Source organism: Ureibacillus chungkukjangi, assembly GCF_003217295.1.
In the GTDB taxonomy this organism is placed as follows: domain Bacteria; phylum Bacillota; class Bacilli; order Bacillales_A; family Planococcaceae; genus Ureibacillus; species Ureibacillus chungkukjangi.
Window position 1 is genome coordinate 286,010 of the sequence record NZ_QJTJ01000001.1, and the last position, 57,671, is coordinate 343,680.

49 protein-coding genes and 1 other annotated feature (1 of these 50 cut by a window edge) are annotated in these 57,671 nt (G+C 37.0%); of the genes, 11 read left to right on the top strand and 38 right to left on the bottom strand.

Annotated elements, in window-relative coordinates; all coding sequences use genetic code 11:
* The 4 genes from BJ095_RS01375 to ezrA all read right to left on the bottom strand — a co-directional run.
* On the bottom strand, nt 1–149 hold a 149-nt coding region (locus BJ095_RS01375), incomplete at its 3' end, for an alpha/beta-type small acid-soluble spore protein (protein ID WP_110561288.1).
* Nucleotides 150–246: 97 nt separating this feature from the next.
* The gene (gene thiI, locus BJ095_RS01380) at nt 247–1,455 is read right to left on the bottom strand and encodes a tRNA uracil 4-sulfurtransferase ThiI (protein ID WP_107935546.1); all 1,209 of its coding nucleotides are present in this window, start codon (nt 1,453–1,455) and stop codon (nt 247–249) included.
* Nucleotides 1,452–2,600 carry a cysteine desulfurase family protein gene (locus BJ095_RS01385; RefSeq protein WP_107935544.1) on the bottom strand — a complete coding sequence of 383 codons (1,149 nt, stop codon included), beginning with the start codon at nt 2,598–2,600 and terminating at the stop codon, nt 1,452–1,454. Before BJ095_RS01385 ends, thiI begins: the two co-directional genes overlap by 4 nt.
* Nucleotides 2,601–2,740: 140 nt before the next feature.
* Nucleotides 2,741–4,450: a septation ring formation regulator EzrA gene (ezrA, locus tag BJ095_RS01390; RefSeq protein WP_181417921.1), complete on the bottom strand. Its 1,710-nt coding sequence runs from the start codon at nt 4,448–4,450 to the stop codon at nt 2,741–2,743.
* A 319-nt stretch (nt 4,451–4,769) separates the two neighbouring features.
* Between ezrA and hisJ the strand changes: the two genes are divergently transcribed.
* Both hisJ and BJ095_RS01400 read left to right on the top strand, forming a co-directional pair.
* On the top strand, nt 4,770–5,561 hold the full coding sequence (gene hisJ / locus BJ095_RS01395; protein ID WP_107935540.1) for a histidinol-phosphatase HisJ: 792 nt from the start codon (nt 4,770–4,772) through the stop codon (nt 5,559–5,561).
* Nucleotides 5,562–5,645: 84 nt separating this feature from the next.
* On the top strand, nt 5,646–6,125 hold the full coding sequence (locus BJ095_RS01400) for a GAF domain-containing protein (RefSeq protein WP_107935538.1): 480 nt from the start codon (nt 5,646–5,648) through the stop codon (nt 6,123–6,125).
* Nucleotides 6,126–6,257: 132 nt separating this feature from the next.
* Here BJ095_RS01400 and BJ095_RS01405 read toward each other — a convergent pair whose 3' ends face one another.
* On the bottom strand, nt 6,258–8,135 hold the full coding sequence (locus BJ095_RS01405) for a sensor domain-containing diguanylate cyclase (protein ID WP_107935536.1): 1,878 nt from the start codon (nt 8,133–8,135) through the stop codon (nt 6,258–6,260).
* Between the two features lie 474 nt (nt 8,136–8,609).
* Between BJ095_RS01405 and rpsD the strand changes: the two genes are divergently transcribed.
* On the top strand, nt 8,610–9,212 hold the full coding sequence (rpsD, locus tag BJ095_RS01410) for a 30S ribosomal protein S4 (protein ID WP_107935534.1): 603 nt from the start codon (nt 8,610–8,612) through the stop codon (nt 9,210–9,212).
* A 102-nt stretch (nt 9,213–9,314) separates the two neighbouring features.
* On the opposite strand, the gene BJ095_RS01415 is transcribed toward rpsD, so the two are convergent.
* From BJ095_RS01415 to tyrS, 4 genes are all read right to left on the bottom strand, one after another.
* Nucleotides 9,315–10,658 carry a hydroxysqualene dehydroxylase gene (locus tag BJ095_RS01415; RefSeq protein ID WP_235867545.1) on the bottom strand — a complete coding sequence of 448 codons (1,344 nt, stop codon included), beginning with the start codon at nt 10,656–10,658 and terminating at the stop codon, nt 9,315–9,317.
* 38 nt (nt 10,659–10,696) lie between these two features.
* Complete coding sequence (locus tag BJ095_RS01420) at nt 10,697–11,176, bottom strand: DUF421 domain-containing protein (RefSeq protein WP_328588989.1); 480 nt, start codon at nt 11,174–11,176, stop codon at nt 10,697–10,699.
* Between the two features lie 383 nt (nt 11,177–11,559).
* On the bottom strand, nt 11,560–11,763 hold the full coding sequence (locus tag BJ095_RS01425) for a hypothetical protein (RefSeq protein ID WP_107935530.1): 204 nt from the start codon (nt 11,761–11,763) through the stop codon (nt 11,560–11,562).
* A gap of 97 nt (nt 11,764–11,860) precedes the next feature.
* On the bottom strand, nt 11,861–13,129 hold the full coding sequence (tyrS, locus tag BJ095_RS01430; protein ID WP_107935528.1) for a tyrosine--tRNA ligase: 1,269 nt from the start codon (nt 13,127–13,129) through the stop codon (nt 11,861–11,863).
* Nucleotides 13,130–13,268: 139 nt separating this feature from the next.
* Nucleotides 13,269–13,484: a binding site (T-box leader), on the bottom strand.
* Nucleotides 13,485–13,599: 115 nt separating this feature from the next.
* Between tyrS and BJ095_RS01435 the strand changes: the two genes are divergently transcribed.
* On the top strand, nt 13,600–16,557 hold the full coding sequence (locus BJ095_RS01435; protein WP_107935557.1) for a transglycosylase domain-containing protein: 2,958 nt from the start codon (nt 13,600–13,602) through the stop codon (nt 16,555–16,557).
* Nucleotides 16,558–16,633: 76 nt separating this feature from the next.
* Here BJ095_RS01435 and BJ095_RS01440 read toward each other — a convergent pair whose 3' ends face one another.
* The 5 genes from BJ095_RS01440 to acsA all read right to left on the bottom strand — a co-directional run bounded on the left by BJ095_RS01440 (nt 16,634) and on the right by acsA (nt 22,909).
* Nucleotides 16,634–17,785 (bottom strand): acetylornithine transaminase, encoded by a 1,152-nt coding sequence (locus BJ095_RS01440; protein ID WP_107935526.1) that lies wholly within the window; start codon nt 17,783–17,785, stop codon nt 16,634–16,636.
* Nucleotides 17,786–17,824: 39 nt separating this feature from the next.
* Nucleotides 17,825–18,616, bottom strand: a complete 792-nt coding sequence (gene argB, locus BJ095_RS01445) for an acetylglutamate kinase (RefSeq protein WP_107935524.1) — start codon at nt 18,614–18,616, stop codon at nt 17,825–17,827.
* On the bottom strand, nt 18,579–19,790 hold the full coding sequence (gene argJ, locus BJ095_RS01450) for a bifunctional glutamate N-acetyltransferase/amino-acid acetyltransferase ArgJ (protein WP_107935555.1): 1,212 nt from the start codon (nt 19,788–19,790) through the stop codon (nt 18,579–18,581). The genes argB and argJ overlap by 38 nt, the downstream gene beginning before the upstream one ends.
* Nucleotides 19,791–19,811: 21 nt before the next feature.
* Complete coding sequence (argC, locus tag BJ095_RS01455; protein WP_181417922.1) at nt 19,812–20,846, bottom strand: N-acetyl-gamma-glutamyl-phosphate reductase; 1,035 nt, start codon at nt 20,844–20,846, stop codon at nt 19,812–19,814.
* A 335-nt stretch (nt 20,847–21,181) separates the two neighbouring features.
* On the bottom strand, nt 21,182–22,909 hold the full coding sequence (gene acsA, locus BJ095_RS01460) for an acetate--CoA ligase (protein WP_107935520.1): 1,728 nt from the start codon (nt 22,907–22,909) through the stop codon (nt 21,182–21,184).
* 307 nt (nt 22,910–23,216) lie between these two features.
* Between acsA and BJ095_RS01465 the strand changes: the two genes are divergently transcribed.
* From BJ095_RS01465 to BJ095_RS01475, 3 genes are read left to right on the top strand one after another with little or no spacing between them, the layout of a single operon-like run.
* Nucleotides 23,217–23,849: a GNAT family N-acetyltransferase gene (locus BJ095_RS01465; RefSeq protein WP_107935518.1), complete on the top strand. Its 633-nt coding sequence runs from the start codon at nt 23,217–23,219 to the stop codon at nt 23,847–23,849.
* A 24-nt stretch (nt 23,850–23,873) separates the two neighbouring features.
* On the top strand, nt 23,874–24,524 hold the full coding sequence (locus BJ095_RS01470; protein WP_107935553.1) for an acetoin utilization AcuB family protein: 651 nt from the start codon (nt 23,874–23,876) through the stop codon (nt 24,522–24,524).
* Entirely contained in the window at nt 24,521–25,678 is a 1,158-nt protein-coding gene (locus BJ095_RS01475; protein ID WP_107935516.1) for an acetoin utilization protein AcuC, read from the top strand. The genes BJ095_RS01470 and BJ095_RS01475 overlap by 4 nt, the downstream gene beginning before the upstream one ends.
* Before the next feature lie 39 nt (nt 25,679–25,717).
* Here the strand turns inward: BJ095_RS01475 and ccpA are convergent, their stop codons facing one another.
* Nucleotides 25,718–26,719: a catabolite control protein A gene (gene ccpA / locus BJ095_RS01480; RefSeq protein ID WP_107935515.1), complete on the bottom strand. Its 1,002-nt coding sequence runs from the start codon at nt 26,717–26,719 to the stop codon at nt 25,718–25,720.
* Between the two features lie 180 nt (nt 26,720–26,899).
* Nucleotides 26,900–27,985, bottom strand: a complete 1,086-nt coding sequence (locus tag BJ095_RS01485; RefSeq protein ID WP_107935514.1) for a bifunctional 3-deoxy-7-phosphoheptulonate synthase/chorismate mutase — start codon at nt 27,983–27,985, stop codon at nt 26,900–26,902.
* A gap of 173 nt (nt 27,986–28,158) precedes the next feature.
* Between BJ095_RS01485 and BJ095_RS01490 the strand changes: the two genes are divergently transcribed.
* Complete coding sequence (locus tag BJ095_RS01490; RefSeq protein ID WP_107935513.1) at nt 28,159–30,312, top strand: cell division protein FtsA; 2,154 nt, start codon at nt 28,159–28,161, stop codon at nt 30,310–30,312.
* 179 nt (nt 30,313–30,491) lie between these two features.
* Here BJ095_RS01490 and BJ095_RS01495 read toward each other — a convergent pair whose 3' ends face one another.
* The 9 genes from BJ095_RS01495 to BJ095_RS01535 all read right to left on the bottom strand — a co-directional run bounded on the left by BJ095_RS01495 (nt 30,492) and on the right by BJ095_RS01535 (nt 40,699).
* A complete protein-coding gene (locus BJ095_RS01495; protein WP_107935512.1) occupies nt 30,492–30,950 on the bottom strand; it encodes a YtxH domain-containing protein in 459 nt (152 codons plus the stop codon).
* Between the two features lie 20 nt (nt 30,951–30,970).
* The gene (locus BJ095_RS01500; RefSeq protein WP_107935511.1) at nt 30,971–31,453 is read right to left on the bottom strand and encodes a DUF948 domain-containing protein; all 483 of its coding nucleotides are present in this window, start codon (nt 31,451–31,453) and stop codon (nt 30,971–30,973) included.
* Nucleotides 31,454–31,543: 90 nt separating this feature from the next.
* The gene (gene murC, locus BJ095_RS01505) at nt 31,544–32,860 is read right to left on the bottom strand and encodes a UDP-N-acetylmuramate--L-alanine ligase (protein ID WP_107935510.1); all 1,317 of its coding nucleotides are present in this window, start codon (nt 32,858–32,860) and stop codon (nt 31,544–31,546) included.
* Between the two features lie 279 nt (nt 32,861–33,139).
* Nucleotides 33,140–36,436, bottom strand: coding sequence for a DNA translocase FtsK (locus BJ095_RS01510; RefSeq protein WP_107935509.1), 3,297 nt, complete (start codon nt 36,434–36,436; stop codon nt 33,140–33,142).
* Nucleotides 36,437–36,733: 297 nt separating this feature from the next.
* Nucleotides 36,734–37,351, bottom strand: a complete 618-nt coding sequence (gene ytpR / locus BJ095_RS01515) for a YtpR family tRNA-binding protein (protein ID WP_107935508.1) — start codon at nt 37,349–37,351, stop codon at nt 36,734–36,736.
* Nucleotides 37,348–38,163: a DUF1444 domain-containing protein gene (locus tag BJ095_RS01520; protein ID WP_107935507.1), complete on the bottom strand. Its 816-nt coding sequence runs from the start codon at nt 38,161–38,163 to the stop codon at nt 37,348–37,350. The genes ytpR and BJ095_RS01520 overlap by 4 nt, the downstream gene beginning before the upstream one ends.
* A gap of 158 nt (nt 38,164–38,321) precedes the next feature.
* On the bottom strand, nt 38,322–38,849 hold the full coding sequence (locus BJ095_RS01525) for a hypothetical protein (RefSeq protein WP_107935506.1): 528 nt from the start codon (nt 38,847–38,849) through the stop codon (nt 38,322–38,324).
* A 175-nt stretch (nt 38,850–39,024) separates the two neighbouring features.
* The gene (locus BJ095_RS01530; RefSeq protein WP_107935505.1) at nt 39,025–39,546 is read right to left on the bottom strand and encodes a DUF84 family protein; all 522 of its coding nucleotides are present in this window, start codon (nt 39,544–39,546) and stop codon (nt 39,025–39,027) included.
* Between the two features lie 76 nt (nt 39,547–39,622).
* On the bottom strand, nt 39,623–40,699 hold the full coding sequence (locus BJ095_RS01535; protein WP_107935504.1) for a M42 family metallopeptidase: 1,077 nt from the start codon (nt 40,697–40,699) through the stop codon (nt 39,623–39,625).
* A gap of 248 nt (nt 40,700–40,947) precedes the next feature.
* Between BJ095_RS01535 and BJ095_RS01540 the strand changes: the two genes are divergently transcribed.
* On the top strand, nt 40,948–41,262 hold the full coding sequence (locus tag BJ095_RS01540; protein ID WP_107935503.1) for a hypothetical protein: 315 nt from the start codon (nt 40,948–40,950) through the stop codon (nt 41,260–41,262).
* Nucleotides 41,263–41,313: 51 nt separating this feature from the next.
* On the opposite strand, the gene BJ095_RS01545 is transcribed toward BJ095_RS01540, so the two are convergent.
* From BJ095_RS01545 to pepV, 5 genes are all read right to left on the bottom strand, one after another.
* Complete coding sequence (locus tag BJ095_RS01545; protein ID WP_107935502.1) at nt 41,314–42,189, bottom strand: YtnP family quorum-quenching lactonase; 876 nt, start codon at nt 42,187–42,189, stop codon at nt 41,314–41,316.
* Between the two features lie 260 nt (nt 42,190–42,449).
* Nucleotides 42,450–43,100, bottom strand: a complete 651-nt coding sequence (gene trmB, locus BJ095_RS01550; RefSeq protein WP_107935501.1) for a tRNA (guanosine(46)-N7)-methyltransferase TrmB — start codon at nt 43,098–43,100, stop codon at nt 42,450–42,452.
* 210 nt (nt 43,101–43,310) lie between these two features.
* Nucleotides 43,311–44,309 carry a nuclease-related domain-containing protein gene (locus BJ095_RS01555; RefSeq protein WP_107935500.1) on the bottom strand — a complete coding sequence of 333 codons (999 nt, stop codon included), beginning with the start codon at nt 44,307–44,309 and terminating at the stop codon, nt 43,311–43,313.
* 200 nt (nt 44,310–44,509) lie between these two features.
* A complete protein-coding gene (dat, locus tag BJ095_RS01560) occupies nt 44,510–45,364 on the bottom strand; it encodes a D-amino-acid transaminase (RefSeq protein WP_107935499.1) in 855 nt (284 codons plus the stop codon).
* 19 nt (nt 45,365–45,383) lie between these two features.
* Nucleotides 45,384–46,778, bottom strand: a complete 1,395-nt coding sequence (pepV, locus tag BJ095_RS01565) for a dipeptidase PepV (RefSeq protein ID WP_107935498.1) — start codon at nt 46,776–46,778, stop codon at nt 45,384–45,386.
* A 316-nt stretch (nt 46,779–47,094) separates the two neighbouring features.
* Here pepV and BJ095_RS01570 point away from each other — a divergent pair, with 316 nt between their 5' ends.
* Entirely contained in the window at nt 47,095–47,316 is a 222-nt protein-coding gene (locus tag BJ095_RS01570) for a DeoR family transcriptional regulator (RefSeq protein WP_107935497.1), read from the top strand.
* A gap of 183 nt (nt 47,317–47,499) precedes the next feature.
* Here BJ095_RS01570 and BJ095_RS01575 read toward each other — a convergent pair whose 3' ends face one another.
* A complete protein-coding gene (locus tag BJ095_RS01575) occupies nt 47,500–48,207 on the bottom strand; it encodes a pseudouridine synthase (protein ID WP_107935496.1) in 708 nt (235 codons plus the stop codon).
* A 14-nt stretch (nt 48,208–48,221) separates the two neighbouring features.
* Nucleotides 48,222–49,835: a putative polysaccharide biosynthesis protein gene (locus tag BJ095_RS01580; RefSeq protein ID WP_107935495.1), complete on the bottom strand. Its 1,614-nt coding sequence runs from the start codon at nt 49,833–49,835 to the stop codon at nt 48,222–48,224.
* A gap of 293 nt (nt 49,836–50,128) precedes the next feature.
* Between BJ095_RS01580 and BJ095_RS01585 the strand changes: the two genes are divergently transcribed.
* Nucleotides 50,129–51,385, top strand: coding sequence for a BaiN/RdsA family NAD(P)/FAD-dependent oxidoreductase (locus BJ095_RS01585; protein WP_107935494.1), 1,257 nt, complete (start codon nt 50,129–50,131; stop codon nt 51,383–51,385).
* Nucleotides 51,386–51,772: 387 nt separating this feature from the next.
* Here BJ095_RS01585 and BJ095_RS01590 read toward each other — a convergent pair whose 3' ends face one another.
* From BJ095_RS01590 to cobA, 6 genes are all read right to left on the bottom strand, one after another.
* Complete coding sequence (locus BJ095_RS01590) at nt 51,773–52,369, bottom strand: NAD(P)-binding protein (protein ID WP_181417923.1); 597 nt, start codon at nt 52,367–52,369, stop codon at nt 51,773–51,775.
* Between the two features lie 62 nt (nt 52,370–52,431).
* On the bottom strand, nt 52,432–54,153 hold the full coding sequence (gene cysI / locus BJ095_RS01595; protein WP_107935492.1) for an assimilatory sulfite reductase (NADPH) hemoprotein subunit: 1,722 nt from the start codon (nt 54,151–54,153) through the stop codon (nt 52,432–52,434).
* Between the two features lie 13 nt (nt 54,154–54,166).
* A complete protein-coding gene (locus BJ095_RS01600) occupies nt 54,167–55,993 on the bottom strand; it encodes an assimilatory sulfite reductase (NADPH) flavoprotein subunit (protein WP_107935491.1) in 1,827 nt (608 codons plus the stop codon).
* 23 nt (nt 55,994–56,016) lie between these two features.
* Nucleotides 56,017–56,163, bottom strand: coding sequence for a YezD family protein (locus BJ095_RS01605; RefSeq protein ID WP_107935490.1), 147 nt, complete (start codon nt 56,161–56,163; stop codon nt 56,017–56,019).
* Nucleotides 56,156–56,914, bottom strand: a complete 759-nt coding sequence (locus BJ095_RS01610) for a sirohydrochlorin chelatase (RefSeq protein ID WP_107935551.1) — start codon at nt 56,912–56,914, stop codon at nt 56,156–56,158. Before BJ095_RS01610 ends, BJ095_RS01605 begins: the two co-directional genes overlap by 8 nt.
* A 16-nt stretch (nt 56,915–56,930) precedes the next feature.
* On the bottom strand, nt 56,931–57,671 hold the 3' portion of the coding sequence (gene cobA, locus BJ095_RS01615; RefSeq protein WP_107935489.1) for a uroporphyrinogen-III C-methyltransferase. It continues 21 nt past the right edge of the window; 741 of the gene's 762 nt are visible here — the last part of the coding sequence; its start codon lies off the right edge, out of view; it ends in the stop codon at nt 56,931–56,933.

A 57,671-nucleotide genomic window follows, 5' to 3' on the forward strand; every position in this document is an offset into this window, starting at 1 on the left:
TCTCCTCCAACTGATCCGTTTGCACGAGAAGACGCTTCAGGTCCGAGTTGAACACCAAACTCTTGCGCGATTTCGTATTTCATTTGATCTAAAGCCTGTTCTGCACCAGGTACAGTTAACTTGTTACGGCTACCGCTGTTGTTTGACATTTATCTCACCTCCTTGTGCATTTAGATTGTGCGAAAATCGTTTTTTAATACACAAAACTTTTAAAGGTAAGTTTTTCCTGTCAAACAGCTTTAACTATTATAATAATCCCTCAAATTTATCTTGCATCTTATTGGCTTCTGGGAACTTATATACTTCGCGGTTACGTACTGCACGGTCAATCAATTCGTCAAATTCAGTAAAGCTTTCATAATACGTTACTTTTTCAACTTTCGGCTTTGTTTTTGGATTTGCTGGTGTAAAGATTGTACAGCAATCCTCAAAAGGTTGAATCGATGTTTCGTAAGTTCCAATTTGCTCAGCAATATCGATAATTTCAAGTTTATCAAATGCGATTAATGGACGTAGGATTGGTGTGTTTGTAACGTCATTGATGGCTGTTAAGCTTTCTAATGTTTGACTAGCTACCTGACCTAAGCTTTCACCAGTCACTATTCCTAATGCTCCGATTTCTTCTCGCAATTGGTCAGCGATACGCATCATCATTCTACGAGTAGTTGTCATAATCGTATTTGCTGGCACGCGATCTTTGATTAATACTTGGATCTCAGTAAATGGAATGACGTGTAATCTGATATTTGCACCAAATTTAGTTAATTCATTTGCTAGCACTTTTACTTTTTCTAATGAGTTATCACTTGTATATGGTGGACTAAAGAAATGAATCGCTTCTAGACGAACTCCACGCTTCATTAATAAATATCCAGCAACAGGACTATCGATTCCGCCAGAAAGCATTAGAAGTGATTTACCGTTCGATCCGACTGGCATTCCACCAGCACCCTGTATAACTTGTGCCATCATGTAGATTGCATCCTGTCTTACTTCAATACGAAGCTCTACATCCGGCTTTCTAACTTGTACTGAGATATTTGGATTATTTCTTAATACATGTCCACCAATTTCACGTTGAATTTCGTGTGATTCTAATGGGAAGGACTTATCTGAACGACGAACTTCTACTTTAAATGTAAGCTCTTGCTCTTTAAATTGTTCCATTATAATTAAAGCCAAGCTTTTCATTTCATCTAATTCTTTTGTACATACAGCTACTGGACTAAAGGATTGAATACCAAAAACAGTCGGTAATTTCTTCATAAGAACTTCATATTGCTCTTCATTTTCAATCTTAATATGCATACGATCACGTTCAGTAACAATTTCTAATGGGGCAATATCCGAGAATGCATGGCGAATATTTGCACGTAGACGATTGATAAAATCCTTTTTGTTGCGCCCTTTTGTTGATAATTCACCATATCTTATTAATATTTCTTTCCAGATCATCGATTTATATCTCCTTTTAACTCTTTCATCACATCTGTGAAGGCCTTTTTAAACTCAAGAATGTCCTCTTCTGTATTTAAAGCACCGAAGCTTAAGCGAATGACACCTTTTTTATAATTGGAATGTAGCTCTAAAGCTTCTACAACATGACTTGTTTTCTTTTGCTTTGATGAACAAGCACTTGATGTAGAAACGATAATTCCTCTTTTTTGGAGTGCATTGATCAATATTTCACCCTTTAAATCCATTACACTAAACGATAAAATATGTGCAGCTCCTGTATTTGTAGATAGTAAATGAATATTTTCACCGAAGCCAGCTAAAAATTCTAACAAATCATTATGCCATTTTCGATATTTTAATGTGGCTTGCTCCATCGTTTCAACAGCCATGCGAGCTGCTTTTGCAAGAGATACCGCTTGCGGTACTGCAACAGTACCACTACGTAGGCCCTGTTCCTGTCCACCACCTAAAAGAAGTGGGATAATATTCATTTTTTTACGAAAGGCAATAATTCCCGAACCCTTTAAACCATGAATTTTATGTCCAGAAATGGAAATGATATCGGGACCTGCTTCACCATTAAAGTAAATCGGTAGCTTGCCAAAGCTTTGTACAGCATCTACATGGAAGGCAGCACGGCTATTTTCGTGGATAATTTTCGCCGCCTCTTCAATTGGCTGAATGGCACCCATTTCATTGTTCACATGCATTATACTAACAAGGACCGTTTCCTTTCGAATCTTGGCTTGAAGCTCTTGTAACGAAATGACACCATTTACATCCACCTTCAAAAAATCAACCTTATAGCCTTCTTGCTCTAGAGATTTCACTGCCTCTAAGATAGATGGATGTTCAATCTCTGTAGTGATAATATGTTTACCTTTATGAGTATTTGCCTTTGGAACTCCGAATATCGCAAGGTTATTGGATTCTGTTCCTCCAGCTGTAAACAATACAAACTGGTCCTCTGTTTTAAGAAGATCCGCTATTTGACCTCTTGCACGGTCCAATAATGCATTGGCTTCCACACCAGCTCCATGAATGGATGCCGGGTTAGCATAGAAGGACTCATTTACCTGTACAAATGTATTTAAAACCTCTTTATGTGGTTTTGTCGTCGCACTGTTATCTAAATAGATCATTGGATATCCTACCTTCTTTTCTTACATTTAGAAATTAAAAAACCATTCTATTTATCCTTTGAATTCGTAGAGAAAGCCACCAACACAAATTAAGTGCGGTGGCTTCTTTTATTAATTATAACGCTTATGTCAAGTAATGACTAATATTGAGATTTTTCGTAAAGTTCATCCTGAACAAGCTCTTCTATCCGCTTAATAGCACCTGGTTCTGCCATTTCAACGGCAGCAGCTGCATCCTCTAACGCTTTTATGTAACGATATTGATGGAATGCATGTTCAGATTCAAGTAAGAGATCATTCACTTTTGGGTTCGTCCCACGATATCTGTTACCATATTGAATGATTCTTTCGATTAACATGACATTTTCAATCATTTCATGAGCATGCTTACTTACTTCTTGAATACATTTTTCAGCATTTTCTATGTTACTTTGTACACGATTCATATTGAGCGGTATATCCTGTAAGCTTTGAATAACGATGTAAATTTGTTCTTCAGCCTCTTCAATGCGAGCATCCATTTCTTCTGGAATTCCAGGGATATTGGCCTTGTTTAGCTGGCGATCAGTTTCTTGTAAAATTCGCTTTAAAGAATCCAGCTTTGCACGAGCTTTGTTTTCATCGATTCGTAAATTTTTCAGACGACTAGAAAACTGCTCCTGTTCATCCTTTATACGATCGATTTGTTCGCTAATTTCGACTAGCTCCTCCTGCAAGCTTGAATAAGCAGATTTTTCATCTCTTACTCGTGTAACAAGAAGTTCAAAACGTTTTTGAATCAATTCTAGCTGTTTTAGTCCTGCTTTTGGAATTTCCGCTTCGTTTTCAGGTAGATGATAGCTACTTTGTACGTATACTGCCTCGTTACTAATTTCTTTCGTTACTTTAACAACTTCAGTTAACGTTTCAAATGTATCATCGCAATTTTTATCGACATAGCTTCTTGCAATAACTTCTTTTTCTAAAAGGTCGTAATAGTTCTCAATCTCATCAATTATTTCATTAAGTCTCGGAGCAACGGACTCTACATCTAATTCGGCCAATTTCGATTTGAGAGTTTCAAGCTCTTCTTCAAGATTATCTAAGTACTTGGTTAACTCCAAATGATTTAAGTAATAAGATTGCTCCTCCATTTCACGTTGACCATTTCGCAACTCATGTATAGCAGCAGGTATTTTTGTTTGAATTTCTGATAGCAACGTCGGGACTTCAGATAATAAATGATAAATTGTTTGAGATTCACTATTCAAAGCTAAAACGATTTCTCGAGCCTGTAAATAATTCCCGTCTACTGTTAACTCATCAAATTCTTCAAATTTCGGAACAAATTGTTCTACTCTTTTTTCTAATGCCGATAGTGCTGGACCAAAAGAATATTGGTGAGCAAGTAAAGTTTTTCTTGCAGAACGATAATGCTCTTTTATTTGCTCGATTTCAATACGATTTTTTTCTTCGCTGCCTATTAGCTCATCCAACTCGCTAATAATTTGATTTTTACTTTTTTCACATTTTGCGATATATTCTTCTATCGCTTGTTCTACATTGGACGCTTTTTTAAATTTGAATCGATCGATGTATTCTTCCGCATCAAAAAGCATAGAATCTATTTTGATAACGTGGACATCTATTACTTCCGTCCAAATATTACGCCAATGTTCAAACATTTCCTCTGTTTGTCCATTCATATTTAAAGACTTTACTTTTGTTAGCTCCTCAAATATAGGATAATGCTGAATTTGCATCTTTTCTTGTTCAAGTCGCTGTATAACAACATTATGTTTACGACGGATGACTAGTCCAACGATAAATAATGCTAATAGTACGATGACGACAATGATGATATACTGCATCATAAGCCCCCTATTCCCAAATCACTTACCTGCTACTATTTTCTAACTATAATATACCATGTTTTTTTTCATTTGTTTAAAAAAATACAGCTTTTTGCTAAAGTAAATTGTAATAAGTTGATAATAGGTATGTAAATTTTAAATTTCCTGGTTTAATTTTAAACAATATGCGTCTTTCTACCAACAAAAATCGGCAATTTTAAACTATTATTCTATTAAGTTAGCATATAATTATAAGATTGATTATAAATATTTTTTTCCTATGCTTCCAGAAATTGTGGAAGCGTTGACTTTATAAATGAAAATGGAGGTTCAGTTTATGAAAAAAGACGGTCATATCCATTCACCTTTTTGTCCACACGGTACTAAGGATCCATTTGAAAAATATATTGAAAAAGCGATTGAAGAAAATTTTACTGAGATTACATTTACCGAGCATGCACCATTGCCAACAAACTTTGTCGATCCTACACCGAATAAGGATAGTGGGATGGCTCCAAAGTATTTAACTGATTATCTCGATACTTTGAAGCAGCTTAAGAAACAATATAAAGATCAAATAAAGATTAATGTTGGATTAGAGATTGACTATATTGTTGGCTATGAAACAGAAGTACGGGCATTATTAGACATTGTTGGGCCAGTACTTGATGATGCCATTCTCTCTGTTCATTTTTTAAAGCATAATGATACATATACTTGTATTGATTTCTCAGAGGAGGTCTATCTTGAGTTCGCTCAGCAGGTAGGTGGAATGGAGGCTCTTTATAACCTGTATTATGATACAGTATTAAAATCCATTGATGCTAATTTAGGTCGATACAAGCCACGTAGAATAGGTCACCCTTCACTTGTGCATAAATTCCAGCTTGCACATGGCGAGAAAATCGATGATGATCACCGAATCATTGAAGTATTAAAGATAATGCAGGAAAAAGGTTATATACTGGATGTAAACAGTGCTGGCTTAAGTAAGCCTTTTTGCAAAGAACCCTATCCGCCAATGCATATGATAGAATATGCCCGTTCAATCTCTTTACCAATGATTTTTGGCTCGGATGCTCATAGCGTAAAAGACTTACATCAACACTATGAACTAATTATGAAGTAAAATTAATAATAATCAGCTTAGGCAGTCTATGTGATTGCCTGAACTAATTGTTGAAACAGGATAACTAATTTTGGAGGTAATAATATGTATTCACAAATAAATTATGAAGGTTCCGTTTTAAAACAATATGAAACATTATCAAAGCAATTAGATGCTTTACTTGATGGAGAAACAAATGTAATCGCCAATTTAAGTAATGCTTCAGCCCTTTTAAATCAATTTCTAGATAATATCAACTGGGTAGGCTTTTACTTAATGGATGAGGGAGAACTTGTGTTGGGCCCATTCCAAGGCTTACCTGCCTGTGTTCGAATTGCTATTGGTCGTGGAGTTTGTGGAACGGCAGTAGCAGAACGCAAAACAATGCTAATAGATGATGTTCATGCATTCCCTGGTCATATCGCCTGCGATGCTGCATCAAATTCTGAAATCGTTATTCCCTTAGTAAAAAATGACGAAGTAATTGGGGTATTAGATATTGATAGTCCAAATAAAGCTCGATTTACTTTAGAGGATCAGCAAGGCTTAGAATTATTTGTCCAAACTTTACTTAAATTCATTTAAATGTAATTAGATCGTATGGGTGGCAATTCTCCCCACTCTACTCATACTTATTTGGTCTTTCGACCGCAAAAAATAAACTTACTACTCCAAAAAAGCAAAACACACTTGCTTCTTTGGCTGTAGTAAGTTTTTTTAAGATAGAAATAGCATTGATTCATTAAAGATGGAAAATTTGTTTTTACCTGTAGATTTGGCATTATAGAGAGCCGTATCTGCATGCAAAAAGATTGACTGGAATTCTGGACGCTGCTTTGTATTCCATGTGATCAACCCAGCAGAAACAGTTACCGTTGGATTTGTGGCCACTGGTACAGATTCTACGATTTGACTTGCTAACTTCTCCACTTCCGCAACCAAAATATTTGGTACATAGACGGCTAACTCTTCCCCACCCCATCTAGCACAGATACCTCGTGTTCCAATTACTTTCTTAAGCTGGTCTGCAATTTGAACAAGCACCTCATCACCAACCTGATGTCCGTATGTGTCATTTACATGCTTAAAATTATCAATATCTATTAATAAGAACATGCCGGAGCTATCACTTTCCAAGGAGCTCTCCACAAATCTATCCAGGTAACTACGAGTATGCAGCTTTGTTAGATGATCATGATCAACCATTTCCTGTAATTTATTGCGTAATATAGAGTTCGCAATCGCTAGTGAGGAATGATGGATTAGGGATTGCATCAATTTAAAGCTGTCAAATGAGAAAAAGTAGGAATCCCTATGCAAAACAATACTAAATCCATTAATACGCTGTTCTACTATCATAGGGATGGCCATCATGGAATTATAATTAAGCTCTTTTCCTATTAAACGGCTACAGTCTGCAATAAACAACGGCTCTTGACTGTTTTTAAAGTGATTTGCAGCATGGTTAATATAAATAGACCCCTCTTCCGTATCAAAAAGTTCTGTTGATGCTTCTGTTAGCTTTAACTCAGAGTCGCTTTTCAAAACAAAACAAACTTCCATTGGTTGAAAGGATTTCATAAGTTGCTTATGTAAAAACATAAACATTTCTTTGCTGTCTAACTTCATATTTAATCGATGAGAAGTTTCATTAATAAGCTGCAGGTCGCTAATTAGGCGATGCGACTGATGGTAAAGCTTAGCATTTTCCAGTGCATTCCCTGATGCATGTGCAAGCATTCGGATGAAATCTTCCTCAGTTTTAGAAAAGACATAAAAAATAGGAGCACTCACTTGAAGAATTCCGTAGATTGCCTGTCTTCCTTTCATGGGCGCGTTTAATAAGCAACGATTCATTTCAACAGCTTGTTCAACAATTATTTTACCTGATACAAAGGCCTCTATCGCTGAGGGTCTTTCTGAAAGGTAGTCAAACGGCTTTATATGAACCTTTGTTTGACGGTCATGGTCATTGGATAATATAAGTTCTACATTAAAGTTAGGGAAATTATCCTGTATAGTTATTAATACATTTTCTAAAATTAAATCGATATCCATAGTGGAATGAAATAAATCTGTCATATTGTATAATTTACGGTATTGCTTTTCATTTTGTAGAATTTCGATGTTTTTGCACAATACTTTTAACATGTCCGCTGCAGTATCTACAAAATTTTCAAAAAACTCACTTTTGGTAAAGGCTGTCCACTTAGGAGTTTCTTGAAGTAATAAAATACAATACTCACCGAATTGACCCGTTTTTAACAGGAGCATTTTTGAGAATAAGTTAAATTCTTTTATATGTGAAAGGCATTCGGGTAAATCAATCAATTTCTTTTGGGAAAAATGTGTAGTAAAGTCGCTCCAAGTGATTGAATTTAAGTCTATATCGATAGAAGACTTTATGTTAAATGGTTTTAATGATTCACATTCATATAAAAGAAAACAACATTTATCGATATCAAAATATTGCTTTAAGCTATTTTGTATCAATGACATATATTCATCGTAGCCGTTTCTTTGATTCATTGAGTCGATACATAAACTTAACAAATCGGATTTAATATTCGTTAAAATCTCTCGATGTTCTCTCATAAAAATCACCTTTTCTCAAGTAACAAAAATCAATTATTTATGTAACTTATTGTAAAATGTTTACATCTTATGCCAAATTACCTATATATTTCTAAACGAGTAGGATTTTGTATTCAATGTTTTTTCTCATTATAACATACCTATTTCATATTTTCAACAATTGTTGTAAACTAAATAACTACTTTGTACGACATACTTCGCAATATTATTTCTTGACTCATATACTAAAAAATTATACAATAAACCTCGTGTAAAATAAACGCAGCAGTTGTATAAGCTATGTTTGTATTTTATTCCTCTTAATTATTAACATTTTGTTATTTAAGATGGTGTATTGTGTAACCCTAACGGCTGCAAGGGCGAAGGTACATGAATATAAAATCCAGCAAGTGTCGGGTACAACTGGTTTTTGTTTTACTAAAGGCTGATGAACAATCAGTACAAAAAACCAAACTTAAAGGAGGAGACAAAATTATGTCTCGTTATACAGGTCCATCATGGAAAGTGTCACGTCGCCTTGGAATTTCATTAAGCGGCACAGGTAAAGAATTAGAAAAACGCCCTTATGCTCCAGGTCAACACGGTCCAAACCAACGCAAAAAGTTATCTGAATATGGTTTACAATTACAAGAAAAACAAAAACTTCGTCATATGTTCGGTATGACTGAGCGTCAATTCAAAAACGTATTCAACAAAGCTTCTAAACTAAAAGGTGTTGCTGGTGAAAACTTCATGATCCTTCTTGAAACTCGCCTTGACAACTTAGTTTACCGTTTAGGATTAGCTCGTACTCGTCGTGGAGCTCGTCAACTAGTTAACCACGGTCACGTATTAGTTGATGGTAAACGCGTTGACATCCCTTCTTACAGCGTTAAACCAGGTCAAGTGATTTCTCTACGTGAAAAATCTTTAAACCTTGCTGTAGTAACAGAAGCTATCGAAGTAAACAACTTCGTACCAGATTACTTATCATTTGATGCAGACAAAAAAGAAGGTACTTTTGTACGTCTTCCAGAGCGTTCTGAATTATCAGCTGAAATTCAAGAACAATTAATCGTTGAGTTCTACTCTCGTTAATCTCTTGTTTGTACTTAAAGAGGACGACCAATATTGGTCGTCCTCTTTTATGTATAAAGAAGTGTGTTAATCCTTATTCGAATTAACACCCCTCTTAAATAACTATTCTTCTAATACTATTTTCGCTGCATACAGTCCTGATCGTACTGCCCCTTCCATCGTTGCAAAATAAGGCTGTCGAGTGTAGTCGCCTGCTAAGACCAAACCTTCAATTGGAGTTTTTTGATCCGGACGTAAATGATCATTTCCCGGCTCTAGACTATGGAAATCTTCAGGATGACTGACAACTCGATAATTCATTAAGCCAGATTCCAAATCTAGTCCGAGCTCCCTCCCATCCTTCTGTACATGCTTTAATATCTCGTCATGATTCATATCAAGGAATTTCTCCGGTGGGGTTAGGATTACAGAAAGCCTTCCTGGTACATGTGTAAATGTTGAGCGTGATTGCTCGGCAAAACTGGCAAGTGAAGTGAGCGGACCAAAAGTTGTGCGGTCGACCGGTAGTATAGGCTTTTCGAATTCCATTTGAATTGTCACAGCTGGCATAGTAGGTAAAGCAAATAAATTTTCAAATGAAGGGTGATTTAAAAAATGACCCCTTAAAATTTCTTTTGCACCACCTAAATTTGTTGCAACTACGACATGCTTAGCAAAAATTTCAGATCCGTCTTCTAATTTAACTCCTTTTACCATATCTTCATCCAATATTAATCCCTTTACATTTATATCAGTTTTAATAATTCCATTATTTTTAACAATATGCTTAGCCAGTGGTTTCGCCAAAACTTCTGTCATTCCTCCTAAGTAAGCACCGATTCTTAATTTATAGAAGCGCGGAATGCCAGGCAGAAAGAGACCAAAGAAAACCTTTGCAGAATATCTTTCCGGCGGCAAAAAGAATATACCTGCACTAAGGGGAATCACAACATAATGGAGTGCATTTTCACTGACTTCATACTTTTCTGCAAACTCTCTCACATTATATTTATCCAATTTTTCAGGATTTTTTACAATTTCTAAGAATCCATTCGTAAAGAATGCTATCAATGAAAACTTGTCTTTTGGTGAAAGAATATCGTTATTGCCAATTATCCCTTTAATTGTATCAATAGGACCAAAAACTGGTGAGATTCCAAATGATGCCTTATTCTTGCTGCCCTTTATACGGACATCAATTTGTTCCTCCCACTGAACAATATCATCAACCTCGACACCAACCTTTTTAAGTATTTTGGGCAGTTCTTCATAATAACCTATATGCCGGTGAAAACCTGATTCAACTATCATCCCATCTTCATCCCAAGATGAGGTTCTTCCTCCAATCACTTTGTGTTTTTCTAGAACAGCAACAGTTTTTCCATCTTCACTAAGTTCCAATGCTGTTGTTAAACCTGCTAAACCAGAACCAACTATAATAACATCAAATTTTTCCAATCTAATCACCCTTTATTAAATTCAAATATAACTTCTGTCTATTCAATTCAAATTTTCAACTCATCATCTTTACAATCAAAATAGATACTTCCATCCGGCTGAATCTCAGCATAGAACACTTTATCGATAGATTTAATCCCTGCCTTTTCCAACTCTTCTCTTAGCCAATTATCTTCTAAATTCAAGCGGGAGAGATTTACAAAGTTAATAACACCATCTGATATTACTTCAGTAGCAGTGTAATAAAGTTGATTCGGACTTTGTATACTAATATCACTTTTTGTAAGGGATTGTTTATGTTCTTTCTTCAATACAGAAAGATTCCCACTGGTCTCAAATATTGCAAATTCTACATCCCGCAAAGAAAAAACATCTTTCTCTCTCAGCAATGAATTTAATTCATTGATATCTAATCGTGTCTTTCGGAGTGCATTCTCCATAATATTCCCTTCTTTTATAACAATAATCGGCTCCCCTATGGGAATTTTCCTTGCCTTCTTAGATTTAATATCAATATAACCAAGCATTAGAGTGAAAATTGCCCACCCAATAATGACAATAACACCATGTAGTATTGATAAATTACTATTAACAGCTAAATTTGCAGTAATAAAACCAATAGAAATAGCTGAAACAAAATTAAAAAAATGTCATTTGTGCTATTTCTTTACGTCCCATAATTCTAGTAACGGTTAATAATACTATAAAGGCTATAAACATTCTTATGGCAAGCTCTTGTAACTCCATTTTTATAACATCCTTTCTTTTTCCAGCGGAGTTTGTACTTTTTAAATAAGTTTTTATATACAAAAAACCCCGAATAGCACCTTCCCTAAAGGAAGCTTACTATTCGGGGTCAGTTTAGAATGTCTAACCGACATTTCTATCCTGATTAATTTGTGTGATTTACTTAGTTGTTATCACTGTTGTTGTTGTTTTGGTTGTTATTGTTGCGGTTGTTGCGGTTGTTGCGGTTGCTTTGGTTGTTGTTGTCAAAGTTTAGCTCTTCAGCAAACTCTGCATTGTTGTTGTTGTTATTGTTGTTTTCAGCTTGATTGTTTTGACGGTTGTTGCGTTGGTTGTTGTTGTTGTTGTTGTTATTGTTTTGTGCCATGTCTCTCACCTCCACCAAATTATTATGAGTAATATTATTTTTTTTATACGCAATAATAAAAAAACGCCCTAGCCGATTTAGCTTAGGACGCATTGATTTAATTAAATTTCACCATGTGATATTTTTTCTTACCGCGACGGATAATTGCAAACGCGTCTTCTAAACGGTCTTTCCCATTAACTACATAGTCAAGATCCGTTACTTTTTCACCGTTTACTGAAATTGCACCATTTGTTACATCTTCACGAGCTTGACGTTTTGAAGAGGAAATTCCAGCTTCTACGATTAACTCGACAATATTTTTATCTTCCTTAGCCAATTCTATAGAAGGAACACCAGCAAAAGCGACTTTCATCTCTTCTACTGATAATGCTTTTAAATCACCTGAGAATAAGGCAGCTGTAATTTTTTCTGCTTGCTCTAAACCAGCTTCACCGTGAATTAGTTTCGTCATTTCGGCAGCTAAAGTTTTTTGCGCTTTACGTAAATGAGGCTCTTCCTGAACAGTTACTTCTAAAGCTTCAATATCTTCACGGGATAAGAATGTGAAGATTTTCAAATATTTTATCACATCAGAATCGGCAGCATTTACCCAGAATTGGTAGAACTCATATGGTGAAGTTTTTTCAGCATCTAGCCATACTGAGCCTCCAGCAGTTTTACCGAATTTTGTACCATCCGCTTTAGTTACTAATGGAATGGTAATCCCAAAGGCATTCGTTTCTTCTTCATGTGTCTTTCTGATTACTTCTAATCCCGTTGTAATATTCCCCCATTGGTCTGATCCACCAACCTGGATTTTTACATTGTAGTTATCATATAGGTAGTTAAAATCAAGCCCCTGAATGATTGTGTATGTGAATTCAGTAAATGATATTCCTGATTCTAAGCGAGAGGCAATTGTGTCTTTAGCTAACAAGTAATTTACATTTACTAACTTCCCGTAATCACGCAAGAAATCAATTACACTTAACTTCCCTACCCAGTCATAGTTATTAACGAGCTGAGCGCCATTTTCATTTTTACCAAAATCGAAAATACGCTCCATTTGTGCTTTTAAGCCCGTAACATTATGGGCAATTTGTTCCTCAGTCAGTAAATTTCTCTCGTCAGAACGACCAGATGGATCACCAATCATCCCCGTTGCTCCACCAACAACTAGTACAGGACGATGCCCAGCTTGCTGGAATCGACGTAATGTAAGTAATGGCACGATATGACCAATATGCATAGAATCTGCTGTTGGGTCTACCCCTACATATAAGGATACCTTCTCTTCGTTTAAAAGCTTCTCCATTCCTTCAGCATCTGTTTGTTGGTATAAAAGCCCACGCCATTGTAAATCTTCAATTAAAGGGTTCGTCATAATTCTTCCTCCATTCCTTCTCTTTGCATTATTTATAATTAATAATTAAAATAAACCAAAAAATGTAACAAATTCAGTCGTGCTAAGGTTTGCTAAATACTAGAACACAAAAAAGCCCCAACACGCAAAATCATTTGCATGCTGGGACGTTAATAAGCAATTTAACGCGGTACCACCCGGCTTGAAGACATCTCTAAAAATAGAAACTCTTCCCCTCTTATACGTTTTAACGCAACGTGAGTCGTTCAAGCTCAAAGAACGTAATTCGTGTTTACATTTTGACTAGCTTGCACCACCCGCTAGCTCTCTATATCAGGGAATGAAAACACTACTTCAAACTTATCACTGCTTGAAAATTATAATGATTATTCTACTCGTTTTAAATTCAATGTCAATAACTATATTCGAACTACCCTGAAATATGCTATAATAAACGAGATTTTAGGGGGTGACGGTTAGTGAAAGAATGGATGAATCGTTTAACAGAATATATACGAGAATTGAATACAAAACTAGATAGATTAACAACGTCAAAGCAAATGAGTAGACTAAGGATCACTGGTAGTGTTATTTGGAATTTAGTCCTTATTTTCATAATCCTTACCACTACAGCGGTTGTTTTCGTTGGCGGTCTTGGACTTGGCTACTTTGCATCACTCGTTAAAGACGATCCACTAATGGCTAAAGCAGAAATGCGAGATCAAATTTATAACTATGATGAAACAAGTGAAATTTACTTTGCTGGTGACATTTACATAGGTAAGCTACGAACTGATTTGGAGAGAAGAGAAACCTCCCTTGGAAAAGTTTCTCCTACACTAATTAACGCTGTACTTGCAACGGAGGATGAGTATTTCCGTGAACACTATGGAATCGTTCCAAAAGCCGTTTTACGCGGGCTTTTACAGGACTTTACAAACTCATCTACCCAAACAGGTGGTTCAACATTAACACAGCAATTGATTAAAAACCAAATTCTAACGAACGAAGTCTCCTATGAACGAAAGGCACGCGAAATTTTACTAGCTATACGATTAGAAAAATTCATGACTAAGGAAGAAATTATTGAGGCCTATTTAAATATCATTCCTTATGGTCGTAATGCTTCCGGTAAAAATATAGCCGGAGTAGAAACTGCTGCACGTGGAATTTTTGGAATTTCAGCATCTGAATTAAATTTAGCTCAAGCAGCTTATATTGCCGGTATTCCACAAGCACCATTTGCACACACACCTTTTACTAACAAAGGTGAGATTAAAGATGCTGCAGGTTTAAAACCTGGTATCGATCGAATGGAAACTGTACTAAAACGTATGTTAGCTGTTGGCTATATTACCCAAGCTGAATACGAGGAAGCTTCTAAATATGATATTACGAAGGATTTCCGAGAGCCAGAACCTGAAGCAACAGATAATTATCCATGGCTTACTTATGAGCTGGAAAACCGAGCAAAAGAACTTATCGCTCGTATCTTAGCAGAAAAGGATGGCATCGATCCTGAACGTTTAGATGAAGAAGATAACTTAAAAGAGAAATATATGATTCTTGCAGACCGTGATGTACGTTCTGGAGGCTACAGAATTTATTCGACAATCGATAAGGGTATGTATGATGCCATGCAGGAAGCTGCAAAGAACTTCAAAAATTATGGACAAACCTTTACAACTACCCAAATCGATAAAGAAACTGGCGAAGAAATTGTAACCGAAGAGAAGGTTCAAGTCGGAAGTATTGCAATCGAAAATAGTACAGGCAGAATCTTAAGCTTTGTCGGAGGACGAGAATTTAATCTTGAGCAGCAATTTAACTATGCGACAAGAGCAGCTCGAGCAAACGGCTCAACCATGAAGCCATTATTAGTATATGCACCTGCGATCGAATATGGAGTTATTGGTGCGGGTAGCCCAGTAGTCGATGTGAAATTCACTCGTGGTTTTGATGGATATAGCCCATCAAACTATATTGAAAGTCAGGAGTTAGGACTAATTCCTGCCCGAGAAGCATTGGCAAAATCACAAAACTTACCAGCTTTACGCTTGTATGATTCTATCTTGGATAAAAAGCCTGCCTCATATTTAGAAAAAATGGGGTTCTCTAGATTAGTAGATGCAGATTATGTTAACTTAGCAACAGCTATTGGCGGTATCACGCATGGTACAACAGTTGAAGAAAATACAAATGCATTTGCAACCTTTGCAAATGGCGGGCAATTTATAGATGCCTATATGATTGACAGAATCGAAGACCTTGATGGCAATATCATCTACGAGCATGAAGTAGAACCTGTTCAAGTATTCTCACCTGAGACATCTTACATAGTTACAGATATGTTAAGAGACGTTTTAGAATATGGAACAGCCACAAGAGCAAGAAGTACTTTGAAATTCTCATCTGATTTTGCTGCTAAAACTGGTACAACAAATGACCATAATGACGTATGGTTAGTCGGATATAATCCAAATATTTCACTAGGTGTTTGGATGGGGTATACAAAAAATAAATCTCTGAATCAATTCAATAATACCTATGGACAGCCTAGTACGAGGGTCAACACGTTATGGGCAAGCTTGATGAATTCCATATACGATGTAAATCCAGAATTAGTGGATCCAGCTGAACAATTCCAACGCCCAGCGAATGTTGTAAATGCTTCATTCTGCGGTATTTCTGGTGACGCACCTTCTACAGCTTGCTCGCAAGCAGGTTTAGTTCGTTCAGATTTATTTAATCGAAATGTATTTATACCAAGCAGAATCGATGATAGCTTAAGTGGCTCCTCATCTGTAATGATTGGTGGTAAAGCTTATATTGCACTAGATTCCACACCTAGCGAATTTGTGACAACTAGTGGCTCAGGCATTAACCCTCAATTTGCCGAAAGAATACTTGGTAGACTTGGTGGAGATCCTACAAAATTATGGCCAACTGGTACTAGTAATGTTGTCTCATCTGCTAAATTTAACGCAGATGGAAGTCCACCACAGGCAGTTAATGCAGCACAATCTAATAATACGTTAACATGGACTAAATCAGCATCAAATGATGTTATTGGTTATCGTGTTTATGATATTACAAATGGCAGTCGTTCACTAGTAACTACAATTAGAGATGGCAGTGCATTAAAATCAACTATTACGAGTGGTAGAACTTATATTGTTGTAGCCGTTGATATAACTGGACTTGAATCAGCTCAATCCAATGCAATTTCAACAGTTGTGGAACCTCCAAAAGAGCCAGAAGAATCACCTGAAAATAACAAACCAAATCCAGATGATGGAGCTGGTAGTGGTGGAACTGATGAGGGCTCTACCGATGGCTCAACTGGTGAAGGCAATTCAAACGGGAATGGCAATGGTAATGGCACAGGAAATAATAACGGTGGAGGAAACGGTACAGGTCAAGCTCCTCCAACAGATAACACTCCTTAAGGAATTCCGCAGCTTATCTCAATATCTTTTAATGAGATAAGCTGTACTTAATTTAATGGAAAATAAAAAAGCTCAGTCATACGACTGGGCTTTTTTCTTCCACTAATAACTTTTTCAAAATTTCTACGGCTTCATCGATTTCTTGATTTGTTACCGTAAGAGGTGGCAATAATCGAAGAACCTGAGGCCCTGCTGCTACAAGTAATAACCCTTCCTTCTCAGCCTTTTCAACTAAAGCAGCTACATCCTTCCCACAATCAATGCCTAGTAATAATCCTTTTCCTCGAATTTCAAATTGCTCTTGTGGTAGTACTTCTTGTAATTTATTGATTAAATACTTAGATTTATCTTGAACTTCATTTAAGAAGGACTCGTTAAATACATGGTCAAGAACTGTCTGAGCTACAGAAACAGCCAAAGGATTTCCTCCATAAGTTGTTCCATGTGAACCTGGGCCAAATGTTTCATATAACTCGGCTGTTGCTAAAATCCCCCCAATTGGGAACCCACCACCCAAGCCCTTCGCCATTGACACTATGTCTGGTTTTAACTGTGTTTGCTCAAAAGCAAATTGAGTACCCGTTCGACCAATTCCTGTTTGAACCTCATCGACGATTAGCAATATATCATGATTTACACAGATTTCATTAATTGCCTGTGCAAATTCCTCTGTGACCTCGTGGATGCCCCCTTCACCTTGAATAATTTCAAGCATGATAGCACCCACAGTTTCATCAACAGCTTCTTTAAGTGCTTCTACGTCATTGAAAGGTAGATACGTAAATTGGTCTACTAAGGGGCCAAATCCTTTATGAATTTTTTCTTGCCCTGTGGCTGACATTGCACCAAAGGTTCTTCCATGGAAGGAGTTTTTGAAAGTAATGATATGGTGCTTCCCTGTATGCTTTCTCGCTAATTTAATAGCTGCTTCATTTGCCTCTGCTCCACTATTACAAAATAGTGCGTGTGCTAAATGATTATCCTTCACTAGGCTTTCTGCTAGAGCAACCTGACCAGGACTTTCAAACAAATTGCTGATATGCCATAGCTTTTCACTTTGCTCCTGTACTGTTTTAACTAGGGCTGGATGGGCATGGCCTAAGCAGCAAACAGCGATTCCACTTGTGAAATCGAGGTATTGTTTTCCATTTGAGTCTTTCACTATTGTCCCTTTTCCTTCAACAATACAAATTGGTCTTCTCGAATAGTTATTAAATAATGCATTCATATTACTAGCTCCTTTTTTTGTTAGTTGTAAGATACCTTACTAGCTTGGTGCTAGAGTTTCGTCAAGAGAAGGAACAATTACCGTTCCTACTAGTTGGTCGTTAACAATTTGCACAGATGGGATACCCGATTTTAATACCTGTATCGCTCCTTGAACCTTAGGAATCATACCACCATATATATGACCATGCTCAATCCATTGGTTGATGAGATTGGGATTGGCTTCTTCTTTGTATTCTCCATCAATACGTATACCTGAAACATCTGTTACAAGTAACAAGCTTTCTGCAGCCAGGGCTAATGCCACTTCACTAGCTATCGTATCTCCATTTATATTCAGTGCTTGCCCGTCAGCAGTTGCACCTACACAGGCAATAACAGGAACTATTTGGTTTTCACATAAAGTATTAATCAGCTGTGTATTCACACTTGTGACTTTTCCTACATAGCCATAGGTTTCTTTATCTAAAAACTCACTTTGCAGCAATTGGCCATCGAAGCCATTTAAACCTATTGCCGTAATTCCGGCTTGATTTAACTCGCCTACTAAAGCTGTATTCACCTTTCCGATTAAGGTAGTTTGTACGATGTTGATTGCCTCTTCGTTGGTTACACGAATGCCATTTAAAATCGAGGAACTTACATTTTGTTTTTCAAGCTCTTTATTAATAGCAGGGCCTCCACCATGAGTAATAATGATGTCATATCCCTCCTGCTGTAGATTTTTAAAATTGGAAAAGAAGGCTTTATTTAAGCCTTCTAATGTACTTCCCCCAAGCTTAATGACAATTTTCTTACGAGCGGTAGGAAGCGTTGATTTTAACGTAGTCATAAGTTAAATCGCACCCCCATGCTAATCCGTGTCCTTCACCCTGACCTAAAAAAACATAAATTTTCACCTCGTCTGCTTTTAAAATTTCAATCAATTCCTCCTCAGAGAAAGGTATTGGCTCCCCATCTTGAACCATTAACGCATTCCCGATTTTAATCGAAATTTTTTCTGGGTCTACTGTCGCACCACTATAGCCCACCGCTGCGATGATACGGCCCCAGTTTGCATCGTTTCCGAATACTGCCGTTTTGACAAGAGGTGACCCGACAACTGTTTTGGCAATTTTACGAGCTTCCTCATCACATAGAGCCCCAGATACCTCAACTTCAATTAGTTTCGTTGCCCCTTCACCATCACGAGCAATTGCTTTGGCTAGATCCTCAGCAACTAATTGTAAAGTGCTATAAAAACTATCCCAATCCGGATGTACAGGTGTTAAAGAGGCATTCCCCGCTAAGCCATTCGCCATGACAATTACGGTATCGTTGGTAGATGTGTCTCCATCTACCGTTATGGAATTAAATGTAACATTCGTTATATCCGATAGAGCTTTTTGTAGCACATCGGATTCTATATTTGCATCTGTAGTTATGAATCCGAGCATCGTTGCCATATTCGGCTCAATCATTCCAGAGCCTTTAGCAGTACCTGAAATGACTACCTCTTGACCATCGATAATCGTGCTATAGGAAGTGTTTTTCATCACTGTATCAGTAGTTAATATTGCTTGAGCAAAATCAATTCCATGCTCAGTTGTACTTCCTAATTCTAGCTTCTCAATGTTAGCTCGAATAGGCTCCATTTTCATGATTTCTCCAATTACACCTGTAGAAGCAACTCCTACTAAAGCTGGGTCTATTGCGAGCTTTTTTGCTGCCAAGCTTTGCATTTCATATGCATCTATCAGTCCTTGTTTACCGGTACAAGCATTGGCATTTCCCGAGTTTACAATCAAGGCCTGCATTTTACTAGCTTGATATACAACCTCTTTCGTAACTTTTAATGGTGCAGCTTGAACTGCATTTGTAGTAAAAACACCTGCAACACTCGCTGGAACCTCACTTACTAAAAGCGCTAAATCCTTCTTATTTTGCTTAATGCCGCAATGCATACCCCCTGCTGTAAAACCTCTAGGTGACACAATATTTTTGTTTGATATCTTTCTAATCTCCATTAAGCTCACTGTATTACCCCCTTAAATAAATAGCGGAATGACATCCAGACCTAGTGTTTGTGGTAAATCATTCTGTACATTCATATTTTGGATTGCTTGGCCTGCAGCCCCTTTAACCAAATTATCTATCACACTAACAATCGTAGCTCTGTTCGTTCTTTCATCTAATTGAACAAAGATATCGCAATAGTTCGAACCTTTTACACGGTTTGTTCCCAACGCGGAGGTATCTTGTATGACACGGACAAATGGATGATTTTTATATGTTTCTATTAAACAGTCATTCAGCTGTTTATTTGTAACGCCTGATAATACAGGTGCATAAGACGTCGCTAAAATCCCTCTTGTCATAGGCACTAAATGAGTATTAAAGGTAATTGACGTATCAACGTCAGCAAACATTGTAAGTGCCTGTTCGATTTCTGGAATATGCTGATGTTCATTTACTTTATAAATTGAGAAGTTTTCATTCATTTCACTAAAATGCGTTATTTGGGATGGTTTATTTCCAGCTCCAGAAACACCACTTTTAGCATCAATCACTAGGTAGCCAGGGTCGATTAATCGGTGTTTTAGGAGTGGTAAAATTGAAAGTAAAACTGCAGTTGGGTAACACCCGGGATTGGCTATTAAACTAGCTGATTTGATATTTTCCTCATTCCATTCAGTAAGTCCATAAACACTTTCTGCCACAATGGATTCAGGTGCCGGCTCTTTTTTGTACCACTTTTCATAAGAAGCTGACTCCTTTAAGCGATAGTCACCAGAAAGATCAATTAGCTTTGGACCTGCTCCAACTAATGGAGTAAGTAGTTTACTAGTTACACCTGAAGGAGTACTTGTAAATACAACATCAAAGCTACCTAGAGCTTCTGCATCAATTTTTTGTAATGGTGTATCGTGGATGGATAACAAATGACCGAATTTTGAAGAAAAAATTGCCCCCTCCTCAGAAGAAGTAAATAATTCGATTTTTTCAACCTCAGAATGATTGTGTAAGAAACGGATTAACTCTAATCCTCCATATCCTGTTGCCCCAATTATTCCAACTTTCAATGCTTTCACCCCTAAATTATGAAATTATGGCACGCGTCAAATCTTTTTAAGATTACTATTTTTATTTTGCAGATAACGAACTTTTCCGCTTTCAAATCTGCTAAGATAACGTAAGTATACTTATGCATAATTATTTAGTCAACTGTATTTTTATATATTATCTAAATTTTTCAACTCATAAGAAAAAGGGTACTTTCTCATCTATTTATGAGAGTACCCTTTAAGCGTTATTGTATAAATATTAATAATTTAATAAGAATTTATGAAGACTTCCAATTTACTTTTCTATAATAAGCTTTATATTCCCTAAAGTACTATCATTGATTTATTGGCTATTAATCTTCCATTGTTGATAAATCACCTGTTGGTAATTTTAGTTCCCATGCTTTTAATACACGACGCATAATTTTACCGCTTCTTGTTTTCGGAAGCTTGTCTTTAAATTCAATTTCTCTTGGAGCAGCATGGGCAGCTAAGCCAGTTTTAACAAAATTTCGAATGGATTCAGCTAATTCATCACTAGCCTCTACCCCTTCTCTTAAAGCAATAAATGCTTTAATAATTTCCCCACGTATTGGGTCTGGCTTACCAATTACTCCTGCTTCTACTACGTCAGGATGCTCAAGTAGTTTACTTTCTACTTCAAATGGACCAACACGTTCACCAGCAGTCATTATTACATCATCAACACGGCCCTGGAACCAGAAATAGCCATCCTCATCGACATAGGCTGAATCTCCTGTAACATACCATTCATCTTTTAGGAAATAGGATTGGAAGCGTTCAGGATTCCCCCAAATCTCGCGCATCATGGAAGGCCATCCTTTTCGAATTGCTAAGTTCCCCATTGTATATGGTGCAACCTCACTCCCCTCGTCATCTACAATTGTTGCGTAAATGCCTGGTACAGGCTTCCCCATTGAACCTGGTTTAATATCCATTGAAGGATAATTACAGATAACATGGCCACCTGTTTCAGTCATCCACCATGTGTCGTGAATTCTATGGTTAAGTGCTTCCATCCCCCATCTGATAACTTCCGGATTTAAGGGCTCTCCTACCGAAAGGATATGACGAAGGCTCGAAAGATCAAACTGCTCTATCACACTAGCACCAGCACCCATAAGCATTCTGAATGCTGTAGGCGCACTATACCAAACAGTAACACCGTATCTCTCAATTGCACCATACCAGCTTTCAGGACTAAAACGCCCACCAACTATTAAATTTGTAGCACCGTTTAGCCATGGACCAAAAATACCATAAGCAGTGCCTGTTACCCAGCCAGGATCAGCTGTACACCAAAAAATATCTTCTTCCTGCAAATCAAGCACCCATTGCGCAGTTTGATAGTGCTGAATCATTGCATTATGAACATGTAAAACACCTTTTGGAGCACCAGTTGAACCAGAAGTATAGTGAAGTAGCATACCATCCTCTCGATCAACCCACTCTATATCAAATAAACTTGAAGCTTCTTTAAATTTATTGGTAAAGTCCACAATCTTATCAGTTTCTTCGATTTGTTCCCCAACAACGAAGATTTTTTCTAAATATGGTAGCTTCTCTATTGGAACTCGATTTAATAGATTAGGAGTAGTTACTAATACTTTCGCTTCGCTATCCACTAACCGATCATAAACCGCTCCTTCCATAAATGCTTCAAATAAAGGACCTACAATAACCCCCATTTTAATAGCACCTAATAGAGAAAAATACAATTCAGGCGATCGCGGCATAAAAATAAATAAACGGTCACCTTTTTCTAAAGTAGTGTGTTCCATAAACATATTTGCGGCTTTGTTCGAAAAACGTTTCATATCATTGAACGTGTAGCTTTCTTTTCGTGACCCCTCATAGAAAAATAATGCTACTTTGTTTTTTCGAAAGCTTTCCGCATGACGGTCAATGGCTTCATAGGCAGCATTAACCTTCCCCGTCTCATGCCAACTAAAAGCCGTTTCTGTTTCTTTCCAATCGAAAGAAGCAGCCTTTTCATCATAGTTTTTCAAATGATGATTCCCACCTACAACAGCTAATCTGTCTGTAATTTTTATCCCCATAAAAATTACCCCTTTCAAATCAATTTCGCCTTTAAACAATTCCACAAGATAAGAGTGAGAAATTATGAAATATAACCAAAAAAAATGCTTTTACTCTTCTAACATCATACGCTAGGCGATATTTCTCAATCTAAAATACTAAGCGTAAGTATTAAAGAATGATACGTTTTATTTTACAATATTCTGAACATTTTGAGTAAAATATTTTAAATCTTATAACAATTCATGTATTTTTAACAAATAACAGCGATTTTGTGCATTATTTATCATATAATGTAAGCATCAAACTCATCTGGAGCGAAGTAGAATGAAACATATTAAAACCTTTTATTCCATGGAAATGGAAACGAGGCATGGGCAGGTAATAATAGAAGGTCCTGTGCCTCCCGAGCAGCTAGAAAAATATACTTTTCATGACGATTTAGTATCATTTAGACCCCCTTTGAAGCAACAGAAAGCCTTAGTGGAAATTGCCAAACTGGACGAAGGTCGGATAGTAATCATCCGAAATGGAGAAACCGTAGTGGGCTATGTAACTTATCTTTACCCTGACCCATTAGAGAGATGGTCTGAGGATCAAATAGAAAATATGATAGAGCTTGGTGCTATTGAAGTTATCCCTTCTTATCGTTCTGGTGGCGTTGCAAAAAAATTATTACAGCTGTCTTTCATGGATGAAGCTATGGAGAATTACTTAGTAATTACAACTGAATACTACTGGCACTGGGATTTAAAGGGTACAGGATTAAATGTCTGGGATTATCGCAAAATGATGGAACGACTTATGCAGAGTGTTGATTTTGTTTATTTCGCAACAGATGACCCAGAAATCACATCCCATCCGGCCAATTGCTTAATGGCAAGAGTCGGAAAGCGAGTGAATAATGATACAATGGAGCGCTTTGATCGTTTACGCTTTAAAAATCGCTTCATGTACTAACGTAAAGAGGTGGAAAACAACATGATGATAATTGAAGAAATTATGAATAAAGATGTCCATTCCTTAGCACCTACTAATACTGTTAAGGATGCTATCGTGCTCATGAGAGAGAAGAAAATTCGACATATACCCATTGTGGAGCAAACAGGAAAAGTAGTAGGCATTATTACTGCCCATGATTTAAAAAATATTTTACCGTCAACAATTAAGAGCGATTTAAATTTAACAACCTACGAAACACCACTTGAAAATATAATGGTGAAAAATCCATTAATCGGGCATCCGCTTGATTTTATAGAAGAGGTTGCCCTTACTCTCTATGACTCTAAAATCAGTAGTCTTCCGATAGTAACTGGAGGTAGATTAGTTGGGATTGTCACAACGACAGATTTACTTTATACATATATAGAGTTAACGGGGGCAAACAAGCCTTCCTCTAAAATTGATATAAGAGTAACTGATAAGCCAGGTATTCTTTCTGATATCACAGAGGTTTTTAAAATGCACCACGCTAATGTGTTAAGCGTACTGGTCTATCCAAGTACAAAAGATGAAGAAAGCAAGATTGTTAGTGTACGAGTACAAATCATAAATCCCTTATCCATCATTGAAGATTTGCGAAAACAAGGTTTTGATGTTTTATGGCCTAATTTACCTGGAGTTGATCTTTCATGAAAAATGCCGTTTTTATTTATTCACCAGAACAACTCGGATACAAGTTTTCAGATTCTCACCCATTTAACCATAAGCGATTACTTTTAACGATGGATTTACTAAAAAATATTAATGCCCTTAACGATGAGGATATTATTCCTGCTAGAGTTGCGACAGATGAAGAAATTGCATTAGGTCATGATGAGAAATATATCGAAATTGTGAAAAAAGCTGGCCATGGCTTATTAACACCAGAGCAAGGCGAAAATTACGGAATCGGAACAGAGGATACACCAATCTTTAGCAATATGCATGAAGCTAGCGCTTTACTAGTTGGAAGTACACTACAGGCAGTAGATTATGTGATGCAGGGTAAAAGTCGTCATGCACTGAATTTAGGTGGGGGTCTACATCATGGCTTCCAAGGTCGCGCTTCTGGATTTTGCATCTATAATGACAGTACAGTTGCCATTCGTTATATGCAAAAAAAATACAATGCCAGGGTTTTGTATATAGATACAGATGCACATCATGGCGATGGTGTTCAATGGGCTTTTTATGATGATCCTAATGTGTGTACACTTTCCATTCACGAAACTGGACGTTATCTGTTTCCCGGCACAGGGAATGTAACTGAACGCGGAAATGGACAAGGCTATGGAACATCCTTTAACTTCCCCATTGACGCTTTCACTGAGGATGAAAGCTATTTGGAAATCTATGAACAAGCAGTACGCGAGGTTTTTGAATACTTCAAGCCAGATGTTGTTATCACACAAAATGGGGCCGATGCTCATTACTTTGACCCACTTACTCATCTCTATGGAACAATGAAAATCTATCAAGAGATTCCGAGATTAGCCCATAAACTAGCACATGAATATTGCGGGGGAAAATGGATTGCTGTAGGTGGCGGCGGTTATGATATATGGCGGGTTGTACCACGAGCCTGGTCTTATATTTGGACTGAAATGAACGATTTACCTTTACCGACAGGACCACTTCCAAAAGCCTGGTTAGAAAAATGGCAGCCTGATTCCCCTGTGCCCTTGATTCCAACCTGGGAGGATCCTAGCCCTTTATATGATCCTATCCCACGTAAGCTAGAAATCGAGGAAAAAAATGCACAAATGCTTACAAAAGCTCTTCATATGATTCGAGCAGAAAAAAGATAGACAAAAGGCAGCTTCGTATTAGAAACGAGCTGCCTATTCTTATGATTTTACCGAGTTACGCTTTTCAATACGATACGGAATAACTACAGTTTGGTCTTCAATATTTTCTTTATTCATTAGTTTAGTAAGTAAACGCATTGCAACTGCTCCAATATCGTACAAAGGCAATACTACACTTGTTAGCTGTGGTCTTACCATTCGAGCAAGCTTGGAGTCCTCAAAGCTTATTACTTCAATCTCCTCAGGAACGTTCTTGCCGTTATCCTGTGCACCATGAATAAGTCCAATGGCTAATTCATCACTTCCAGCAAAAAATGCGGTAGGTGGCTGTTCAAGGTCGCTTAAAACGCCCCATGCTTCTAGACCACTATCATAAGTACCATCATCAGCTATTATCAGCTGTTCATCTATTTCAATATTTGCATCTGTTAATGCCTTCTTATAAGCCTCTAGCTTGAATTTAGAGTTAATAGTGTATGCAAGGGGGCCAGAAACAAAAGCTATTCTTTTATGACCGTTCCCTATTAACATTTGAACAGCTTGATAAGACGCCTGGAAATAATCAATATTCACGGAAGGAAACTGATTCGTTTCATCCACTGAGCCTGCAAGTACAATTGGTACAGGAGAGTGCTCCATTGACTGATGAAGCTTTGGTGTTACTGCATCACTCATCATTACGATACCATCTACTTGTTTTCCTAACATTGTATCTAGTAAATTCAATTCTTTGTCTTCGTTTTGGTCTGAGTTCGCTAAAATAATATTATAGCGATACATCGTAGCAATATCTTCTATTCCACGAGCTGCTTCTGCATAAATATTATTTGAAATATCTGGAATAATAACCCCTACTGTTGTAGTTTTTTTACTAGCTAATCCACGCGCTACAGCATTAGGTCGATATTCTAAGCGTTCAATAACTTCTAGCACTTTTTTTCTTGTAGCTGGTTTTACATTTTGGTTTCCGTTAACTACACGTGACACCGTCGCCATTGAAACATTTGCTTCACGTGCAACATCATAAATCGTTACAGTCAAAGGATAAGCCTCCTTTTAAGTCAAATTATTATTTTAATCATACGACAATTTCCATTTCTATTTCAATATAAACCGTATAATCTTCACAAACATTCAACATTTTCCTTTTTTCAACTTTATACAAAATTAAAAAGAAAGTCCAAAAGTATTTAAAAATACTTTTGAACTTTCTAGATTTATTTATGCTTTTAGCTCATATTGCTTCAGGAACTTTTGAATTTCGTTATAGAATGCATCGAATTCAGGAATATCCATTTGCTGCTGAGAATCTGAAAGTGCTACTGAAGGATCAGGATGTACTTCTGCCATCACTCCGTCAGCACCAATCGCGATTGCCGCCTTTGCACATGGTAATAGTAAATCACGTCTTCCAGTTGAATGTGTTACATCAACAAATACAGGTAAATGTGTTTCTTGTTTCAAGATTGGAACAGCTGAAATGTCTAAAGTATTACGAGTTGCTTTTTCATAAGTACGGATACCGCGCTCACAAAGCATGATGTTTTGATTTCCTTGAGACATTATATACTCTGCCGCATGAATGAATTCATCGATAGTTGCTGCTAAACCACGCTTTAAAAGAACAGGTTTATCTGTTGAACCTACAGCTTTTAATAGCTCGAAGTTTTGCATATTACGAGCACCGATTTGAATGACATCAATATAATCTAATGCTTCTTCAATGTGAGCTGGTGTTACGATTTCTGTAACAACTGCAAGCCCATACTCTTTTGAAATTTGTTTTAAGATTTTTAGACCCTCTAAGCCAAGGCCTTGGAAATCATATGGCGATGTACGTGGTTTGTATGCTCCCCCACGAATTAACTTCAATCCTTTTGCTTGAATTGAAGCTGCAACAGCTGCAACCTGTTCGTAGGATTCTACTGAACATGGACCGAATACGAATGTTGGACCACCTGCACCTACTGTTTCGCCATTTATTTCAACTACTGTATCATCTGTTTTTTTCTTACGTGATACTAGCAGCTCTTTTTTCTTATCTGCTTCTAGTTGTTTTAACGCTGTTTTAAAAATTTGTTTAAATATATAATCAACCGTCATTTGATTTAACGGACCTTTATTATGCTCTTTTAATAGGTTTAACATATGTCGTTCACGAAGAGGATCATATCGGTTAACACCTTGTTTCCCTTTGATTTTACCGATTTCATCCACAATCTCTGCTCGTTCATTAATTAAACGTAGAATTTCTATGTTTAATTCGTCAATTTGACTACGTAATGCTTCTAAGTTTTGCTCACTCATTTCTATTCTCCTCTCCTTGTCTTATCTACTCTTTAAGAACATCAAAATGTATGGTACATTTTAAGTTAATAATCATATTATAGTCAACAAATTTCAAATTGTCACGCTTTTTTCTTTAGCGATTCAACTCGCTAAAGTATATTAATCTATATCTAGAAAGGAAGCGGTTCCACTTGAGTTCAAAATTATTCGCCCTAGATATTGGCACCCGCTCAGTAGTCGGCATTATTTTAGAAGAGCAGAACGAACACTTTCATGTAATCGACATACTCATGAAAGAACATAAAGAGCGAGCTATGGTAGATGGACAAATACATAATGTGTTATATGTTGCAGATTTAATAAAAGAAATCAAAGGTGAACTCGAAGAAAAACACGGACCATTAAAAAAAGTAAGTGTTGCCGCTGCTGGACGAGCCTTAAAAACAGAACAAGCAAGCGTAACTGTTAATATAAAAAATCGTCCTATCTTTACCGAAGAAGATATTAGTCGGCTAGAGCTTCAGGCTGTTCAGCTTGCACAGGCAAAGCTACTCTCCTCCAAAGAGGACGAAAAATTAAATCACTATTATTGTGTTGGCTATTCCATCCTGTTTTATAGACTCGATGGTGAAGAAATCGGTAGTTTAGTAGATCAACAAGGAGACGAGGCAACAATTGAAGTTATCGCAACCTTTTTACCTCGCGTAGTTGTGGAATCCTTACTTGCTGCCTTAAAACGAGCTGACTTAGAAATGGAAGCTTTAACCCTAGAGCCGATAGCAGCCATTAATGTACTAATTCCACCATCTATGAGACGTTTGAATGTAGCGCTAGTGGATATTGGAGCAGGTACCTCTGATATTGCCATTACTGACAAAGGAACAATTGTTGCGTATGGCATGGTACCAACTGCTGGTGATGAAATAACTGAAGCCTTAAGTGATCATTATCTTCTAGATTTCCCTGTTGCTGAAATTACAAAAAGACAATTAACTTCCGAAGACGAAGTTGTTATCCAAGATATTCTCGGCTTTGAGCAATCTTATTCAAAAGATGAAGTGGTTCAAGCGATTCAGCCTTCGATTGAAGCACTAGCACAGGCTATAGGCAGTGAATTATTAAGATTAAATAATCAAGCTCCACCTAAAGCTGTGATGCTTGTTGGAGGTGGAAGTTTAACCCCTAATCTGCCAGTAGAACTAAGTAAGGCTTTAAATTTACCTGTAAATCGGGTTGCTGTTCGAGGAATTGATGCCATCCAAAATTTAACAAAGGAAGCATCTATACCTGCAACTCCAGAGCTAGTAACACCAATTGGCATTGCAATTGCTGCAAAGAAATCACCTATTCAGTATATGTCGGTAACTGTAAATGAACAGGTAGTAAGACTATTTGAACTAAAAGAAATGACTGTTGGCGATGCCTTTTTATCGGCTAATATTCGAGCAAAACAGCTTTATGGTAAACCAGGTCATGGCATTGCGATAACAGTAAATAACCAGGATATTTTTATACCAGGAGGGCATGGACATCCAGCAACGATTCTCGTAAATGGTGAGCCTGCTACTACCAAAACAGCTATAAAAAATAATGATGTTATTAGTTTAGTGGAAGGACAAAACGGTCATGATGCCAAAGCTACCGTTCGTGAGCTTGTGGACGATGCTTTGATTAAAAATGTAACTGTTCAAGGAGATTCTTTTAGAATCGAGCCGATTGTAAAAATAAACAATAAAGTTTGCTCACTTGAGCAAGAATTACAGGATCGAGACTCCCTTCAGGTAGAAACGATTGAAACGATAGCAGATCTATTTAAACATATTAAACAAGCAAATGCTTTACAAAAATTGCATTCATTCTTTTTAAATATCGATGGAAAACCTGTATTGTTCCCTGACTTCTCTTCAAGCCTATTATTGAATGATAAACCTTGTAAAATTACTTATCCATTTAAGAATGGTGACGCAATAGTGATAGCAGAGGCTGTACCACCGACCGTTGAGATGATAGCAAATAAGCTGGGGCTGGCTCTGGAGGAAAAGATTGTCGTCTCCTTCCAGCAGGAAACCCTGGAATTAAAAAAGGTGGCAAGAGAAGTGATGGTAAGTGGAGAGTCAGTCATGGCTTCATCAACAGTTGCAAACGGTGCTTCCCTTTCAATCATCGAGAAAGACACGAAGTCTTGGATTTATCAGGATATATTCCGATATTCAAATTGGCAATTACCAGTGAACTTTAAAGGGCAATTTACAATTTTACGAAATGGCGAGCCTTCTTCTTTCGATGCAGAGATTTTTGGCGGCGATCAGCTGGAGATTATTTTAACCGAACAAACGATACAATAGTAAAGCCTAAATGTGTCTTTCATTATTCAAATGAAAGGCACTTTTTTATACTGGAGCTCGAACGTTTGGAGGAGTATTTTACTTCTATAGGAGTAGAGTGCGCTATCAAAATTCGTTACCATTCCAAAAATAAAAACCCGGTAAAGAAAAACATAAAGTTTTTCCTCACCGGGCTTTTATTAAATTGAAGATGGTTTAGATTCTTCAGACATGTCGACACCCTCGTAAGTTTCGTTCTCTAATGGTTCTTCGCCTTCATATGAAACAGTGCCGTCATCGAATACTGTTGGAACCTTTGAGGCCTTATATTTCACTTTATCCACTAGCTGTGTTGACTGTTCTTTTAATTGGTTCGAAATTTGTACTGTTTTTTCTTTTGCTGTTGAAGATAATGTAGCACTTTTATCTTTTAATACTTCTGCCTGACTTACCACATCATTACGTAAGTCTCTGCCTGTTTTCGGTGCGAGTAATAAACCTGCAGCTGCTCCAACAATTCCACCCACTAATGCTCCAATAACAAAATCCTTCATGTTCACCGACTCCTCCTCGTAAATTGCGTCATTTCCTGTATAAACTTGAGGTAAATTTGGTAATTCATTTTTTACTTCGTTATAGTTTGGTTTTTCCCCTGACATTACTACCATCCCCTTTTGTTTTATCTGCGCTTGAATTTAGAAGATTTCTTGATGATATCTTCAGTAGCCTCATCTACGTCTGTCTGATCAATTGTTTTTCGCTGCTTCCATTTGTCAGCGATTTCCATAGCCACATTACCCCATTGAACTACCTGAGCTATTTTTTCTTCATTTTTACTTACTTCAGTTGTAATTGATGAAGTTATTTGGTTGATCGACGTATTTAAGCCATTTACCGAAACACCAATATTTTTTACTGCGTCTACTACACTGTTTAGCTTCTCTGATTTGTCTGCAATGTCTTCTGCAAGAGTATTAGTTTTCGCTAAAAGAGAGGTTGTCTCACGTGTAATCCCTTCCATTTGTCCTTCGATACCAGCAATTGTACCTGCAATGCTGTTCAAAGTATTTTTCAAGCCGAACAGGGTCATCCCAACACTAATACATAAAACTAAAAAACCGATTGCTGCAAGTAATGCTGCGATGTATAAAATGATTTCCATAAAAAAACCTCCTACGTCTACTACTTCCTATTATTCGACAAATCTATAGTGAATCCTTCTGTTTAGAAAAAACAGCCTAAACATAGGCGTTTAAGCTGTTTCTTCGTTACTTTTCAATACATTCTCAAATGCACTTTGATACTTATTAACATCTCCTGCACCCATAAATAAGAAAACAGCATCGGTATGTTCTTTCAAATGTACAATGTTATCAGTTTGAAGGACTCTACTATTTGTTATTAAGGCCTGTAAATCTTCAATCGAAAGAGCTCCTTGCTTTTCACGAGCTGAACCGAAGATATCACATAAATAAACTGCATCTGCCTGAGATAAGCTGTCAGCAAAATCTTTTAAAAATGCTGCAGTACGGCTGAATGTATGCGGTTGGAAGACAGCTATAACTTGTCGATCAGGATACTTCTGACGTGCTGATTGTATTGTTGCTCTTATTTCTGTTGGATGATGTGCGTAATCATCTACAAGAATACTATTCCCAATTTTCGTCTCCGTAAAACGTCTTTTTACACCACCATAGGTACGTAAGCGTTCTTGAATCAATTGAGCCGGAATTCCTTCATAATGACATAGCGAAATAACCGCAAGTGCATTTAGTATTGTATGGTCGCCATATAGAGGAATGAAGAACTTATCGTAATACTCATTACGTACATAAACCTCAAAAGTTGTACCCTCTGTTGATTTCTCAATATTTCTAGCTTCAAAATCATTATGAGAACCAAAACCATAATAAACTACAGGTACATTTGCTTGGATTTTTTGCAGATGCTCATCATCGCCACATGCAATAATCGCTTTGTTTACTTGTAATGCTAACTCCTGGAATGCTGAATATACATCATCAATTCCGGAGAAATAATCTGGATGGTCAAAATCAATATTTAGCATTACTGCATAGTCTGGGTGATAAGCTAAAAAGTGACGTCGATATTCACAAGCTTCCATAACAAAGAAGCTCGCATCTTCTTTACCAGAACCAGTTCCATCACCAATTAAAAAAGAAGTTGGCATAAAGCCTGCAATTACGTGACTCATTAGACCCGTAGTTGATGTCTTACCATGTGCACCAGTAATAGCGATGGATGTATAACGATTAATATAGTCCCCTAAAAACTTATGGTAACGAATCACTTCTACACCTAATTCTTTCGCACGTACGATTTCTGGGTGCTCATCAGGAAAAGCATTTCCTGCAATAACAGTCATGCCCTCTTTAATATTGTCAGCACTAAATGGCAATATCGTCATATCTCGCTCTCTAAGCGGTTTTTCTGTAAAATAGTACGTCTCGTAATCAGAGCCCTGAACCAGTTCTCCTGAATCAAATAAAATTTGAGCCAATGAACTCATGCCTGAACCTTTAATTCCTGTAAAATGATAAAATGTCATATTAAAACCTCCCGGGATACATAGCTCCCAATGAATGAACGTTTGTAATTTAAGTTAGTTTGTGCCAATTTAACAAAACTTACCCCATTATAGCACTATTTTTAATAAAGAATATTGTAAAAATATCTTTATTTATCTACCTATTCACTCATTTATTCGTATTTTTATATTTAGTCTAGAAAATTTAGCGAGTGCACATGTTTTCATAGCATTAAACACACTCGCTTATTGGAATTATTTTACTTTATCTTGCAAAAAAATGAGAGGGACTCCCCCTCATTACTCAAACATTGTTGTTAGATCAGAGTCTGTAATATATACCTCTCTCGGCTTACTTCCTCTTGGCTCTGAAACAAAGCCCTGACTTTCTAACATATCAATTAAACGTGCTGCACGATTATAACCGATATGGTATTTTCTTTGAATCGAAGAAGTGGAAGCAGAACCCTGTTCATGAACAAATCGGCAAACCTCTTCGAATAACTCATCCTGTTCTTCAATCATTTCTGTTTTTTTCAATAATTCATCTTGTTGGAAGAAATAATCTGGTTCTCCCTGTGCTCTTACATGCTCGATAATTTCTTCAATTTCATCATCTGTTACAAATGTACCCTGCAGACGAATTGGATCACTCATTCCATTACCTAAGTAGAGCATATCCCCTCTTCCGAGTAATCTTTCTGCACCTTGACTATCAATAATCGTACGTGAATCAATCTGTGAAGAAACTGCAAATGCAATACGAGTCGGGATATTGGATTTAATGAGACCAGTAATAACATCAACAGATGGTCGTTGAGTAGCTACAATTAAGTGAATACCACAAGCTCTAGCTTTTTGGGCAATTCGACAAATTGCTTCCTCGACGTCAGCTGGTGACATCATCATTAAATCTGCCAGCTCATCGATAACGATTAGAATATAAGGTAATTTGTGTCCAAACTCACCTTTTGACTCGGCTAATTTGTTATATCTTGGCAAGTCTCGAACACCTACATGAGCAAATAATTGATAGCGTCTTTCCATTTCCTCTACTGCCCATTTTAATGCTGCTGTTGCTGCCTTCACATCACTAATAACAGGACTAACTAAATGTGGAATATTATTAAATGGTGCAAGTTCAACCATTTTCGGGTCGATTAGCATTAGCTTTAATTCATTTGGATCAGCTTTATACAATAAGCTAATTAATATTGAGTTAATACATACTGATTTCCCCGAGCCTGTTGCCCCTGCAATTAAACCATGTGGCATTTTTCGCAAATCAATTGTGACAGGCTTACCAGTTAAATCTAGACCTAAAGCAGCTTCCAGAGGTGACTCAGAGTCTTTAAAGGAATCACTGCATGTAACTTCAGATAATTGCACAGCTCTTGAAATACGATTTGGTATTTCAATACCGATTGTACTTTTACCTGGAATCGGTGCTTGAATACGGATATCCTTTGCTGCTAAAGCAAGCTTTAAATCATCAGACAGATTTCGAATCTTACTTACTTTAGTTCCATGACCTACTGTTATCTCAAATTGTGTAACGGCTGGCCCCTGTGTAATGGCCTCCACCTGTGCTGTTACTTGGAAATAGGATAACGACTCAACTAAAATATCTGCCTGTGATTCTAACCACTCACGATCTTCTGTTTTTTCTTCTGGTGGAGATAAATAATCCAAAGAAGGCTTCACATAAATCTTCGGTGGCGCTTTCACCTCTTTACTAGTTACAGCAGTTTCTTTAGGCGTTTCCTTATTCTCTTCTTGTAAGGACACAGTTTCAGGAGATTGAATCACAAGAGTTTCTTCTTGAACCATTTCTTCCTGCATGACAATTGGTCCATGATCTTGCTTTTCTACAATAAGCTCTGGCAACGGAGCTAAATCCTCAGAACTCACATGCTGCTCTTGCTTTTCATGTGGTTCTTCAGTCGTAGTTGTCTGCCTATACATTTTGTTATTATCATCATTATGTTGAAGCATTTGTTTTTGTGCTAATTTGGCCGCATATTTTTCTTTGTCAGATTTCAGCATTAACACATTAAAAGGTATTTTACTGCCTTTAGATTGCAGTTCCTCCAGCTTTTGTTCTTGGTTTTCACCAGTTAGATTTTCAACTTCGTATTCAATTGGCTCGGTTACTCCGTTAACAACCTCAAATTCTTCAGGATGTGTCATAAGGGCGTCTTCTTGCCCACCTTGTAATTCAGTGTCTTCCTCAATCTCACTATCACTCAAGGCAATAGAAACTAACCTCTGTACCTGTGCACTTTGGACTGGATATTGGATCGTTTCTTTCTTATAGTCTACCTCTAAAGGTGACATATTCTTTGGTTCTTCATATAGCACCATCGAATTATCAACTTTTTCAGCTTGTACTGTATCAGAAATCTCACTGTAGATTTCAGTCTCTAAATCATACTGGGCCGATTCTGTTTCTTCATAAGAGTGTTCTGTTTCAAAATATTCTTCACGTTGCTGCTCCAGCAAATCATGTTCAGCAGATTTTTGTGCTTCAGCTTGTTCCATCTCATAAACTTGAACTGGCACTTTTCCAATTTCAAGAGGCTCTTCTTCATATACTGTCACAGCAGCTTCATTGTACATTTGTGCTTGCTGGTCAGCTTGCACTGGCTGGACACTTGCTGTATTTCTCTCTTTTGAAAAGCTTACCTCGTCAACAGCCTCAGCTAAAATCGGAAACTCTTCTACTTTTTCATATAATTCTTCTTTTGGGACGTTTGGTTTTTCTTCGACTTCATCCTCTATTTCAATGAAGCTAGTAAATGGAACTTGTGTAGGCGCTGTGTAGCTTACCTCTTGCTCTAAATTTAAACTCTGTTCATTTCTTTTCGAGTCCTCTGAAAGCACAGCTGCTACTCTCTGTTCATACTGTACATCATCTTTGGTATCTAAAATTACTTTACTCTCAATAAGATCATTCTCTTGTTCAATTGACTTTGACTCTGTCTTTTCCTGTTTCTTTGAAAGCAACTCGTCTATTTTACTAGGTTTTTTAAAGCCATAAACAGGCGAAGGGACCTGTGTTGGGACAAATCTATGTTTTGGAACGAGCGGATCTTCTTGTTCAACCGGATTTTTCTGTACAGGAGCTGTATTTCTATAATCCTTTTTAATAGAATCAGATGGTTTTACCTTTTCAATACGCCTTAATTTGGTAGATTCCTGACGATTGATAACGTTCGAATGCCCTTTAATCCGTTGGCGTTTTTCTAGTAAATCTCTTATCCCTGAAACTTCAACGTCGTACACTTTAGAAATCGCATTAGGTTGGTAAAAATACTTCATTTCTCTTTTCGACTCTTCAAATTTACTTGTAATTCGATTGTGAGAATCGTTATTAGCTGACCGAGATGACTCAATAGGTGATTCCATGTCTCCATCAGCGATGATCGGAAATTTAAAGCTCTTTTTCTTATTTTGATTTTCATCGTTCAATTGATTTTGATCTTCAGCATTTTTATTTGTAGTGGTTATTTCATCTTCGTATACTTCTTCATAAAATTCTTCGTCATCTATATCACTATCAAATAGTTTATTAATTTGTTTTTTAAACCAATTCATCATTTATCACTCTTTTCTATCAGCATAGCTATTTTATTATAAAGTAATTATATGTAAGTAGGCACTATTATTTAACTAATGATTCCAATTTCATAAGGAATTTCGTGCCATTTTACATTTGGTTTAACCAAATTATTCAAAAACTAGCTTTGAAGGTAAATAATATAAATCTACCTTAACAAGCAAAATCATATCATAATTACATTTCAATAAGATAACAATGTTAAAACATTTCTATGAAAAGAAAAAGAGGATACCTCAATTTTATGAGATATCCTCTAATAATTCATATATTTATTATAGATTTGATGGAATTTCGAAAGGAGAGCCTACTGCTGCATCTCCATCTAATACTAAAATTCCTTTAGCAGATGGAGCATTCGGGATTGCCAATTCTCTTGCTGAACAAAGCATTCCGCTAGAAGCTACACCACGTAATTCAGAATCCTTAATAACTAATCCTGAAGGCATTACGGCACCGATTTTAGCAACAACTACTTTTTGTCCTGCCTCAACATTTGGTGCACCACAAACGATTTGTAATACTTCATCCCCAACATTTACTTTACAAATGTTTAGCTTATCTGCATTTGGATGTTTTTCTTTTTCTTCAACATATCCGATTACAAATTTAGGTGAGAAGTCAACATCTAAAGAAAGAGTTACATCGTTAGCTGTTAATGCAGCTTCAATTTTTTCTACGATTTCAGGTGTTACCTCTACATTTCCTTGTGCTTCTAAATCGATATATTTGCTCGCATTAAAGATATTGAAAGCTTTAACTTCCCCTGTTGCTTGCTCCTTTAAAATAGCGATATCGCCAACCTTTTCTACCTCAGTGTTAACGATTTTCTCCGTTGCTAGTTGGACTAATAGTACGTCCCCTACAAAAGGCTTGTTATAAGCTACGATCATTTTTCATCTTGCTCCTTTTCCACTCTGTTTTTTGCCAATATAAAGATTGGTTCTAACTCGCCTTTTTCATAGACAAATGATAAGGATGTAATTGGGACTGCACCTACAGAAAAGAAATGCATCGTCATTTGTGCTAATACATCATACCCTACTTCATTGCGTATATCACCAATAATTAACACATCTTGATGAGGAACTGATACGGTCATATCCCCCTCAATATTACTTTCCATTTCTTTTAGAAATGCTTCATTTAAAATACGGCTAGCATCATAACCATCGTTTTGATTTAAGAAATAAAAGATATTACCTGCAACCTCATCTCTTTTCGTGCCGGTAGGTAGCTTTCTTACAGCAAAACGAGCTGCCTCTCTTACTTGATTTGCGCTCACCTTTAATTTTTCAAGCATTGACTCATCAATCAATCGGTAAGTGGTTCCCAAATCCAACGCGTAGTAAATGCGTGTTTCTGCTGTATGATCAGCTGTTAAAAATGGAGAGCCTTCGTTTGATTGTAATGGAAAAGAAGTTGAACGAATTACTGGATAAACGGAAGATAAATCATGAAATCCTTCTGTACGTTCTTTTTCCATGGCAGAGAAGGTTTGTTGAATAGTATAGACAACTTCATCTATGGCTTTCTCTTTCAATGTTTGGTATTTGGATATAATCTCTGGAAGGGAGATATCCATCCCACGGTTTAAAGTCTTATGATTAAGTCGTAAAGTATCTTTTTCTTTATCGAATTTATACTCAAAGATATCCAAGCCTAAACGACTCTTTAATTGTTCTACAAGTTCTTTTGATTTCATCTGCTCACATCCTTTCTAATTACCAAGAGGTATGTAATTAAATTCGTGCTTATTATCACTTAACAAAAATAAACGGCTCACGCAAAGTGAACCGTAAAAATAATCTTATCCTATTGTATCAAAATACTCTATTTCTAGTCGATTAGTTTGTTCGCTACTTATTCTTTTTCTTCTGCAATTTTAACAGAACGAACAATCGTCATCATATCTACAAGCTTCTGGTCGATGTTTTTATCTTCAGAAATCGTAGACATCTTAACCCCACCACTACTAACAATCAGTTCAAATTGTTCCTTATCATACTCTCGTACTGCACTAAAGCCAAATGCCCCATCAAATTCAACAGTCTCTTCTTTGATGATTTTTTTTGAGGAATCATTTTTTAATAATTCATAATGTAAATTACTATCTTCCTTCTCATAATAATTCACAAAAAGAATATAGCTTTCCTTGCCTTTAGTAATAATTAAATTATTCAGGTCTTCGCTTTCTTCAACATTAAAACCTGTAGGAACATATAATTCTATCTTACCAATTGTTTTATTTGATTGTTGAGGGTTTTCTTCAAAAACTGTTTGAGCACTTGCTACACCTGTATCAATTTGCTCTTCAACGGTTTTTCCACAGCCTGTTAATGTCACTAATAGAACACTAGCAGTAGCAGCTAGAAACCATTTTCGTTTCATATGTACGCCTCACTTTCTATTCAACTATTTATTTTAAATGATAAATAGGTACCGATGCAACTCAATTATAATTAGTAATATTTTCATAGAGACTGATAGCCAGGAGAGTACTAAGCCTTATCACCAAGAAATTTAGCGATAGGAATAGTTAGACTTATGCTAGGGGCAGCAAGATTTATACATCTCTATTAGCAAACAAATATTGGCCAATGAGCAATTTCACTATATGCTCGAACATTTCAGTACGATCGATCAGACCCGCTGTAAACACTCCTACAGCACCTGAACTTGATCTAGTATCTTGTTGTTTTGTATAAATGTCCATCACTGGCCCTAATTCTTTACCTGCACGCAACTCAGCTGCAATCTCTTCTGGTAACAAAAATTGTGCCCCTGCAGCTGAGATAACAGTTCCGTCCTTTAAAGCAACTGCTCCCCAATTTGTACAATACATTTGATTTTTAATTTCCTGCACTCCGCCCTCAAGACCAAAATTCAGATCTGCCTTAGCTTGTTCCAACGTATTTAGCGCACGATTAATCGCTCCTTGTCTCGTTTCTTCACTCGAAAAGGGTTGTTCAGATACGTTAGATGAAACCCCTACTTGAATATATTGAACATCCTCAAAATAACTGTTTATGATATTTTGAATGGCTGCTGTCTTTGCTCTATTTTTTGTACCGATTGCTACTAACAATTTTGTTCATCTCCTAATTTTAAACGCTTCTCCAGCAAAAAAGATGCCAAAACGGCACCTTTTCCTTTAACCAATTTTAACCATTATTAATGATTGTATCCACAGTGCTTCTATCAAGCGTTCTTACAAGCTTAACAAGTAGCTCCTTTGCTGCAGCATAATCATCAACATGAATAATAGATGCGGAAGTGTGAATATAACGAGAGCAGATTCCAATAACTGTACTTGGGATTCCTTCGTTTTGCGTATGCACTTTACCAGCGTCTGTTCCACCTTGAGAGACAAAATACTGATATGGAATATCATTTGTTTCAGCAGTATCTAATATAAATTCACGAAGGCCTCTATGTGTTACCATAGTTGGATCATAGATACGAAGAAGCGTCCCTTTACCTAATTGGCCAAATTGTGTTTTATCACCAGTTGTATCATTCGCCGCTGAAGCATCTAAAGCAAAGAATATATCTGGTTTAATCATTGTAGCTGACACTTGTGCACCACGTAAGCCAACCTCTTCCATCACATTTGCACCTGAGTATAGATGATTGCTTACTTTTTCGTCCTTAAGCTCTTTTAATAATTCGATTGCCAAACCACAGCCATATCGGTTATCCCATGCTTTTGCCATAATCTTTTTTGGATCTGCCATTGGTGTAAATGGACAAACTGGAATAATTGACTGACCAGGACGAATTCCCATTTCTAGGGCATGCTGTTTACTATCAGCACCAACATCAATCAGCATATCTTTAATTTCCATTGCACCCTTGTTATCTGTTCCTCTAAGTAAATGCGGAGGAATCGATGCAATGACCCCAGGAATCTCGTTTTCTTTCGCGTAAACTGTTACTCTTTGCGCTTGTAAGACCTGGTTTGACCAACCACCTAATGTTTGGAATTGAAGCATTCCATTCTCAGTAATGTTTTTTACCATGAACGCTACTTCATCCATATGACCGGCAACTAAAATTTTAGGAGCATTCTCATCTACTGCTTTTCTTACTCCAAAAATTCCACCTAGATTATCTTGAATAATTTCATCAGAGTATTTTTCTAATTCGCCGCGCATAAACTTACGCACTGCATGCTCGTTACCAGGAGCACCAGGTAATTCAGTTAATGTTTTAAATAATTGTAATGTTTCAGTATTCATACAGAACACTCCCTATTTAGTTAGATACGATTCTATTTTAACATAAAGTGAAATAATATTTCGCTAGTCGAATTGAAATTAAGGAGAATTTTTCAAATCTTTTTATTTATTTCTTTTTAAAGCATGGGCTGATATTTTGCTTTTATCCATTAATAATTTTAAGAAGATTCACTATTTCCCACTGTGTCGGACAAGACTTCTTTTCTAAATAATGTTAAAATGGTTAATAGTTCAAAGGAGGATGACAAATGAAATTAAGAGATTTTTTAATAGGCGTGGCTACAGGTTTAGCTGCCGCAATCATCATTAAAGAAACTTCTGAAAGAATTTCACCTTTTGTACCTGCCAATCAAGTTTTAGACAATGTAAAAGATGAATTTAAAAAGGAAACACCAATTGATGGTTCTTGGATTTATATGAAAACCGAGGATTTTAACAATGGCGTTATGACCATTCCCGTATATCGAGGCGGTATTACACGCATGAACAACGGTGAAATGGAAACATTCGAGTTTGCAGCAGATGCTAGATCTGGTGTAGTAATTGATTTAGTAAAGTCATAATTTGGTATTATAAAAAGCTGTTCGATTACATGCTAATCGAACAGCTTATTTTTATGAATTAGTTTGAAATTGTATTTTAGCTTCTTTTCCGCGCTTCAATGAATCCTTTACCTCTTTGCCATTTTGCTCCCATTGAATCATTCGGAAATAAGCATCATGGTAGAAGATAAATTTATATTCATTTGCAAGAGCTTCTTTTAAAATCTTTTCCTTAGCAAACACACTTGTCATCGGATAGTCATCATAGGCTAATACCCATAATGGATTTTGATGGGCATGTGTCGGCATAATATCTGCCATATGCAGTATTGTCTCATCCTGCTGTGTCAGTTTAATGATGGCATGTCCATCACTATGTCCGCCAGTATGAATCATTTCAATTCCAGGTGTTAACGTTATTTGCCCCTCAAATGTCTCAACAAGATGCTGGACTGGCTCCCAATTTTCCTTCCAGTACGTATTTCTAGAACGAATATTAGGGTTTCGCATTTCATCCCATTCGATTTGAGTTGTATAGATTTTAGCATTCGGGAATGTTGGGACTAACTCTTCCCCCTCCCAGCGTGTAAGTCCGCCGGCATGGTCAAAGTGTAGATGAGTCATCAGAATTACATCTATGTCTGAAGCACTCAGTCCTAATTCTTTTAAACTCTCAAGTATTGTTGACTCTTCTGTTACGCCAAAATTTCGTAGCTGTTTTTCCGTTAGCTTATTGAAGCCTACTCCACTATCGATTAAATAGTTTTTTCCCTCAAATTGAATTAAAATCGGCTCACAGGCTAATTCGATTTGATTTTTTTCATTTACCGGATATTTTCGTGCCCATAGTGGTTTTGGCACTACCCCAAACATTGCTCCGCCATCTAGTGAAGTGACGCCCCCATTGAGCCATGATAATGTCATATTGTGAAATTGAAGCTTATCCATCCATTTCTCCCCCTTGAATGTTAGTTCGAAAATTCAGACTTAAAACCATAGACTTACGATGATATTGTTGTATTCATCGTAAGCCTAGTTCTCATCTATAAATGTGCTGCTTTCGCCGCAAATCTCCCTTGGGATATAGTACCGATTCTGTTATTTTTACTTTTGCGATATAAATTGTGCTTCTAATCGGTAGATGTGCAGCTGTCGCAAGCTTTCGCCGCAGATTTCCTTTTAGATGTAGTGCCGAGCTTAATCTAGTTTTACTTTTGTGATATAAACTGGCTTTCTAATCTATAAATCGGCTGGCCCTTGGCTGAGAATTTCTCTTCGTACTCCGTCATAATGTTGTCCTCTGGCATATTAACATGAAGATCCAGCGAAACATATTTTAACAGCATTTTGTATTCAGACATGCTGACCAACGAGTATTCGAACAATCCGCGGTTGTCTGTTTTAAAGTGAATTTCCCCGTTATCAATTAGAATTGACTCATATAATTTCAAGAAGCCTTCATGTGTTAAACGGCGTTTTGCATGACGTGTTTTTGGCCAAGGATCTGAGAAGTTCAGGTAAACTCGGCTTACATCATTCTTAGTGAAATACTTATCTAAATCCGCCCCATTCACTTTTAACAGTCGTAAGTTTGGCGGCGTATTCGCTTCAATCACTTTCTCTAAGGCAACTACAATAACACTTGTATATAATTCAATTCCAATATAGTTGATATCGGGATTCGATAAAGCCATTCCAGTAACAAATTGCCCCTTCCCAGTTCCTACTTCAATATGAATCGGATTATCGTTACCAAAAATACGCTGCCAGTTCCCTTTATATTCTTCGGGATTTGGAATAATTACTTCCGGATGACTTGCAATATATTCTTCTGCCCACGGTTTATTTCTTAATCTCACTGCCTAATCCTCATTTCTAGTTGTTCATAACAAATACCTTTTTATTTTCAAATCTTTTGTCATTATAGCTCATTTTTCTTATGTTTTCATCGGATTGCTATATTTTATGTATAAAGTGAATTGTTCAGCTTGCTATTGAACAAATTCCTTTAATAATGAAAAACCATAGCCAGCTCCATGTTCAAGCTACAAAAGTTCTCCTCTTTTGTGTTAATCTTTCTCCTTTTCATTTTCAGCATTCCAAATATCTCGATTAAAGGAAGTCGTTTGGACAGTTTGTAGTAACACTTTTGCTGCACGCATTTGCATATGCTTCATTGGCGAAGAGTAATGCTTTAGATTTTGCATCCAATTAGGGAATTCTCTTTTATCAATAAATTGAACATTAAAGATTGTGCCAGGATAGTCGAAGTAGCCATTTCGAGAAAGAAGAATTTTACGAATTGGCATCTCTACTTCATTTTCGAGAAATATCTTGGAAATAATAGATTCCATTCGATTTAACTGGATTAATGGGTTTAATAATTTATTGCTAGTTTTACCGAACTTTTTCGTCCAAAAACGATCTCCCTCTCCAACAAAAACAGCTTGATTCTCTTGTTCAACCACTGTAATACATAAGCATTCTGTTGGTGTGAGTAGTACAATATCTAACTCAACAGGCGCTTTTTTTACTTTTATTATTGGATAGTAGAATACTAAAAAACTATCCGGAAGCCCTTGTAGAATGCTTCGAAGCAAGGTATCACGCAAAAATTTTGGATCCACATAGGACTTCTCCCGAATAGTGGAGCTTGCCCACTTAATTTGAAAATGGAAAAACTGATCCAAAAACAATTTCTTCAATTCTTCGATTGTATTTGGTTTATATACGATGTTCGGCTCAAAAAACAGAGTTGACTCTTCCTCGGGAATCTCACCCTCCTGACTTATGAGATCATTCATAATCTCAACAGCCTCTATATCATCTGTTTCCTTTGGAGAACGCTTAATTTTAAATTTATCAAAAAAAGAAAATGTTTTTTTGCTTTCCTTCTCATTTTCTTGTTGTTCCATATGCTGCCACTGAGGAAGTTCATCACCAGATACCCATTGCTCTCTTACTCGATCCCATTGAATTTTCTTTAAGCGAACAAATTGAGTAGGGTATCTCGATAAATCTATTTGATACCTCGAAATATAATCTTGAAGTTTTATTAATTGAGACAATCAAAACACTCCTTCTAGTCAATACTGTACGCATTTACATACTGCATCTCGATTGCAGACTCACTTTAAATAGTTTTACCATTTACATTTGGTTCTCTATTATTTTGAGTACATCATTACAATTTTACATGACGAAGTACAAAAAAAATAGTGGATAGATGTTATCCTACCCACTAATTATAAGACTATTTATAGTCCTTTTAAATTGTCGAACTCACAACAGGGAGCTTTGTTTCAAATTGTTTTTGTAACTTACGAGTCCACTCACCAATTTCTCTACCATTAATGGCATTTCCATCAACTTCAATAACAGGAGTAATTTCCGATGTTGTTGAAGAAACGAATAATTCATCCATTTGTAGAGCCTCGTCTTTTGTAAATGCTTCTTCTTTTACAGGAAGTCCAATATCATTTGCACATGTTAAAATTACAGTTCGAGTAATCCCTCTTAAAATAAAATTATCTGCAGGGTGGGTATATAAAACACCATCTTTAATGCCGAATACATTAGTAGAGGAACCTTCTGTAATTGTTTCCCCACGGTGTAAAATCGCTTCATAACAACCTTTTTCATGTGCTTCTTGTTTTGCAAGTACTGCACCTAACAGATTAAGTGATTTAATATCACAGCGTAACCAACGAATATCCTCTGCAAATGTAGCTTTTACACCAATTTTACAATTTTCAACAGAGCGAGCTGCTTCTTTTACATTTCCAGTTAACACCGGTAGTACGTCATCTCCAGGGAATAGGTGGTTACGTGAAGAAGCACCACGTGTTATTTGGAAGTATAAATTACCTGTTTTCAATTCGTTTGCTTCAACTAATTCATGCAATAGTTGGTGTAACTTATGTTTTGTATAAGGAATGGTAATTTTAATTTTTTCTGCACTAGCATAGAATCTGTCAATGTGCTCTGTAGCAGTAAACATCTCACCATCATATACTTTGATAACTTCATAAACACCATCACCAAATTGATAGCCTCTATCTTCCTTATCAATGGATACTAATTTGTCTTCTACAATTTTATCATTCCACAAAGCGTAGCTCATAAAACCAATCCTTTTACCTTTATTTTTTTCCTGCTAACTCTACAATCGCTTCAGCATAAATAGCTGCTGCTCTTACCAAATTATCGACTACTACAAACTCGTCAGCTTGGTGAGCAACATCTGGCTCACCCGGGAATAGCATGCCGAATGCCACACCTTTTTTCATCGTTCGTGCATAAGTGCCTCCACCAGTTGATAATGGCTTCGAGTTATCTACAGTATATTTTCGATAAACATTCAGTAATGTTTGAACAAATTCATCTTCTTCTGGAACATAGTGTGGAGCTGAATTTGATGCAACATCAAGTGCAAAGCCAAAAGCAGCTGCTTGCTGAGTTGCTTCTGTAATTTTCTCTTCAAATGGATAGCTAACTGAATAACGCATACTAACCTGAACATGGCCCCCGCGTTTTTGGTGGAATAAGACAACACCTGGATTTAATGTGGTATGACCGGACATTTCATCGTAGTAATCTAGCTTTACATTGCTTCCATAATGATCTTCATCAAACGTATTGACCATAAATGAAACAAATTCCAGACTCGCCTTCGTAGTTACTATATTTTGAAGGAATTTAGATAATAGTACAGCTGCATTTCTTCCTTTTTCAGGCTCCATTGCATGTGCTGCTTTACCCTTCATAGTTATTATATATCTACCGTCTTCATTCGTTAATGTACCTTCTGTGCTATTTTCTTGTAAAAAGGCTTTAAACGCTTCTTCGATTGAAGGTGTTACATTTTGAATAATCGCATTTGCTGTATCTGGTACCATATTTGAACGCACGCCAGCTTTAAAAGCAATAATTTGCTCATCCTCTTCTATGTTTCCTTTTTGAGAAAAGTCTAAGATTGATATACCCTTCTCAGCATTAATCAAAGGAAAATCTGCATCAGGAGCAAAGCCGATTGTTGGCATTTCTTCTTTCGTGAAATAATGATCAACACAACGGAAGCCACTTTCTTCATCTGTCCCAATAATCATTCGAACTCTTTTATCCAGTTCAATTCCAGCGTCCTTGATCATTTTCATCGCTAGATATGCAGCCATCGTTGGCCCTTTGTCATCAATTGCTCCACGGCCATATAATTTTCCATCAACAACTTCCCCTTTAAATGGAGGATGTGTCCAAGAATCACCCACAGGCACTACATCTACATGACATAAAATACCTAGTAGTTCTTCCCCTGCACCCATTTCAAGATGACCAGCATAGTTATCAATATTTTTTGCAGTAAATCCTTGCTGCTCTCCAATTGTAAGCATATACTGCAATGCCTTTAATGGACCTTCACCAAAAGGAGCATTCCCGCTTGACGTTTCAGGATCAAGTACACTTTCAATTTGGATTAACTGTTGCAATTCTGAAACTAGCTCTGCCTTTCTAGATTCAGCTAATTTTATCCAATCCATTTTTACCACCTCTTTACTTAATTACGACCATTTTACTCCTTCTAAAAGAAAGTACAAGCATATTTGTCATAAAAGTGTCTTATTGTTCGTATTATCGAATTATAAACCTATTATAAAAATTGTATTAATTAACTGAGAATTATGGAAAAATTAATAGATTGCTGATATAATGTCCTTGTCATAGTAAAATACTTGACAAAAAAATTTATAAAGGGGATGTCTAAGGCAGAAATTTAATTAGCCTGGTGCCTCTGCACTAATGTCGTCCGCTAGTCTTTGCCATGAGAATTAAGACCGAAGGAGTGGTTCATTTTTTATGAAACCAACTACTGACAGAATGCTTAATCGTATTAAAGACGTGTACATGTTTATCCTTGATAGAGGAACAGTATCTACACAGGATTTAGTCGAAGAGTTCAATATCACTCCTCGCACCATTCAAAGAGATTTGAATGTGTTAGCCTTTAATGACCTGGTAACAAGCCCAAGTCGAGGCAGATGGACAACGACGAAGAAAAAAGTTAAATTATCATCTTAGATAGAATGCAACAAATTCCGCTGTTTCACTCATGAGGAAAGTTTGCTGTAAAACACTTCTTTAGTATTTTTCACCTTAAGCTTATGCGAACTGTTGCTGACATTACGATTAGTAACATATTTTAATATAAAAAAAGAATGACCTTTCGTCGGGGTCATTCTTTTTGTTCTTTGTCAGAAGTATTTAGTTTATTAAGCTTTTTAATTCTTCTTCAGTCAACTCACGGTAATCTCCTAATTCAAGAGACTCATCCAGCACTAAGCTTCCCATCGATAACCTTTTCAGGTAAGTTACTTTCTTTCCGACAGATTCAAACATTCGCTTAACCTGATGGAACTTTCCTTCCTGAATAGTAAGCTCAATCTCCGAACGTGGGCCTGAGCTTAATATTACAAGTTCTCCAGGCTTAGTTACATATCCATCATCCAATTCCACACCTTGTTTAAACGCCTCAATATCAGACTGGGTAACTTCCCCATCAATTTTGGCGTAATAGGTTTTTGGTACATGCTTTTTTGGCGACAACAGATTATGACTCAATTGACCATCATTAGTAATCAATAACAAGCCTTCTGTATCTTTGTCCAGCCGACCAACTGGAAATGGCTTGAAATGCTGTGCTAAGGGATCTAATAAGTCTATAACTGTTTTATCAACATTGTCTTCTGTAGCTGAAATCACCCCAGGAGGCTTGTGCATCATCAGATAGATAAATTCCGTATAGTCGACCCTTTCACCAAAAACACTGACCTCCTGTACTTCAGGATCCACATGCATGGAGGAGTCTTTTACAACATCTCCATCCACGGTTACTCCCTTTTGCTTTAATAATTGTTTCACTTCTTTACGGGTCCCATAGCCCATATTTGCTAATAATTTATCTAACCGCATTTGACTAGACCCTCCTATTTAAATCCGAATTTGTTTGCTATTTTTGTAATTCGCCCACCCAATAATTTTTGAGCAAGCTTTAAACGGAATGACAGATATCCATAAACAACCATTCCAACACCTACAGAAAGCATCAAGTAAAGAGCTTCAAGCAGTTTACCAGAAGGAACTGTTATTGAATAAAGTACTTTATTCACAATTAACACGGAGATAGCCATCACTAAAGTTAAAATACATATTAAAATAATTCGTCTAAATACGAGCTTAGAACTATAATGCAATGCTTTATGAATAACGATTATATTAATGATGATTGTAACCCCATATCCTAGAGCCGTAGCTAATAGAGCTCCATCCACTTCCATTAATCTAATCAGCGGTGTATTTAATGTCAGCTTGACCAATACCCCTGTTAATAAACTAAAAATAATCCACTTTTGATAATCGATACCTTGAAGAATTGCTGCTGTTACTGAAAATAGTGCAAATAGAATAGCCAGAGGGGCATAGTGTGCCAGAACTTCTGCCCCCATCTCACTCTGTTCAAATAACACGTGGTAAATACCTGGTGCTAATATCGAAATTCCAATACTGGCCGGAATTGTGATGAATAGTAAAATTTGATAGGTTTTATCTAATGAGCTTCGAAGAATGTCAAATTCTCCAAGTGTATAATGTTTGGTAATCGATGGAATCAAGGCCATAGAAAAGCCTGTTGCCAGCATTACAGGGATAATCACAATTTTCTGCGTTGTCAAATTTAGCATCGTTAAATACGTATCAGTCACACTAGCTAACCCAATGGAAATCATTGCACTATTAAACGTTAGCATATCGACTAATTGGAATAAGGAGCTCGCCATTCCAACAAATACAAACGGGATCGAATACTTAATAATTTCGGTATATATATCTTTGTATGATAGTTCCCCAGATGAAACACTCTCTAGCTTAAGTGTGTTAAACTCCGTTTTGTATTTTTTCCAATAAAAATATAGAACGAACAATCCACCAATTGCACCTATAAAGGCTGCGAACACAGCAAATTTAATTGCCGTTTCAGGTTTTCCTCCTAATAGGACAACAACCACAAATGATCCACCAAGCAACACAATTATACGAACAATTTGTTCAACTAATTGCGAAACGGAAGTCGGCATGTAATGGCTATACCCTTGGAAAAAACCACGTATTAAACTCATCACTGGAACTGCCAACAATGCAAAACTTACCCAGCGAATTACAGAAGCAATTTGATCTACCGTATATATCTGTTCATCATCTTTAATAACAATATTCGCTATTGGATTTGCCAGCAAATTAAGGAGCACAAATGAGATAACCCCAGTTATAAACATTACTAAAATTCCAGATTTAAAGAGCTTTCTACCTGCTTCATAGTCATTGATTGCATTATACTTCGAAACAAATTTTGATACGCCAAGAGGTAATCCAGATATCGCAATAGATAACATAATATTATAAGGGATATACGCATATTGGTATAAGCCCAGAGTCTCTTCCCCACCAACGATTGAATAGAATGGGAAAAGATAAACTAACCCAAGAACCTTCGACAGAAACAAACCGACTGTTAATATCGCCGTTCCCTTCATTAATGATGACATAAAAACATCCCAATCTTTATGAAATTGTTAAAAATATGTATTAAAAAATAGGCTTTTTAGAATTACTATACTAAGTAAGCTGTATCTTTAATGTTATTATTAGAAAAATAAAAGCCGACTGAAATAGTCGACGATTTCAAACAATTATTGTTTCGAAAACGAATCTACATGTTAGTTTACATGTGAAAGTCGATTAACTCAAATAGTTTCTTCATAATTATGTATAATGTGGAGAGTAGTTAAGTCTATAGGCATTAAATAAATGAGAAACTTCTAGAAAGCGAGAAACAAAAATGATTGATGTAATTGTAATTGGCGGAGGTCCCTCCGGATTAATGGCAGCCATCGCAGCTGCAGAACAAAAGAAAAAAGTTGTATTAATAGAAAAAGGAAGCAAGCTCGGTAAAAAGCTAGCGATTTCAGGCGGTGGCAGATGTAATGTTACAAATCGTTTATCAGCTGATGAAATTATTAAGCATATACCAGGAAATGGCCGCTTCCTTTATAGCCCTTTTACCGTTTATAACAATGAAAATATAATCGAGTTTTTTGAAGGTCTTGGCGTAGCACTTAAAGAAGAAGATCACGGCCGCATGTTCCCTGTTTCCAACCGTGCTTCTGATGTTGTAGAAGCATTAGTCGGAGAATTGAAGCGTCTCCACGTAGATATCAAGCTCCACACAGCTGTTGCGAAATTATTAATGGATGACGAGAAAATTTTAGGCGTGCGCTTAGCTGATGGAACAGAACTTTTAGCCAAAGCAGTCGTTGTTGCTGTAGGTGGTAAAGCTGTACCACAAACAGGTTCTACTGGTGATGGTTATCCGTGGGCAGAACGTGCTGGGCATACTGTAACAGAGCTTTATCCTACAGAAGTGCCCGTGACATCAAAAGAGCCTTTCATTCAATCTCGTGAATTACAGGGTCTTGCTTTACGAGATGTTGCCGTTTCAGTTCTAAATAAAAAAGGAAAAGCCATCATCACACATCAAATGGACATGCTTTTTACCCATTTTGGTGTAAGTGGTCCTGCTGTTTTACGATGCAGCCAATTCATCGTTAAAGAACGCAAAAAAAATGGCGGTGCACCTGTCCAGCTTCAAATTCAGACATTAACAGATTTCAACGAAGAAACCTGCTTACAATTTTTAAACAAGCTGGGTAAAGAAGACCCGAAAAAATCAGTGAAAAATGTTTGGAAATCTGTGGCTCCAGAAAGATGGCTACTGTTTCTAATGGAACGTGCAGGTATCGACCCGTCCATTACAGTTGCTGAGCTTTCACAGGAAAAAATTCGTCAATTGGCTCGTGAGCTTGTAGGCTTTACTATGGATGTTCACGGTACACAGCCCCTTGAAAAAGCCTTTGTAACAGGCGGCGGCGTTTCCGTAAAAGAGATTGAACCTAAAACGATGGCCTCAAAAATGAAACCAGGTCTATTCTTCTGCGGTGAAATTTTAGACATTCACGGATACACAGGTGGATACAATATCACTAGTGCACTAGTAACCGGTCGCATCGCTGGCATGAGTGCAGGTTCGATGAAATAATTATATTAAGGTTACAAGAAGATAAAGGGCGACTGATGAAAGCTATTGGAAAAGCTTTGGTTAGTTGTCCTTTTTCTATTTTTTGATAAAGCTACTACTACCGTTAGGTGTTTGGGTGTTTGGGTGTTTTCGAGTTGAGAGATGCTTGTCTCTTTTACCGGTTACGCCTTTTCGATGCTTTCGGGGCACTGAGAACGTCCCTCTTTTACCGATTACTACGCTTCTCCTCTTTTTGGGGCACTGACACCGATTCTCTTTTACCGATCACTATGCTTCTCCTCTTTTCGGGGCACTGACATCGATTCTCTCTTACCGATTACAACACTTCTCTGCTTTTCGGGGCACTGACACTCTACTATACCCTCGCCATCTGCTCCAGCTAAACTCTTATATATTAGAAAGAAAACGCTCCCGTTCCTCTACATCTTTCCGAAGCTTCTCCTGCAATAACTCCTGCAAAAGTTCATATTTTCTGCCTTCATCATTAATCAACAGCTTTATTTTCTCTCTAGCTGTCAATAAAAAATTCAAATATTCTTCGTAGCTCTCGTCAAAAAACATATTTAAATCCTGCTTTATTTGTTTGGCTAAAAGAGGGCTCGCACCTTCCGTTGATATCGCAATCTTTAGCTTTCCTCGTTCCAAATAAGCCATATTATAAAAATTACTATCATTAGGAGAGTCCACGACATTCACAAGCTGATTTCCATCACAACTCTCTTTAACTAGAGCATTAACTCTACGATTATTTGTCGCAACAATTACAAGAAAGACATGCTTTGTATCACTAGTTTTAAATTCTCTCTCAACCCATTCAACGTCTCCATTTACAACATATGTATAAAGTGTTTGAGTAAGAGTAGGACTTACCACAACGATTTTCGCACCTTGTCCGAGCAGCATCTTCGCTTTTTTAGATGCCACTTCTCCCCCACCTACAATTAGCACTCGTTTATTCTCTAGATCCAGCATTACAGGATACATCCGTTTCCCTCCTAACATACAAATAAAGGCTGTACGTAAAATACAGCCTTTAATATAAACTATTAAGCTTGATTATGGAACTGGCGACCATCTGTAACTGCTTTAACGTAGCCGGCACGGATGACGAAATCACCAAAGTATTCGTTATCTAAGCGTTCTTTTGCATAGTGTTCGATAATTGGACGAAGGGTAGATAGGATTTCTTCTTCCCCAATGTTTTCTTTATAAATTTTATTTAAACGAGAACCTGTATGACTTGCTCCTAGATAGAAGTTATATTTCCCTGGACCTTTCCCGATAAATCCAATCTCACCCATCGCAGCACGTGAGCAGCCATTTGGACAGCCTGACATACGAATTGTAATATCTTGATCACGTAAGCCATTGTCATCTAGAATTCCATCAATCTTCTCAATTAATGAAGGTAGATAACGTTCTGCCTCAGCCATAGCTAGACCACATGTTGGCAGCGCTACACAAGCAATTGAATTGCGACGTAATGCTGAATAGTTGTCGCTTTCAGTTAATTGATATTTCTCAATAATTTCATTGATCGCTTTTTTAGCTCTAGAACTAACATTTGCAATCACCACATTTTGATTTCCAGTAAATCGGAACTCACCTTTATGAATTTCGGCAATTTCACGTAATGCTGTTTTTAATGGGTAATTGTCAAAATCCTTCACACGGCCGTTTTGAATAAATAAAGTGAAATGGTTTTTACCATCTTCACCCTTTATCCAGCCGTAACGATCCCCAGTATGCTCAAAGCTAAATGGTTTAGCATCTTCAAACTGGTAACCTAGGCGAGATTCGATTTCTGCTTTAACAGTATCTAAGCCTAGACGATCGACTGTATATTTAAAACGTGCATATTTACGTACAGAACGATCCCCATAATCACGTTGTACTGTCATGATTTTTTCACACACATCAACGATTTTATCCTTCGAAACGTAGCCAATTAAACGGCTAAGCTGTGGATATGTTGCTGTATCGCCATGAGTCATTCCCATGCCGCCACCAATGGCAACATTGAAGCCCACTAGCTCATTACCTTCTAAAACAGCAATTAGCCCGATATCCTGCGAGAATACATCAACGTCATTTGCTGGTGGGATAGCTATACCGATTTTAAATTTACGCGGCAAGTAAAGTGAGCCATAAATCGGTTCTTGTTCTTCCTGTGTATCCACTACTTTTTCTTTATCTAACCAAATCTCATAATACGCATTTGTTCGAGGCAGTAAATGCTCACTAATTTTAGAAGACCATTCAAAAATCTCTTGATGCAATTCAGATTGGAAGGGGTTAGCATTACACATTACATTTCGGTTTACGTCTCCACAGGCTGCAATCGTATCAAATAAAACACTATTTAATTCTTGCATATGTTTCTTCATATTCCACTTTAAAATACCGTGGAATTGAATTGTTTGACGCGTTGTGATTTTAAAGGACTGATTCCCATACTTTTCAGCTAGTTCATCCATTTTCAGCCATTGCTCTGCTGTTGCGACACCACCTGGCATACGTACGCGCACCATGAACTGATAAGCAGGCTCTAATTTCTTTTGTTCACGCTCTAAACGCACATCTCGATCGTCTTGTAAATAGCTTCCATGGAACTTCATAAGACGGTTATCCCAATCAGAGATACCAGAGCTTAGTTCTTCTTCCATAGATTCAACAAGAGAGCCACGCAAGTAATTACTTTCTGCTTTTATTTCCTCAACATCACTAGGTTTACCTTCTTGAGGTGGTAATACAATTTTTTTTACCATTCGTACTTCCCCCTTAATATACATCTCGTTGATAGCGTTTTTGTTTGCGTAAATCATCAAGATATTCTTTTGCTTGTTCTTCAGTTTTGTTTCCTTGCTCTGCAATAATATGTAGCAAAGTATTGTGAACGTCCGCTGCCATATGATTCTTATCTCCACATACGTAGAAAGTAGCTCCCTGCTCTAACCATTGGAATAGCTCAGCGGCATGCTTTTGCATTTTATGTTGTACATACACTTTTTCTTCTTTGTCACGTGAGAAGGCTACATCTAGCTTTGTTAGGACACCAGACTTCAGCCAGCCCTGCCACTCAGTTTGATATAAAAAGTCTGTTACAAAATGCTGATCTCCGAAGAATAACCAGCTCTTCCCTTCAGCTCCGCGCTCTTCACGCTCCTGTATAAAGGAACGGAATGGTGCTACACCAGTACCTGGACCAACCATAATAATTGGCGCGTCATCTGCCGGCAATTTGAAATTCGGATTTTTTTGAACATAAACTCTTACACTGTCTCCAATTTCTAAGTTGTCTGCAACGTCTGTTGAACAAACACCAAGTCGTTCACGACCATCCACTTCGTAACGTACAGCTCCAATTGTGACATGGACTTCCTCTGGATATGCAGCTAGACTACTAGAAATTGAATATTGTCTTGCAGGCAGTTTTCTTAAGACATTAACAAAGCTTTGTTCATTCCAGCTAAAAGGAGCGAATTTTTCGACAACGTCAACTAAATCTCGGCCATGAGTATAGGCTTTAAATGAATCTCGATCTGCCAGTAAAGCATGGAATTCCTCATTTAATGTGAATTCACCAATTTTTTGCATGACAGGTTTAGAAAGTACTGTAATTTCAAGTAAATTTGTCAAAGCATCTTTCAATGTAACCTCTTTATCCTCAACATTTACTGATTTCTCAGCGTCAAAGCCTAGTGTAGAAATTAATGTGTTAACCAGACCTTTATTATTCGTTGGGTAAATTGCTAAACTATCACCTGGCTCAAATGTAATTCCTGAATTCTCAAGAGACAATTCTAAATGGATTGTTTCTTTATTTGAACCAACAGCATTTAAGTTAATCTTTTCTAAAATTTCAGCGTTGAATGGATTTTTACGTGTATATTCAACAGATGCTTCTAGAACTGTAGGCGCACTTTCTTGTATTGTTTGCTGACTAACCTCGCCATCCTGGAGCTTCTCTTTGACAGACTCAAACCATTTCGCAGCTGGTTCGTCATAGTCAAGATCGCAGTCAACACGGTTTACTAATCTCTGTGCACCAAGCTTTTCTAATTGCTCGTCAAAATCAATACCTGTTTTACAGAAGAACTCATAGGAGCTATCTCCTAAAGAAAGTACTGCAAATTTAACATGATCTAATTTTGGAGCGCGTTTTCCATATAGATAGCTATGGAATGAAATTGCATTATCTGGTGGCTCGCCCTCGCCATGCGTACTGGCAATGACAAGTAAATGGTCTAATTTCTTCAGAGCATTTGTTTTGAAGTCACTCATAGAAGAAACATTTACTTCAAAGCCTGCTTTCTTCAGCTGCTCACCATACTTTTTAGCTAGCCCACCTGCGTTTCCTGTTTGGGAAGCATATAAAATTGTAATATGCTTTGAAGGAGCTTTTTCTACTGGAGTTGGCAGCACCACAACATTCGATGGCTGCTCATTTCCAGCTGGTGCATTTGCAGCTAGTGGTTCTACTAAAGCAGTTGCACTTAAGTAACCCGTTAACCAAATTTTTTGGTTTTGTGTTAATGTTGCGAAAACTTCATTTAGTTGCTGAACTTGTTGCTCGTTAAAAGGGCTATTCGTTACGTCTAACTTCACTTTTTCCACACCTCTTCGTCAAATTATTTCAATCGAATTTTTTCATTTTTTTCGATTTGCACGATGATGTTATCCTGAACAATTAAAGTAATTGAGCCATATTTCATCGTGCTCATCATCTTTTTAAGGTTTTCTACTGCCTGCTCAAAGTTTTCTTGTTTTTTATCCATTTAGAACACTCTCCCTATACGAATATAACGTCTCTTTTACTCGCTCGATTAGCACCTGACGTACGTTTTCGTCATATCCAAGACAGTCGCAAAGTACTACTTCATCGTCTGAAAAACCAAGCTCAGCCATCTTCTTTTGAATACCAATTTTTAAAAGACCGGTAAACAAAATATATGGCACTACATATACCGGCTTTTCGCGATTGGTTTGTAATTGCTCTAATGCATTTTCAAATGAAGGACCTTTTCCGTATAAGTAACAAATATCGACCAATGCATAGTTATATTTTCGTTTTAGGTTATTTGCAATTTGTTGAAAATCGATTTGAACTCTTTCATCGCTGCTTCCTCGTCCAATTAATAAAACTTCAATTTCTTCATTTTGCTTTGTGCTCTTCTGGTGCACTCTTTCTTGTAAACTATCAATCAATTTTTCATTAATGCCAAAGGGTTTACCAAATGTGAATGTAACACTTGGATACATTTCCTTAGCTTTATTAATTTCTAGGGGAATATCTTGTTTGGCATGGTTTGCAGTTAATAAAAGAATAGGAATAATAGCAATTTCTGTTGCACCCTTTGCAACACATGCAGACACTCCTTCTACAATAGAAGGATCCGCTAACTCAAGGAAGCAAATTTCTTGAATCGCTACATTAATTTGAGGCTTTACTGTTTCAATGAATTGTCTCGCTTCTTCTACACCAGCTTTTACACGGCTACCATGTGCAACATAAAGTACTGCTTTCAAACTTTTCCCCTTCTTTCTAAACTGGAATTCCTTGTTTTTTTTCTTTAAACCACGCAATTTTTTCTCTCATTCTAACAACTTCACCAACAAGAATCATACTTGGATTTTGGATCTCCTCATTTTTTGCTATGTCTACAATTGTTTCTAATGTACCTGTAATTGTTTTCTGGTGTTCTGTTGTTCCCCAATGGATAAGGGCGACAGGCGTTTTTGGACTACGATTATATTTCATTAGCTGCTCTGTTATGTATGGCAGATTGCCTACCCCCATGTAAATGGCAAGCGTATCAACTGATTCAGCTAAACCCTTCCAGTTAATCGTATCATCTTTTCCTTCTCTCATATGCCCTGTCACAAGTGCAAAGCTAGATCCTAAATCACGATGAGTAACAGGAATTCCTGCATATGCAGGGGCTGCTACACCTGAGGTAATCCCTGGAACGATTTCAAAAGGAATGCCAGCTTCAACTAATACCTCTGCTTCTTCTGCCCCACGACCAAATACAAAGGGATCTCCACCTTTTAAACGTGTTACTACCTTTCCCTCACCTGCATGCTCGACTAGGAGTCTATGGATTCGATCTTGAATGACACCATGTAAGTTTGGTAATTTACCAACAAAAATAAGCTCCGCGTTCGGCTTTGCAAATTCTAATAGTTCCTTATTTACCAGGCGGTCATAAAGAATTACATCAGCTTGCTGGATACACTTTAACCCTTTGACTGTAATAAGATCTACACTCCCTGGTCCTGCTCC

Coding starts and splice junctions, on each gene's coding strand:
- murC (WP_107935510.1), bottom strand. CDS start 32,860: ATGACATTTTATCATTTTACAGGAATTAAAGGTTCAGGCATGAGTTCA.
- BJ095_RS01385 (WP_107935544.1), bottom strand. CDS start 2,600: ATGATCTATTTAGATAACAGTGCGACGACAAAACCACATAAAGAGGTT.
- BJ095_RS01535 (WP_107935504.1), bottom strand. CDS start 40,699: ATGAATACTGAAACATTACAATTATTTAAAACATTAACTGAATTACCT.
- BJ095_RS01545 (WP_107935502.1), bottom strand. CDS start 42,189: ATGGATAAGCTTCAATTTCACAATATGACATTATCATGGCTCAATGGG.
- BJ095_RS01580 (WP_107935495.1), bottom strand. CDS start 49,835: ATGTCATCATTAATGAAGGGAACGGCGATATTAACAGTCGGTTTGTTT.
- BJ095_RS01440 (WP_107935526.1), bottom strand. CDS start 17,785: ATGAATGCATTATTTAATAACTATTCGAGAAGACCAATTTGTATTGTT.
- BJ095_RS01495 (WP_107935512.1), bottom strand. CDS start 30,950: ATGTCAGGGGAAAAACCAAACTATAACGAAGTAAAAAATGAATTACCA.
- acsA (WP_107935520.1), bottom strand. CDS start 22,909: ATGGGGATAAAAATTACAGACAGATTAGCTGTTGTAGGTGGGAATCAT.
- hisJ (WP_107935540.1), top strand. CDS start 4,770: ATGAAAAAAGACGGTCATATCCATTCACCTTTTTGTCCACACGGTACT.
- BJ095_RS01420 (WP_328588989.1), bottom strand. CDS start 11,176: ATGCTTGGTTATATTGATATTAAATCTAAGAAGGCAAGGAAAATTCCC.
- rpsD (WP_107935534.1), top strand. CDS start 8,610: ATGTCTCGTTATACAGGTCCATCATGGAAAGTGTCACGTCGCCTTGGA.
- BJ095_RS01520 (WP_107935507.1), bottom strand. CDS start 38,163: ATGAAATCAAAAGAACTTGTAGAACAATTAAAGAGTCGTTTAGGCTTG.
- ezrA (WP_181417921.1), bottom strand. CDS start 4,450: ATGCAGTATATCATCATTGTCGTCATCGTACTATTAGCATTATTTATC.
- BJ095_RS01435 (WP_107935557.1), top strand. CDS start 13,600: ATGAATCGTTTAACAGAATATATACGAGAATTGAATACAAAACTAGAT.
- tyrS (WP_107935528.1), bottom strand. CDS start 13,129: ATGACGAACCCTTTAATTGAAGATTTACAATGGCGTGGGCTTTTATAC.
- BJ095_RS01585 (WP_107935494.1), top strand. CDS start 50,129: ATGATTGATGTAATTGTAATTGGCGGAGGTCCCTCCGGATTAATGGCA.
- BJ095_RS01525 (WP_107935506.1), bottom strand. CDS start 38,849: ATGAAACGAAAATGGTTTCTAGCTGCTACTGCTAGTGTTCTATTAGTG.
- BJ095_RS01510 (WP_107935509.1), bottom strand. CDS start 36,436: ATGAATTGGTTTAAAAAACAAATTAATAAACTATTTGATAGTGATATA.
- BJ095_RS01590 (WP_181417923.1), bottom strand. CDS start 52,369: ATGTATCCTGTAATGCTGGATCTAGAGAATAAACGAGTGCTAATTGTA.
- argJ (WP_107935555.1), bottom strand. CDS start 19,790: ATGGAGATTAGAAAGATATCAAACAAAAATATTGTGTCACCTAGAGGT.
- BJ095_RS01575 (WP_107935496.1), bottom strand. CDS start 48,207: ATGCGGTTAGATAAATTATTAGCAAATATGGGCTATGGGACCCGTAAA.
- dat (WP_107935499.1), bottom strand. CDS start 45,364: ATGAGCTACGCTTTGTGGAATGATAAAATTGTAGAAGACAAATTAGTA.
- BJ095_RS01470 (WP_107935553.1), top strand. CDS start 23,874: ATGATAATTGAAGAAATTATGAATAAAGATGTCCATTCCTTAGCACCT.
- BJ095_RS01425 (WP_107935530.1), bottom strand. CDS start 11,763: ATGGCACAAAACAATAACAACAACAACAACAACAACCAACGCAACAAC.
- cysI (WP_107935492.1), bottom strand. CDS start 54,153: ATGGTAAAAAAAATTGTATTACCACCTCAAGAAGGTAAACCTAGTGAT.
- BJ095_RS01540 (WP_107935503.1), top strand. CDS start 40,948: ATGAAATTAAGAGATTTTTTAATAGGCGTGGCTACAGGTTTAGCTGCC.
- BJ095_RS01485 (WP_107935514.1), bottom strand. CDS start 27,985: ATGAGTGAGCAAAACTTAGAAGCATTACGTAGTCAAATTGACGAATTA.
- BJ095_RS01405 (WP_107935536.1), bottom strand. CDS start 8,135: ATGAGAGAACATCGAGAGATTTTAACGAATATTAAATCCGATTTGTTA.
- BJ095_RS01475 (WP_107935516.1), top strand. CDS start 24,521: ATGAAAAATGCCGTTTTTATTTATTCACCAGAACAACTCGGATACAAG.
- BJ095_RS01500 (WP_107935511.1), bottom strand. CDS start 31,453: ATGGAAATCATTTTATACATCGCAGCATTACTTGCAGCAATCGGTTTT.
- BJ095_RS01570 (WP_107935497.1), top strand. CDS start 47,095: ATGAAACCAACTACTGACAGAATGCTTAATCGTATTAAAGACGTGTAC.
- argB (WP_107935524.1), bottom strand. CDS start 18,616: ATGACTACGTTAAAATCAACGCTTCCTACCGCTCGTAAGAAAATTGTC.
- pepV (WP_107935498.1), bottom strand. CDS start 46,778: ATGGATTGGATAAAATTAGCTGAATCTAGAAAGGCAGAGCTAGTTTCA.
- BJ095_RS01465 (WP_107935518.1), top strand. CDS start 23,217: ATGAAACATATTAAAACCTTTTATTCCATGGAAATGGAAACGAGGCAT.
- BJ095_RS01605 (WP_107935490.1), bottom strand. CDS start 56,163: ATGGATAAAAAACAAGAAAACTTTGAGCAGGCAGTAGAAAACCTTAAA.
- ytpR (WP_107935508.1), bottom strand. CDS start 37,351: ATGATCGTAGCTTATAACAAGCCTTTTGTAGGGGACGTACTATTAGTC.
- thiI (WP_107935546.1), bottom strand. CDS start 1,455: ATGATCTGGAAAGAAATATTAATAAGATATGGTGAATTATCAACAAAA.
- BJ095_RS01400 (WP_107935538.1), top strand. CDS start 5,646: ATGTATTCACAAATAAATTATGAAGGTTCCGTTTTAAAACAATATGAA.